The organism is Dietzia sp. Die43, from assembly GCF_024519835.1.
Classification (GTDB): Bacteria; Actinomycetota; Actinomycetes; order Mycobacteriales; family Mycobacteriaceae; genus Dietzia; species Dietzia kunjamensis.
The window spans coordinates 173,015-229,184 of sequence record NZ_JALJRF010000002.1 but is presented as its reverse complement, the minus strand read 5'-3'; the positions used below and the strand labels follow the sequence as shown (position 1 = coordinate 229,184).

General features: G+C 70.3%; 55 protein-coding genes and 1 pseudogene (2 of these 56 cut by a window edge). 32 read left to right on the top strand and 24 right to left on the bottom strand.

Translation table 11 applies throughout. The features are described 5' to 3' along the window. From NR111_RS02620 to NR111_RS02610, 3 genes are all read left to right on the top strand, one after another. A protein-coding gene (locus tag NR111_RS02620) for a 3-deoxy-7-phosphoheptulonate synthase (RefSeq protein WP_256819798.1) crosses the window boundary here: on the top strand, positions 1-263 show its 3' portion. Its footprint begins 811 nt before the window's first position; 263 of the gene's 1,074 nt are visible here — the last part of the coding sequence; its start codon lies beyond the left edge, outside the window; the stop codon is at positions 261-263. Positions 264-388: 125 nt separating this feature from the next. Next, on the top strand, positions 389-1,156 hold the full coding sequence (locus NR111_RS02615) for an isoprenyl transferase (RefSeq protein WP_067715669.1): 768 nt from the start codon (positions 389-391) through the stop codon (positions 1,154-1,156). Next, positions 1,156-1,848, top strand: a complete 693-nt coding sequence (locus tag NR111_RS02610; protein WP_206472544.1) for an MOSC domain-containing protein — start codon at positions 1,156-1,158, stop codon at positions 1,846-1,848. The genes NR111_RS02615 and NR111_RS02610 overlap by 1 nt, the downstream gene beginning before the upstream one ends. Positions 1,849-1,887: 39 nt before the next feature. Here the strand turns inward: NR111_RS02610 and NR111_RS02605 are convergent, their stop codons facing one another. Together NR111_RS02605 and NR111_RS02600 are read right to left on the bottom strand one after the other, a co-directional pair. Then, complete coding sequence (locus NR111_RS02605) at positions 1,888-3,354, bottom strand: PH domain-containing protein (protein WP_256819797.1); 1,467 nt, start codon at positions 3,352-3,354, stop codon at positions 1,888-1,890. Then, on the bottom strand, positions 3,351-3,839 hold the full coding sequence (locus NR111_RS02600; protein WP_206472542.1) for a PH domain-containing protein: 489 nt from the start codon (positions 3,837-3,839) through the stop codon (positions 3,351-3,353). Before NR111_RS02600 ends, NR111_RS02605 begins: the two co-directional genes overlap by 4 nt. A 37-nt stretch (positions 3,840-3,876) precedes the next feature. Between NR111_RS02600 and NR111_RS02595 the strand changes: the two genes are divergently transcribed. Further along, positions 3,877-4,971, top strand: coding sequence for a tocopherol cyclase family protein (locus tag NR111_RS02595; RefSeq protein WP_256819796.1), 1,095 nt, complete (start codon positions 3,877-3,879; stop codon positions 4,969-4,971). Between the two features lie 21 nt (positions 4,972-4,992). Here NR111_RS02595 and coaA read toward each other — a convergent pair whose 3' ends face one another. Beyond that, a complete protein-coding gene (gene coaA, locus NR111_RS02590; RefSeq protein ID WP_256819795.1) occupies positions 4,993-5,925 on the bottom strand; it encodes a type I pantothenate kinase in 933 nt (310 codons plus the stop codon). A 139-nt stretch (positions 5,926-6,064) separates the two neighbouring features. Between coaA and glyA the strand changes: the two genes are divergently transcribed. Continuing rightward, positions 6,065-7,369: a serine hydroxymethyltransferase gene (glyA, locus tag NR111_RS02585; protein ID WP_256819794.1), complete on the top strand. Its 1,305-nt coding sequence runs from the start codon at positions 6,065-6,067 to the stop codon at positions 7,367-7,369. A gap of 31 nt (positions 7,370-7,400) precedes the next feature. Next, positions 7,401-8,117: a LysR family transcriptional regulator substrate-binding protein gene (locus NR111_RS02580; protein ID WP_154828036.1), complete on the top strand. Its 717-nt coding sequence runs from the start codon at positions 7,401-7,403 to the stop codon at positions 8,115-8,117. Between the two features lie 61 nt (positions 8,118-8,178). Here the strand turns inward: NR111_RS02580 and NR111_RS02575 are convergent, their stop codons facing one another. Further along, positions 8,179-8,814 (bottom strand): TetR/AcrR family transcriptional regulator, encoded by a 636-nt coding sequence (locus NR111_RS02575; protein WP_167507159.1) that lies wholly within the window; start codon positions 8,812-8,814, stop codon positions 8,179-8,181. A 118-nt stretch (positions 8,815-8,932) separates the two neighbouring features. Here NR111_RS02575 and NR111_RS02570 point away from each other — a divergent pair, with 118 nt between their 5' ends. The 6 genes from NR111_RS02570 to NR111_RS02545 all read left to right on the top strand — a co-directional run bounded on the left by NR111_RS02570 (position 8,933) and on the right by NR111_RS02545 (position 16,508). Next, a complete protein-coding gene (locus tag NR111_RS02570; protein ID WP_256819793.1) occupies positions 8,933-10,621 on the top strand; it encodes a class I adenylate-forming enzyme family protein in 1,689 nt (562 codons plus the stop codon). Position 10,622: 1 nt separating this feature from the next. After that, positions 10,623-12,005, top strand: coding sequence for an MFS transporter (locus tag NR111_RS02565; RefSeq protein WP_256819792.1), 1,383 nt, complete (start codon positions 10,623-10,625; stop codon positions 12,003-12,005). Positions 12,006-12,072: 67 nt separating this feature from the next. Further along, positions 12,073-13,146: a phosphotransferase family protein gene (locus NR111_RS02560; RefSeq protein WP_256819791.1), complete on the top strand. Its 1,074-nt coding sequence runs from the start codon at positions 12,073-12,075 to the stop codon at positions 13,144-13,146. Positions 13,147-13,208: 62 nt separating this feature from the next. After that, positions 13,209-13,970 (top strand): SDR family NAD(P)-dependent oxidoreductase, encoded by a 762-nt coding sequence (locus NR111_RS02555; protein ID WP_206472686.1) that lies wholly within the window; start codon positions 13,209-13,211, stop codon positions 13,968-13,970. A gap of 116 nt (positions 13,971-14,086) precedes the next feature. Beyond that, on the top strand, positions 14,087-15,292 hold the full coding sequence (locus tag NR111_RS02550) for an acyl-CoA dehydrogenase family protein (protein ID WP_256819790.1): 1,206 nt from the start codon (positions 14,087-14,089) through the stop codon (positions 15,290-15,292). Positions 15,293-15,365: 73 nt separating this feature from the next. Then, positions 15,366-16,508: a thiolase family protein gene (locus NR111_RS02545; protein ID WP_256819789.1), complete on the top strand. Its 1,143-nt coding sequence runs from the start codon at positions 15,366-15,368 to the stop codon at positions 16,506-16,508. Between the two features lie 190 nt (positions 16,509-16,698). Here the strand turns inward: NR111_RS02545 and NR111_RS02540 are convergent, their stop codons facing one another. Genes NR111_RS02540 through NR111_RS02530 form a run of 3 tightly spaced genes read right to left on the bottom strand, consistent with a single transcriptional unit; the run spans position 16,699 to position 20,156 of the window. Further along, on the bottom strand, positions 16,699-17,802 hold the full coding sequence (locus tag NR111_RS02540) for a zinc-binding dehydrogenase (RefSeq protein WP_256819787.1): 1,104 nt from the start codon (positions 17,800-17,802) through the stop codon (positions 16,699-16,701). A 21-nt stretch (positions 17,803-17,823) separates the two neighbouring features. Next, positions 17,824-18,993, bottom strand: coding sequence for an acyl-CoA dehydrogenase family protein (locus tag NR111_RS02535; protein WP_256819786.1), 1,170 nt, complete (start codon positions 18,991-18,993; stop codon positions 17,824-17,826). Further along, the gene (locus NR111_RS02530) at positions 18,990-20,156 is read right to left on the bottom strand and encodes a CoA transferase (protein ID WP_256819838.1); all 1,167 of its coding nucleotides are present in this window, start codon (positions 20,154-20,156) and stop codon (positions 18,990-18,992) included. Before NR111_RS02530 ends, NR111_RS02535 begins: the two co-directional genes overlap by 4 nt. Before the next feature lie 121 nt (positions 20,157-20,277). Here NR111_RS02530 and NR111_RS02525 point away from each other — a divergent pair, with 121 nt between their 5' ends. The 3 genes from NR111_RS02525 to fabG are packed head-to-tail and all read left to right on the top strand — an operon-like array spanning position 20,278 to position 23,490. After that, positions 20,278-21,531, top strand: coding sequence for an acyl-CoA dehydrogenase family protein (locus NR111_RS02525; RefSeq protein WP_256819784.1), 1,254 nt, complete (start codon positions 20,278-20,280; stop codon positions 21,529-21,531). Next, complete coding sequence (locus NR111_RS02520; protein ID WP_256819783.1) at positions 21,528-22,769, top strand: CaiB/BaiF CoA-transferase family protein; 1,242 nt, start codon at positions 21,528-21,530, stop codon at positions 22,767-22,769. Before NR111_RS02525 ends, NR111_RS02520 begins: the two co-directional genes overlap by 4 nt. Beyond that, positions 22,750-23,490, top strand: a complete 741-nt coding sequence (gene fabG / locus NR111_RS02515) for a 3-oxoacyl-ACP reductase FabG (RefSeq protein ID WP_256819782.1) — start codon at positions 22,750-22,752, stop codon at positions 23,488-23,490. The genes NR111_RS02520 and fabG overlap by 20 nt, the downstream gene beginning before the upstream one ends. A 74-nt stretch (positions 23,491-23,564) precedes the next feature. Here the strand turns inward: fabG and NR111_RS02510 are convergent, their stop codons facing one another. Together NR111_RS02510 and NR111_RS02505 are read right to left on the bottom strand one after the other, a co-directional pair. Continuing rightward, on the bottom strand, positions 23,565-24,323 hold the full coding sequence (locus NR111_RS02510) for a FadR/GntR family transcriptional regulator (RefSeq protein ID WP_256819781.1): 759 nt from the start codon (positions 24,321-24,323) through the stop codon (positions 23,565-23,567). A gap of 26 nt (positions 24,324-24,349) precedes the next feature. Further along, complete coding sequence (locus tag NR111_RS02505; protein ID WP_256819780.1) at positions 24,350-25,366, bottom strand: MaoC family dehydratase; 1,017 nt, start codon at positions 25,364-25,366, stop codon at positions 24,350-24,352. Positions 25,367-25,551: 185 nt separating this feature from the next. On the opposite strand from NR111_RS02505, the gene NR111_RS02500 reads away from it, so the two are divergent. From NR111_RS02500 to NR111_RS02480, 5 genes are all read left to right on the top strand, one after another. Then, entirely contained in the window at positions 25,552-26,706 is a 1,155-nt protein-coding gene (locus NR111_RS02500; RefSeq protein WP_096905186.1) for an acyl-CoA dehydrogenase family protein, read from the top strand. A gap of 13 nt (positions 26,707-26,719) precedes the next feature. Next, on the top strand, positions 26,720-27,172 hold the full coding sequence (locus NR111_RS02495) for a MaoC family dehydratase (protein WP_154828008.1): 453 nt from the start codon (positions 26,720-26,722) through the stop codon (positions 27,170-27,172). A gap of 41 nt (positions 27,173-27,213) precedes the next feature. Beyond that, the gene (locus NR111_RS02490; protein ID WP_256819837.1) at positions 27,214-28,440 is read left to right on the top strand and encodes an acetyl-CoA C-acetyltransferase; all 1,227 of its coding nucleotides are present in this window, start codon (positions 27,214-27,216) and stop codon (positions 28,438-28,440) included. 222 nt (positions 28,441-28,662) lie between these two features. Continuing rightward, on the top strand, positions 28,663-30,018 hold the full coding sequence (locus tag NR111_RS02485; protein WP_206472502.1) for a PhoH family protein: 1,356 nt from the start codon (positions 28,663-28,665) through the stop codon (positions 30,016-30,018). A gap of 86 nt (positions 30,019-30,104) precedes the next feature. Beyond that, positions 30,105-30,713, top strand: a complete 609-nt coding sequence (locus NR111_RS02480) for an LGFP repeat-containing protein (RefSeq protein WP_256819777.1) — start codon at positions 30,105-30,107, stop codon at positions 30,711-30,713. 88 nt (positions 30,714-30,801) lie between these two features. Here the strand turns inward: NR111_RS02480 and NR111_RS02475 are convergent, their stop codons facing one another. Both NR111_RS02475 and glpX read right to left on the bottom strand, forming a co-directional pair. Next, the gene (locus tag NR111_RS02475) at positions 30,802-32,205 is read right to left on the bottom strand and encodes a class II fumarate hydratase (protein WP_256819776.1); all 1,404 of its coding nucleotides are present in this window, start codon (positions 32,203-32,205) and stop codon (positions 30,802-30,804) included. Positions 32,206-32,278: 73 nt separating this feature from the next. Continuing rightward, positions 32,279-33,289, bottom strand: coding sequence for a class II fructose-bisphosphatase (glpX, locus tag NR111_RS02470; RefSeq protein ID WP_067715604.1), 1,011 nt, complete (start codon positions 33,287-33,289; stop codon positions 32,279-32,281). A gap of 165 nt (positions 33,290-33,454) precedes the next feature. Between glpX and NR111_RS02465 the strand changes: the two genes are divergently transcribed. After that, positions 33,455-34,015: a DUF4245 domain-containing protein gene (locus tag NR111_RS02465; RefSeq protein WP_069390315.1), complete on the top strand. Its 561-nt coding sequence runs from the start codon at positions 33,455-33,457 to the stop codon at positions 34,013-34,015. A 74-nt stretch (positions 34,016-34,089) separates the two neighbouring features. On the opposite strand, the gene NR111_RS02460 is transcribed toward NR111_RS02465, so the two are convergent. The 3 genes from NR111_RS02460 to NR111_RS02450 are packed head-to-tail and all read right to left on the bottom strand — an operon-like array spanning position 34,090 to position 36,001. After that, entirely contained in the window at positions 34,090-34,323 is a 234-nt protein-coding gene (locus NR111_RS02460; protein WP_067715599.1) for an exodeoxyribonuclease VII small subunit, read from the bottom strand. Beyond that, positions 34,323-35,615 (bottom strand): exodeoxyribonuclease VII large subunit, encoded by a 1,293-nt coding sequence (gene xseA / locus NR111_RS02455; protein ID WP_069390313.1) that lies wholly within the window; start codon positions 35,613-35,615, stop codon positions 34,323-34,325. Before xseA ends, NR111_RS02460 begins: the two co-directional genes overlap by 1 nt. Next, the gene (locus tag NR111_RS02450; protein ID WP_256819773.1) at positions 35,612-36,001 is read right to left on the bottom strand and encodes a hypothetical protein; all 390 of its coding nucleotides are present in this window, start codon (positions 35,999-36,001) and stop codon (positions 35,612-35,614) included. The genes xseA and NR111_RS02450 overlap by 4 nt, the downstream gene beginning before the upstream one ends. A gap of 73 nt (positions 36,002-36,074) precedes the next feature. Here NR111_RS02450 and NR111_RS02445 point away from each other — a divergent pair, with 73 nt between their 5' ends. Then, positions 36,075-37,055, top strand: a complete 981-nt coding sequence (locus NR111_RS02445) for a 4-hydroxy-3-methylbut-2-enyl diphosphate reductase (protein WP_069390312.1) — start codon at positions 36,075-36,077, stop codon at positions 37,053-37,055. Between the two features lie 71 nt (positions 37,056-37,126). Here the strand turns inward: NR111_RS02445 and NR111_RS02440 are convergent, their stop codons facing one another. Next, positions 37,127-37,624 carry a DUF6542 domain-containing protein gene (locus NR111_RS02440; protein WP_256819772.1) on the bottom strand — a complete coding sequence of 166 codons (498 nt, stop codon included), beginning with the start codon at positions 37,622-37,624 and terminating at the stop codon, positions 37,127-37,129. An 11-nt stretch (positions 37,625-37,635) separates the two neighbouring features. Beyond that, positions 37,636-39,141 carry an AI-2E family transporter gene (locus NR111_RS02435; protein ID WP_206472492.1) on the bottom strand — a complete coding sequence of 502 codons (1,506 nt, stop codon included), beginning with the start codon at positions 39,139-39,141 and terminating at the stop codon, positions 37,636-37,638. Positions 39,142-39,240: 99 nt separating this feature from the next. Here NR111_RS02435 and ychF point away from each other — a divergent pair, with 99 nt between their 5' ends. Continuing rightward, positions 39,241-40,320, top strand: a complete 1,080-nt coding sequence (gene ychF / locus NR111_RS02430; protein WP_185950324.1) for a redox-regulated ATPase YchF — start codon at positions 39,241-39,243, stop codon at positions 40,318-40,320. Positions 40,321-40,442: 122 nt separating this feature from the next. Then, positions 40,443-41,093 (top strand): DUF1877 domain-containing protein, encoded by a 651-nt coding sequence (locus NR111_RS02425; RefSeq protein WP_256819770.1) that lies wholly within the window; start codon positions 40,443-40,445, stop codon positions 41,091-41,093. 62 nt (positions 41,094-41,155) lie between these two features. Here the strand turns inward: NR111_RS02425 and NR111_RS02420 are convergent, their stop codons facing one another. After that, on the bottom strand, positions 41,156-41,728 hold the full coding sequence (locus tag NR111_RS02420) for a YdeI family protein (protein WP_206472488.1): 573 nt from the start codon (positions 41,726-41,728) through the stop codon (positions 41,156-41,158). Positions 41,729-41,902: 174 nt separating this feature from the next. On the opposite strand from NR111_RS02420, the gene NR111_RS02415 reads away from it, so the two are divergent. The 3 genes from NR111_RS02415 to NR111_RS02405 all read left to right on the top strand — a co-directional run bounded on the left by NR111_RS02415 (position 41,903) and on the right by NR111_RS02405 (position 43,529). Further along, positions 41,903-42,556 (top strand): mismatch-specific DNA-glycosylase, encoded by a 654-nt coding sequence (locus NR111_RS02415; protein WP_206472486.1) that lies wholly within the window; start codon positions 41,903-41,905, stop codon positions 42,554-42,556. Between the two features lie 217 nt (positions 42,557-42,773). After that, positions 42,774-43,106, top strand: coding sequence for a VOC family protein (locus NR111_RS02410; RefSeq protein ID WP_206472484.1), 333 nt, complete (start codon positions 42,774-42,776; stop codon positions 43,104-43,106). Positions 43,107-43,199: 93 nt separating this feature from the next. Continuing rightward, complete coding sequence (locus tag NR111_RS02405; RefSeq protein ID WP_206472482.1) at positions 43,200-43,529, top strand: hypothetical protein; 330 nt, start codon at positions 43,200-43,202, stop codon at positions 43,527-43,529. Between the two features lie 58 nt (positions 43,530-43,587). On the opposite strand, the gene NR111_RS02400 is transcribed toward NR111_RS02405, so the two are convergent. The 6 genes from NR111_RS02400 to NR111_RS02375 all read right to left on the bottom strand — a co-directional run bounded on the left by NR111_RS02400 (position 43,588) and on the right by NR111_RS02375 (position 51,544). After that, the gene (locus NR111_RS02400; RefSeq protein ID WP_241261035.1) at positions 43,588-44,706 is read right to left on the bottom strand and encodes a N(5)-(carboxyethyl)ornithine synthase; all 1,119 of its coding nucleotides are present in this window, start codon (positions 44,704-44,706) and stop codon (positions 43,588-43,590) included. Between the two features lie 226 nt (positions 44,707-44,932). Then, positions 44,933-47,167, bottom strand: coding sequence for an NADP-dependent isocitrate dehydrogenase (locus NR111_RS02395; RefSeq protein WP_069390307.1), 2,235 nt, complete (start codon positions 47,165-47,167; stop codon positions 44,933-44,935). 112 nt (positions 47,168-47,279) lie between these two features. After that, positions 47,280-49,130 carry an ABC transporter ATP-binding protein gene (locus NR111_RS02390; RefSeq protein WP_256819767.1) on the bottom strand — a complete coding sequence of 617 codons (1,851 nt, stop codon included), beginning with the start codon at positions 49,128-49,130 and terminating at the stop codon, positions 47,280-47,282. Then, a complete protein-coding gene (locus NR111_RS02385) occupies positions 49,127-50,719 on the bottom strand; it encodes an ABC transporter transmembrane domain-containing protein (protein WP_374210674.1) in 1,593 nt (530 codons plus the stop codon). Before NR111_RS02385 ends, NR111_RS02390 begins: the two co-directional genes overlap by 4 nt. A gap of 11 nt (positions 50,720-50,730) precedes the next feature. Then, positions 50,731-51,174 (bottom strand): hypothetical protein, encoded by a 444-nt coding sequence (locus NR111_RS02380; RefSeq protein ID WP_256819766.1) that lies wholly within the window; start codon positions 51,172-51,174, stop codon positions 50,731-50,733. A 163-nt stretch (positions 51,175-51,337) separates the two neighbouring features. After that, positions 51,338-51,544 carry a dodecin gene (locus tag NR111_RS02375; RefSeq protein ID WP_069390304.1) on the bottom strand — a complete coding sequence of 69 codons (207 nt, stop codon included), beginning with the start codon at positions 51,542-51,544 and terminating at the stop codon, positions 51,338-51,340. Between the two features lie 98 nt (positions 51,545-51,642). Between NR111_RS02375 and NR111_RS02370 the strand changes: the two genes are divergently transcribed. From NR111_RS02370 to NR111_RS02360, 3 genes are all read left to right on the top strand, one after another. Continuing rightward, positions 51,643-52,416 (top strand): isocitrate lyase/phosphoenolpyruvate mutase family protein, encoded by a 774-nt coding sequence (locus NR111_RS02370; protein ID WP_154827976.1) that lies wholly within the window; start codon positions 51,643-51,645, stop codon positions 52,414-52,416. A gap of 67 nt (positions 52,417-52,483) precedes the next feature. Further along, the gene (locus NR111_RS02365) at positions 52,484-52,948 is read left to right on the top strand and encodes an SRPBCC domain-containing protein (RefSeq protein WP_206472477.1); all 465 of its coding nucleotides are present in this window, start codon (positions 52,484-52,486) and stop codon (positions 52,946-52,948) included. Positions 52,949-52,997: 49 nt separating this feature from the next. Next, positions 52,998-53,669, top strand: coding sequence for a dihydrofolate reductase family protein (locus NR111_RS02360; protein ID WP_154827972.1), 672 nt, complete (start codon positions 52,998-53,000; stop codon positions 53,667-53,669). On the opposite strand, the pseudogene NR111_RS02355 reads toward NR111_RS02360, so the two are convergent. Continuing rightward, positions 53,638-54,620 (bottom strand): annotated as a pseudogene (locus NR111_RS02355) (pseudouridine synthase). The gene NR111_RS02360 and the pseudogene NR111_RS02355 sit on opposite strands and share 32 nt — an antisense overlap. A gap of 142 nt (positions 54,621-54,762) precedes the next feature. Here NR111_RS02355 and NR111_RS02350 point away from each other — a divergent pair. Both NR111_RS02350 and NR111_RS02345 read left to right on the top strand, forming a co-directional pair. Next, positions 54,763-55,683 carry an endonuclease/exonuclease/phosphatase family protein gene (locus tag NR111_RS02350; RefSeq protein WP_206472475.1) on the top strand — a complete coding sequence of 307 codons (921 nt, stop codon included), beginning with the start codon at positions 54,763-54,765 and terminating at the stop codon, positions 55,681-55,683. After that, positions 55,680-56,170, top strand: the 5' portion of a protein-coding gene (locus tag NR111_RS02345) for a hypothetical protein (protein WP_206472473.1). 130 nt of this gene lie beyond the right edge of the window; the window shows 491 of its 621 coding nt (coding positions 1-491); it begins with the start codon at positions 55,680-55,682; its stop codon lies off the right edge, out of view. Before NR111_RS02350 ends, NR111_RS02345 begins: the two co-directional genes overlap by 4 nt.

Below are 56,170 nucleotides of genomic sequence, written 5' to 3'. Positions count from 1 at the left end.
TGGACGCGAGCCACGCCAACTCGGGCAAGTCGCACGAGCGGCAGGCCGAGGTCGTGGCCGAGCTGGCCGAGCGGATCGGCGCGGGGGAGCAGGGCATCTCCGGACTGATGATCGAGAGCTTCCTCGAGCCCGGCGCCCAGTCCGTCGAGGCCGACGAGCTGGTGTACGGCCGGTCCGTGACGGACGCGTGCATCGGCTGGGACACCACCGCCGACAGCCTGCGCGCGCTCGCCGCGGCCGTCCGCCGGGGCCGACGAGGCTGACCGCCGCCACCCTCGCCGCCGGCCCCGCCGCGGCCCTCGCCGTCGGCCCCGCGCCCCTGTCGGCCCGGGGACGGCGGCCCGAGGGGCACCACTGGGCGGGCGACGCCGCGCGGTACCCTTTCCGCGTGGCCGTCTCCTTCCCCCTGTACTCGCTGTACGAAGCGCGCCTCCGCGCCTCGTTGGACGAGTCGAGGCTGCCGCGGCACATCGCCGTGATGGCGGACGGGAACCGCCGGTGGGCACGCGAGGCGGGGTTCACCGACGTCGCGCACGGTCACCGGGCGGGCGCGGTCAAGATCGCCGAGATGCTGGGCTGGTGTGACGACCTCGGTGTGGACGTCGCCACCATCTACCTGCTCAGCACGGAGAACCTCGGTCGCGATGCCGAGGAACTCGATGAACTGCTGCAGATCATCGCGGACGTGGTGGACGAGATCACCGGCCCGGGGAAGAACTGGGAGGTCCGGATCGTCGGGCGTCTCGAGGTGCTGCCGGACTGGCTCGCGGAGCGACTGCGCCACGCCGAGCAGGTGAGCAGGGGCCGGCCGGGCGTCAAGGTCAACGTCGCGGTGGGGTACGGCGGGCGGCAGGAGATCGCCGACGCCGCCCGCGAGCTGGTCCAGGAGCTGATCGACAAGGGCTGCAGCGGGCAGGAGCTGGTCGACGCGATCACCGTCGACGGCATCGGCGAGCACCTCTACACCTCGGGCCAGCCCGACCCGGACCTCGTGATCCGCACCTCGGGCGAGCAGCGGCTCTCGGGCTTCCTGCTGTGGCAGAGCGCGTATTCGGAGATCTGGTTCACCGAGGCGTACTGGCCGGCGTTCCGGCGGGTCGACTTCCTCCGGGCGATGCGCGAGTACGGAGCCCGCAACCGTCGGTTCGGTCAGTGATGGCCGGCGCGGAGGCGGAGCGCGCGCCGATCACCGTGGGCGAGGGGTTCACCGTCCGCGCCGTGTGCGTGGTGGACCGACTGCTCGAGGTGCCCGGCCGGGTCGGCGTCACCGCGATCGACAAGCGGCCCGTCGACGGCCCCGTCCAGGTGCGCGAGTACGGCCTCCACGGCGACGTCCAGGCAGACCGCCAGCATCACGGAGGGGTGTGGAAGGCCGTCTACCTGCTCTCGGAGTCCGACGTCGAGCAGTGGGAGCCCGAGTTCGGCGGCCCGATCCCGCCCGGGTACTTCGGCGAGAACCTTCGCGTGACCGGCGTCGACACCTCGCAGTTGCAGATCGGCACCGTGCTGGAGGTGGGCCGCCTGCGCATGGAGGTCACGACGCCGCGGATCCCGTGTCAGACCTTCGGCCACCACGTGGGCAAGCCGCGCTGGGTGCGGCGCTTCACCGAGGGCGGGCGACCCGGCGCGTACGCGCGGGTCCTCGCCGCGGGCCCCGTCGAGGCCGGGGATGAGATCCGGGTGGTCGCCGTGCCCACGCACGGGGTCACGATCGGGCGGGTCTTCGCCGGGGTCGACGACGACGAGGCCCGGCGGCTCCTCGACGAGTACGCGCTGTCCGACCTGGCGCCCAGTCTGGTCCGGAAGCTGGATCCGGCCACCGACGACAGGCCCGTGGACGCCGACTGACCGGGGCGTCTGGTGAGGCCGATTAGTGAGGCCGACTGTCTAGCAGGACAGGTGGTCCCACACCGGGCCGGCGGTGCGCCACAGTTCCGGCGCCTGCTCGAGGCCCACGTCAGGCACCCGGAAGGCGCCCCCTCCGCCGGCCGCGGTGACGACCAGCGTGGCCAACCCGGCGCGACGCTGCAGCGGCGAGCGCCGGATGTTCCATCCGAGGATCCCCTCCCGCTCGAGGACGTCGGTGCGTCGCATCAGCGACCCCTTGCGCAACGCCACCACCCCGCCGGTGACCGCGTGCCCGAGTCCGCGCGAGTTGTCGACCGCGATCCAGAGCGCCACTGCCGAGGACAGAGCGAACGCCAGCAGCGGGACCCACCACAGCCACGTCCAGATCACGCCCGGGACGAGGGCCACGGCGGTGACGACGACGACGACCGCGGTCGCCCGTACGATCCTGCGGCGACGCGCGGCGGGCGGATGGGCGGAGAGGTCGCCGGGGACGGGCTCACCGAGCACGGTCTCGGCGACGCCGGTCGGCACATCGAGGGGGGAGGCGGGTACGAGCCCCGGGCTCTGCTTCTGCTTGCCGTCCTCGTCCTTGCCGATACCGACGCCCGAGGCGATCACATCGAGCCGTGCGGCGCCCAGAGCGCGGAACCCCGGGGGTTCGTGGAGTGTCACTCCCCGGATACGCCGGCCATCGAAGGTGGTGTGACGGCCCACCACCAGACCGCGCCGCAGTTCCAGTGATCCGTCCTCGTGCTGGTCGAGTCGTAGATTCCACCAGTTCTCGATGAACAGGGCCACCGAGGCGATCGTGCCCAGCAGGAGCGCGATCGTCAGGACGCCGACCGCGATCACCGGGATCGGCAGCGCCCCGATCCGGTCCCAGATCCACGCGAGTACCCGGGGGACGGCGTTGAACCAGTCGGCGACCTGCACCACGAGCCCGATACCCAGGAGGCCGAACAGCGGCGTCATGACGCTGGCCGGGGCATAGCGGATCCAGCGTGGGTCGAGGCGGAGGATCTCGCTGGTGTCGGTCGTGGCCCGGTCGGCGAGCAGGTGCCGGCGCAGGTCCTCGGCGACCTCGCGGTCTAGCGCAGCCAGGGACATGCGCGAGCCGTCGGTCTCGCCGCTGGCCAGGCGGACCGTGGCGATGCCCAGTCGGCGTTGGATGACGTCCGCGGTGATCTCCACGTTGCGCACCCGGCTCGTGGACAGCGTCGTGGTGGTGCTCGACAGGAACCGGACACGGCGCTCGATGCGGTGGGGGTCGATCCGGTATCGCGTGACGGCCAGGCGGGCGGTCTCCGTGACGGCGGTGGCGGCGGTGCCGACGAGGGCCCCGCCGATCGTCCAGAACAGCACCCACCCGATCCCTAGGCCACTGAGCACCATGCCCAGGCCGATGGGGACGGCCGTCGCGGCGAGAGCACCCGCCGCCACCAGTGTGGTCGCGGGGATCGTCCGGGGGTCCAGGCGTACCCAGCCGTCGTCGTGCACGGTCATGTCGCGTCCCTCTGGTCGTCCTCGGCAAGGATCGTGAGGCGGTCGACCATCTCCTCGGCCAGCGCGGCGTCGAGGGCGCTGATCCGTACCGCGCCCTTCGACGAGGCGGTGGTCACCACGACCGTGGCCAGACCGAACTGCCGCTCGAGCGGCCCGCGGGTCTTGTCGACCGTCTGGACACGGGACAGGGGAGCGGCGCGCCACTCCTCCCAGAACAGGCCACTACGACTGTAGATGGCGTCGTCCGTGGCCTCCCAGCGGTGGATGGCCCACCGGACCCGCGGGACCACGACGAGCGCGGCGACGGTGAGGACCGCCCACACGGCCGCCGCCGCGAGCAGCCACGGGGTGAGCAGCAGGCCCAGTACGACCAGCACAGGCAGGGGCCAGAGCGTCCACAGCGCGACCTGGGTCGTCCACCACCGTCGGCAGCGGGGGTCGACTCGATGCCGGGGCGGACGGAGGCCGAGTTGCGTCGCATTCACGGCTCCACCCTAGGCCGGTTGTGGGACGCTGAACCGCATGGGACTCCTCCGGCGATACCGGGCGACCGGCGCAGACCTGCCCTTCGGCGATCCGCTCCGCGCACACGACGTGGCCATGGAGGGGTACTTCCTCCGCGTCACCGATCGCGAGCGCGGGCGCGTGGTGATCGCCCTCATCGGGGTCAACCGGGGACCCGACGGGCACTGGGCGACGCTCGGGCTCGCCTCCGACGAGGCGCCGATCCCGATCGAGGCCGGTGGATCGCGCCGGGACGGAGACGGGGGCTCTTCGTCGTCGTCATCGTCGTCCACCCTGCGCCTCATGGCCGCGCCCGACGGCTGGGCCGACCCGGACCGGATCGGCGCCCGCTCCGGCGAACTGTTCGAGTACCGACCCGACGGGGTCCGCGTGGACATGGGGGAGGGCGCTCGCCTGCACGTGAACATCACCGACCCGGTGCAGTGGCCGCACCACGCCGTCGGCGGCTCGAGCATCTTCCAGTCCGTCCCCGCCCTCAACCAGTACTGGCACCCCTGGCTGCTCGGCGGCCGCGCGAGCGGATGGGCCGAACTCGACGGCGAGCACTGGGAGTTCGACGGCGCCGAGGTGTACGGCGAGAAGAACTGGGGCGCCGAGGGGTTCCCCGACTCGTGGTGGTGGGGGCAGGCGCAGGCGTTCTCCGAGCCGAACACGTGCGTGGCGTTCGCCGGCGGGCAGATCCACTCCGGGCCGCTGCGCACCGAGGTGACGGCCGTTGTCGTGCGACTGCCCGGAGGGAAGGTCATCCGGCTGGGCAACCCGGTCGTCTCGCCGGTCCGCGCCGAGGTGACCGACGAGCGGTGGGAGTTCGAGGGCCGCGGTTACGGCTGGCAGGTCCGGATCAGCGGGCGTTCGCCCCTGGACCGCGCGCACGTGCTGCCGGTCCCGCTGCCGTCGGAGAAGCGGAACTCCGCCGGGTCGATCGAACACCTCGCGGGCGAGCTCGAGGTGGAGGTGCGCCGGCACGGGCGGCTGGTGTGGTCGGACCGCAGTGCCCTGGCCGCGCTCGAACACGGCGGGCTCGACCGCGCCGAGGCCGAGCTGCGGCGGCGAGGTGTTCCGGAGGGCGAGACGGGCGCGCCGCCGGTGTAGGAGGCTACCTCGCCCGAGGCGTCAGATCTTGCGCAGGCGCAGCCGCTGGATGGAGTGGTCCGAGTTCTTGCGCAGCACCAACGTTGCGCGCGGCCGGGTCGGCAGGATGTTCTCCACCAGGTTCGGGCGGTTGATCGACATCCAGATCTCGCGGGCGGCGAGCCGGGCCGCCTTGTCGGACAGGTCGGCGTAGTGCGCGAAGTGCGAGTTCGGGTTGGAGAACGACGTGCTCCGCAGTTCGAGGAAGCGCTCGACGTACCACTGTTCGATGTCCTCGATCCGCGCGTCGACGTAGAGCGAGAAGTCGAACAGGTCCGAGACCATGAGGCGCGGACCCGTCTGCAGGACGTTGAGCCCCTCCACGATGAGGATGTCCGGACGGCGGACCTCGATGAACTCGCCGGGCACGATGTCGTACTTGGTGTGTGAGTACACCGGCGCGCGCACGACCGGGGCTCCGGATTTGACCTCGGTGACGAACCGCAGCAGCGCGCGCCGGTCGTACGACTCGGGGTAGCCCTTGCGGTGCATCAGTCCGCGCCGCTGGAGTTCGCGGTTGGGGTGAAGGAAGCCGTCGGTGGTGATGAGGTCCACCCGGGGGTGGGAGTCCCAGCGGGTGAGCAGCGCGCGCAGCACACGGGCGGAGGTGGACTTGCCGACCGCCACCGATCCGGCCACGCCGATCACGAACGGCATGGGGGCGTCCACGGTCTCGCCGAGGAACAGATTGGTCGACTGGAACAATCGCTGTCTGGCGGATACCTGCAGGTGGATGAGCCGACTCAGTGGCAGGTAGATCTCCGCGATCTCGTCGAGGTCGAGGTGTTCGCCCAGGCCCCGGAGGCCCTCGAGGTCCTGTTCGGTGAGCACCATGGGCATCGCACGCCGCAGGCGCCGCCAGCTCCGACGGTCGAACTCGACGTACGGCGTGTAGTCGCCGGCTTGTCTGCTCACGGTTCCCGATTGTGGCAGGTGGCCACGGGGGAGGGGGTGTCAGGGTGGCGTGGCACTAGACTGGCGACGACGACGACGAGACGAGCCGTGGCCCCACACGATTCGTACGACGTGTAAAGCCCACGTGCGAGGAGCAACGATGACCGACCCGAACACCGATGTGTTCACCGCCTCCCTGACCGAGCTCGATCCGGAGGTCGCCGAGGCGATGGCCGGCGAGCTCGCCCGACAGCGAGACACGCTCGAGATGATCGCGTCGGAGAACTTCGTGCCGCGCTCGGTCCTGCAGGCGCAGGGCTCGGTGCTCACGAACAAGTACGCCGAGGGGTACCCGGGTCGCCGTTACTACGGCGGCTGCGAGCACGTGGACGTGGTGGAGAACCTGGCTCGTGACCGCGCCAAGGAGGTCTTCGGCGCCAAGTACGCGAACGTCCAGCCGCACGCCGGCGCCCAGGCCAATGCCGCGGTGCTCATGGCGCTCGCGAAGCCGGGCTCCAAGATCATGGGCCTGTCGCTCGCCCACGGCGGGCACCTCACGCACGGCATGAAGCTCAACTTCTCCGGCCAGCTCTACGAGGTCGCCGCCTACGAGGTGGATCCGGAGACCATGCAGGTCAACATGGACACCGTCCGGGAGATGGCGCTGGCGGAGAAGCCGGATGTCATCATCGCCGGCTGGTCGGCCTACCCGCGGACCCTGGATTTCGCGAAGTTCCGCGAGATCGCCGACGAGGTCGGCGCCAAGCTGTGGGTGGACATGGCCCATTTCGCCGGCCTGGTCGCCGCCGGCCTGCACCCGAGTCCCGTCCCGCACGCCGACGTCGTCTCCACGACCGTCCACAAGACGCTCGGCGGGCCGCGCTCCGGCATGATCCTCACCAACGACCTCGAGCTGTTCAAGAAGCTCAACTCGTCGGTGTTCCCGGGCCAGCAGGGCGGACCGCTCATGCACGCGATCGCCGCCAAGGCCACCGCCATGAAGATCGCCGGGACGGAGCAGTTCCGCGAGCGTCAGCAGCGCACGATCGAGGGTGCCCAGATCCTCGCCGAGCGGCTCACGGCCCAGGACTGCAAGGACGCCGGCGTCTCCGTGCTCACCGGCGGCACCGACGTGCACCTGGTGCTGGTCGACCTCCGTGACTCCGAGCTCGACGGCCAGCAGGCGGAGGACCTCCTCCACGAGGTCGGGATCACGGTGAACCGTAACGCGGTGCCGTTCGACCCGCGTCCGCCGATGGTGACCTCCGGCCTGCGGATCGGAACGCCCGCGTTGGCGACCCGTGGTTTCGAGGCCGAGGACTTCCGTGAGGTCGCGGACATCATCGGCACCGCCCTCGCCTCGGGGACGGGCGCCGACGTCACCGCCCTGCGTGAGCGCGTGTCCGCGCTGGCCGCGTCGAAGCCGCTGTACGAAGGTCTCGAGGACTGGAAGATCCTGGGCTGACGCGGAACGAGAGAACGACAGGCGGGGGTCGATGACCGACGAGAACTCGGGCATCGGCCCCCGCCTGCGTGTGGGTTACGTCCCCGGTGTCCAGCCGGACAAGTGGCTCGCGCGGTGGCGCGAGCGGAATCCGCGCGTGCCGATCTCGGCCCGGCGCGCCGGGGACCCGCGCGCGGAGCTCGTGGACTCCGCCGGCGACGACGGCTTCGACGTGATCTTCCTCCGCGAGCCCGACGATGCACCGCGCTCGGCGCCGGCCGGCCTGCTCCGGGTCCCGCTGTACACCGAGACGATGGCCGTTCTCGCCGAGAAGGACCACGAGCTCGCCGCCTTCGACTCGCTGGGGATCGCCGATCTCGAAGGGGAGCGGTGGCTCGAGCCGGTCGACCCCATCGCGGCATCGCCCGACGAGGTGTCCGCCGCGGTGGACCTCGTCGCCGCCGGCGTGGGACTGCTCGTCCTGCCGGCGCCGTACGCGAGGGCGCTGAGTCGGCGGGACGTGGTGGCGCGGCCCGTCGACGGGGTCCCCGCGACCCGGATGGGCATCGCCTGGTCGCCCGCGAGGGAGACCGATGAGTTGATCGACGAGTTCGTGGGGATCGTGCGGGGTCGCAGGGCGGGCACCTCGCGCGGAGCGGGCGAGCCCCCGCGCGAGAAGCGGACCGCGAAGGAGAAGGCCGCCGCCAAGGCGAAGGCCCGCGCCGAACGTGCGCCGAAGCCGGTGGGTCGGGGGCAGCGCAGACGCTGACCGGGCGGGTCTCAGCCGCGTGCGGCGCGGTCGATCCCAGCCGCGTGCGGCGCCGTCGACCTCAGCCGCGTGCGGCGCCGACCATCCCGCGGGCGAACTCGAGGTGTCGGGCGACGACGTCGTCGGCCGACAGCGGCCCGTCGGGCCGGTACCAGGACGCGATCGACACACACAGTGAGGCGATGGCGCGGGCCGCGTCCTCGGGGTGGGCGCAGGAGAACTCCCCGGAGTCGACACCGGCGCGGATGGCGTCCTCGAGCATCTTCTGCTGCGCATCGCGCTGCGCGATGTGGCGTGCGCGCACGTCCGGGTCCATGCTGCGCATCTCGGTGGACGCCACGAACGCGTGGTCGCGCCGCGCCATGTGGAAGCGGGCGAGGCACTCCACGATGTTCTCGAACCTGGTGACGGTGCGGTCGCCGGCGTCGTCGGCCGCGGCCTGCGTGTGCGTGAGCATCTCCGCCATGGCCTGGTCGACGACCGCTGCGAGGATGGCCTGCTTCGATCGGTAGTGATGGTAGAGGCCCGGAACGGACAGTCCGGCGGCCTCGGCGATCGACCGGATCGAGGCTCCGTGATAACCGTGCCTTGCGAAGATCACCAGGGCCGCGCGGAGCGGAGGGGAGAGCTCGTCGGTGCCGAACTCGCGCCACTGCGCCAACGTCGCGGTCTCTGACGTCGCGGTCTCCTCACTCATCGTCACAACACTAGCCACCCTTCGCTTGACACCGGTTGTGGTGTGGGTAACACTATGGCACACCGAGCGATCGATCGGTCGGTGAACCGCACAATAATCGTGAACGAGAGGAGCGAGGATGAGCCAGGAAGACCCACGGCCGTGGCGCACGTTGTACCCACCGGGCCTCGATGAGAGCCTCGTGACGCGGCGGTCGACGCTCGTGGACGCCTGGCGTGAGCGAGTCGACTCCTCGCCGGACAGGGCGGCCGTCGCCTACTTCGACACCACGCTGTCGGCCCGCGAGGTCGACGCGATGGCGGATGCGCTCGCCACCGCACTGCAGGTCCGCGGGGTGGCGCCCGGTTCCCGCGTTGGTATCCACCTGCAGAACATCCCGCAGTACGCGCTGGCGATGCTGGCGCTGTGGAAGATCGGCGCCGCCGCCGTGGTGCTCAACCCGATGTACTTCGGCCGCGAACTCAGGCTGCCAGTGGAGGACTCCGGTGCCGTGGGGATCATCGCCACCGACCGGGACGCCACGGCGATCCGCGACGCCGTGAGCGGTACGGACGTCGCATGGGTCGTCAGTACGAGCGAGCGCGACCTGCAGACCCGGAACGACCCCCGCGCGTTCGGCGACGACCAGCAGGTCGAGCCCTCGCCGGACGGCGACCTGATCTCCCTGATCCGCGAGTTCGAGGGACGCACCCCGGAGCCGGCGGAGGTCGCCCCCGACGACCTCGCGCTTCTCACCTACACCTCGGGAACCACCGGGCCGCCCAAGGGGGCGATGAACTCGCATGGCAACGTCATCGCGGTCGCGCGGAGCTTCGCCGACTTCGTCGGTCTCGTGCCGGGCGACGTGGTGCTGGCGATCGCCCCGCTGTTCCACATCACCGGCGCCGTCATCAACGCCACCGTCGCGCTGGTCACCGACTCCACCCTCGTCTTCGCCGGACGTTTCCGGCCCGGTGTCATGCTGGACGCGTTCCGCGAACACGGGGTGACCTTCACCATCGGTTCCATCACCGCGTACAACGCGCTCATGCGCCTGGACGAGGCGGGACCGGAGCACTTCGCGTCGGTCAAGACCCTGTACAGCGGGGGCGCGCCCATCCCGCCCTCGACGGTCGAGCGCTTCGCGGAGCGGTTCGGCCACTACATCTACAACGGATACGGCATGACCGAGACGACCTCCGGGGTCATCGCGGTGCCGCCCGGGTCGCGGGCGCCGGTCGACGAGACCAGCGGCACCCTGTCCATCGGCGTGCCGCTGCCGGGGATCGGCGCCGAGGTCGTCGGCGTCGACGACCAGCCGGTCGCCCCGGGCGAACAGGGCGAGCTCGTCCTGTCGGGACCGCAGATCGTGTCCGGCTACTGGCGCAACGAGGCCGCTACGGCCTCGACCATGCCCGGCGGCCGGCTGCACACCGGCGATGTCGCTGTCATGGACGCCGACGGCTGGGTGTACCTCGTGGACCGCCTCAAGGACCAGATCAACGCCTCCGGTTACAAGGTCTGGCCGCGGGAGGTCGAGGACGCCCTGTACGAGCACGACGCGGTGTTCGAGGCCGCCGTCGTGGGACTGCCGGACGAGTACCGCGGCGAGAAGGTCGTCGCGTTCGTCTCGCTCAAGGCCGGGCGGACGGCGACCGAGGACGAGCTGATCGCGTTCGCCTCGGAGCGGCTCGCCGCCTACAAGCGGCCGGGCGAGGTCCACGTCGTCGGCGAGCTCCCCAAGACCCAGACCGGAAAGATCCGCCGTCGCGAACTCCGCGACGAACACACCCCCTCCCACTCCTCCACTCCCACCGAAGGGAACTGACATGGCCGAGGCCACCATCAACCCGGACGGCCGCGGGCGGGCCGGCGCCACCGCCGCCACCGCCGCCACCGCCGACACCGCAGCCCCGCACCCGTCCGCCAAGGCGAGCCGCGGCAGCGTCCGCTCGCTGGCCGCCAGTACCACCGGGCAGCTGTTCGAGTGGTACGAGTGGACCGCCTATGCGGTCTTCGCCCCGTACATCGCCGCGGTGATGTTCAACAACGAGAACCCGGTCTCGGCGCTGCTGGCCACGTTCGCCGTCTTCGCGGTCGGGTTCCTCATGCGCCCGCTGGGCGGGATCGTCTTCGGCCGGATCGCGGACGTGCGCGGACGCAAGTTCGTCCTCATCACCACCATGCTCATGATGGCCGGCGCCAGCCTGCTCATCGGCCTGCTCCCGAGCTACGAGACGCTCGGGATCTTCGCCTCGGCGCTGCTGCTCCTGTGCCGCATGATCCAGGGCTTCGCCCACGGTGGCGAGTCGGCCACCGCCTACAGCTACGTCGCCGAGATCGCGCCGCCGCACCGTCGCGGTATGTGGGGCAGCCTCGTGTTCGTCGCCATCATGGGCGGCACCGTGATCGCCTACGGCATCGGCGGCGGCATCACCGCCGTGCTCTCCGAGTCCGCCGTCGGCGAGTGGGGCTGGCGCGTGCCGTTCCTGCTCGGCGCCGTGTTCGCGCTGCTCGTGCTGTACCTGCGGTCCGGCATGGAGGAGTCCGACGTCTTCGACAAGGCCGCCGCGGCCGCCGCCGCCGACCCGACCTCGCCGGTCGCCACGTTCTCGCGCCGCAAGCTCGCCGGCGCCATCGCGCTGGTCGTGGCCATGGTCTCCGGCATCACCGTCGCGCACTACACCTGGAGCTCCTACGCCTCGACGTTCGCCATCACGCAGCGTGACATGGACTCCGAGGCCGCGTTCTGGGCGATCTTCGGCAGCCAGCTCATCGCCCTGTGCACCCTCCCGCTGTGGGGTCTGCTCTCGGACCACATCGGCCGTCGCCCGGTCATCTTCATCTTCGCCATCGGCACGATCATCACCACGCCGATGCTCATGGGGATGATCGACGACCGCCCGTGGACGCTGTTCCTCGCCTCGCTCGTCGCCATGACCCTGGTCGCGGCCGCCGGCTCGATCCTGTCCTCCTTCATGTCGGAGGCGTTCCCCACCAAGATGCGCACGGCGGGCATCGGGTTCGCGTACTCCCTGTCCGTCGCGGTGTTCGGCGGCAGTGCGCCGTACCTCAACGCCCAGTTCATCGAGTGGGACCTGTACTGGATGATCAGCGCCTACATCATCGCCCTCTGCGTGGCGACGATGGTCGCGACCGCCTTCATGAAGGAGACCCGGGGTCACGACCTGCACCGTGTCGGCCACAACTGAGCGTCGGCCACAACTGATCCACCCGAACCGCCCGCCCGGTCGCCCATCAACCGCGAGGATCCACGCCATGACCACTTCATCGTCCGAGTCCACGGGACTGTCCGTCGACCAGTTGCTCCGCCCCGACGTCGTGGGGCCGAAGATCGCCGAGGCCACCGGTGACCAGGCCTGGGCGGACTTCGACGCCGACCTCATCGCCGGTGGCAAGTCCAACCTCACGTTCACGCTCCGCTCCGACGCGGGGGAGCTGATCCTGCGGCGACCGCCGACGGGGGAGCTGCTGCCCAGCGCGCACGACATGGGCCGCGAGGCGCGGATCCAGCTCGGGTTGGCGGACACCGACGTGCCGGTCGCGAAGGTGGTGCTCAACGAGACCACCGGTGAGGACCTGGGCGTGCCGTACTACGTGATGGAGAAGGTGGTCGGCCACGTCATCCGTGACGCGCTGCCGGCGGGCTTCGCCGAGTCCGACGACGACAAGGCGGCCATGGCGGACGCGCAGATCGACGCTCTGGTCGCGCTGCACGCCGTGGACCAGAACGCGGTCGGACTGGGGGATCTCGGTCGCCCGGACGGCTATCTGGAGCGGCAATTGCGGCGCTGGCTCGGGCAATCCGCGAAGGCGTCCGACTCCGTTCGAGCGGACCGGCTGCCCGACCTGGCCGCGCGTCTCGGAGAGAGCATGCCCACCTCGCCGTCGTCGCGGATCATCCACGGTGACTACCGGCTCGACAACTACGTCGTCGACCCCGACGACCCGGGGCGCATCAAGGCGATCCTCGACTGGGAGCTGTCCACCCTCGGCGATCCGGTCGCCGACCTCGCGCAGACGGTTCTGTACTGGGGTGACCCGAACGGGCCGACGGTGCCGCTCATCCCGAGTATCACCACCGAACCGGGCTGGCCCGGCCCGCAGCGGCTGCTCGACCGGTACTGCGCGGCCACCGGCACCGATCCGTCCCACATGCCGTGGTACCTGGCGTTCGCGACGTTCAAGTTCGCGGCGATCGCCCAGGGCGTGGCGACGCGCTCCGAGGCCGGTGACATGGCGGGTCAGGACTTCGGTGACATCGGCCCGCAGATCCGTGAGCTGGTCGACCACGGCCACTCGATCCTCGACTCCAGGAAGGTGACCAACTGATGGCTGAGTCCTCGTCCGCAGCGCCCACCCCGGTCGATCCAAGGACAGGTCCGCAGGCGGCGGTGCCCGTGCTCGACCGCTTCCGGCTGGATGGCCGCGTCGTGGTGATCACGGGTTCGTCGTCCGGGCTCGGGGCCGGCTTCGCGCGGGCCCTGTCCTCGGCCGGTGCCACGGTCGTCCTGGCGGCCCGGCGGCGCGAGCGGCTCGACGCCCTCGCCGAGGAACTGCGTGCCGCCGGCGGCACCGCCTCGACCGTGGCGTGCGACGTCGCCGACCCCGAGGCGTGCGCGGCGATGGTCCGCGACACGATGGAGGCCCACGGGCGCATCGACGTGCTGGTCAACAACGCCGGCATCGGGACCGCCGTGCCCGCGCTCAAGGAGACCCCCGAGCAGTTCCGCGGGGTGGTGGACGTCAACCTGAACGGCGCCTACTGGGCGGCCAAGGAGTGCGCGGCCGTCATGGAGCCGGGCGCGAGCATCGTCAACGTCGCGAGCGTCCTGGGCCTGACCGCCGGCTTCGCACCGCAGGCCGCCTACTCGGCGACCAAGGCTGCCGTGCTCGGGCTGACCCGCGACCTCGCCGCGCAGTGGGGCAGCCGCCGCGGTATCCGCGTCAACGCGCTGGCCCCCGGCTACTTCGCCTCCGAGATGACCGACGAGATCCCGGAGAAGATGCTCGCGGACATCACCGGCAGTACCATCTTCGGTCGCCTGGGGCTCCAGCCCGAGCTCGACTCCGCGCTGCTCTTCCTCGCTTCCGACGCCTCGTCGTTCATCACCGGGACCACGCTCGTGGTCGACGGTGGGATGACTATGCATTGAACCGACTATGCACTGAACCGACTCTGCACTGAACCAACTCTGCACTGACGCAGGCACCACTTCACTCATCCCGCCCGCGGCGGGCCGCCGCGGCACGCTTCTACAGGAGTAAAGACATGGAATTCGCTCACAGTCAGCGCAGCATCGAGCTGCAGGAGAACATGTGGGAGTTCATGCGGGAGCACGTCTTCCCCGCCGAGCCCGTCTGGGCCGAGTACCTGCGTGAGCACGGGGACAACGCCTACCCGCCGGTGATGGAGGACCTCAAGGCAGAGGCCCGGCGCCGCGGGCTGTGGAACCTCTTCCTGCCCGAGTGGTCCGGGATCTCCAACCTCGAGTTCGCCGCCGTCTCGGAGATCACGGGCTGGTCGCCCGTCATCGCGCCGGAGGCGATCAACTCGCAGGCCCCGGACACCGGGAACATGGAGACCTTCCACCTGTTCGGCACCGACGAGCAGAAGGACAAGTACCTCGAGCCGCTCAAGGAGGGCAGGATCCGCTCGGCGTACGCCATGACCGAGCCCGACGTCGCCTCCTCGGATGCCACCAACATCCAGACCGTCATCCGGCGCGAGGGCGACGAGTACGTGATCAACGGCCGCAAGTGGTGGATCACCGGCATCGCCGACACCCGCTGCGAGATCCTCATCGTCATGGGCAAGACCGACGAGTCCGCCGAGACCCACCAGCAGCAGTCGATGGTCCTCGTGCCCCGGGACACCCCGGGCCTGACCATCGAGCGCAACCTGCCGCTGTTCGGCTACCAGGACCAGCACGGTCACTGTGAGATCGTGTTCTCCGACGTGCGGGTGCCCGTGTCGAACCTTCTCGGCGAGGAGGGCGCCGGGTTCGCGATCGCCCAGGCCCGCCTCGGGCCGGGCCGGATCCACCACGCGATGCGCGCCATCGGCATGGCCGAGCGGGCGCTGGCCCTGATGGTCGACCGCGCCAAGTCCCGGCACGCGTTCGGCGGGTCGCTGGCGAGCCAGGGCGTGGTGCAGGAGCACATCGCCAATTCGCGCATCGAGATCGACCAGGCACGGCTGCAGGTGCAGCACTGCGCGTGGATGATCGACACCGTCGGCGCCAAGGAGGCGCGGTTCGAGATCTCCGCCATCAAGGTCATCGCCCCGCAGGTCGCCTGTGCCGTGATCGACCGGGCCATCGAGATCTTCGGCGGCGCCGGCGTCTCCGGCGACACCCCGCTCGCGTACTTCTACGCCTGGGCGCGCGCGCTGCGGATCGTCGACGGACCGGACGCCGTCCACCGCCGCACCATCGCGCGGGGAGAGCTCAAGCGCACTCCGCCGTACGTCGGCTGAGCGTGATGCGCAACACTGACAACACCCGGTCTTCCCGGACCGGATTCTCACCGTTCAAGAGAGGAACACGCACATGGGTGCAGTGATCGTGGAGGCCGTGCGCAGCGCGGTGGGCAAGCGCAAGGGTGGACTGGCCGGGGTGCATCCCGCCGATCTGTCGGGAACCGTACTCAAGGCGCTGGCCGAGCGCGCCGGGATCGACGGATCGATCGTCGAGGACGTCATCTGGGGTTGCGTCACCCAGGCCGGCGAGCAGGCCGGGGACATCGCCCGGACCGCCGCCCTGTCGGCGGGATGGCCGGAGACGGTCAACGGCGTGACGATCGACCGGCAGTGTGGCTCGTCGCAGCAGGCGCTGAGTTTCGCGGTGGCCGTGGTGGAGGCAGGCTTCCACGACGTGGTGGTGGCCGGCGGCGTCGAGTCGATGACGCGGGTGCCGATGGGCTCGCACGTCTCCTCCGACTCGTTCCCGTACGGTCAGGCGTTCCTCGACCGCTACGACGGCACGGCCCCCAACCAGGGCGTCGGTGCCGAGATGATCGCCGAGCGGTGGGGTTTTGACCGCACGCAGCTCGACGAGTTCGCCGTGGCGTCGCACGAGAAGGCCGCCGCCGCGCAGGACGCCGGGTTCTTCGCCGGGCACATCGTGCCGGTGACCACCCCGGACGGTGTCTTCGACACCGACCAGGGCATCCGCCGCGGCAGCACCGTCGAGGGACTGGCCGGACTGAAGACGCCGTTCAAGGAAGACGGCGTCATCCACGCCGGCAACGCCTCGCAGATCTCGGACGGCGCTGCGGCGATCCTCGTGATGAGCGAGGAGGCGGCTGCCAAGTACGGGTGCACCCCGATCGCGCGGGTGCACACCGCCACGCTCGCCGGTGACGATCCGGTCATCATGCTCACCGCGCCGATCCCCGCCACCGCCAAGGCGCTGGCCAAGTCCGGACTGTCCATCGACGACATCGGTGTGTACGAGGTCAACGAGGCGTTCGCGTCCGTGCCGATGGCGTGGCTGGCCGAGACCGGGGCGGACCCGGCGAAGCTCAACCCGAACGGCGGCGCCATCGCCCTCGGGCACCCGCTCGGTGGCTCCGGCGCCCGGATCTTCGCCGACCTCGTCCATCACATGAAGAACGAGGGCATCAAGTACGGCCTGCAGACGATGTGTGAGGGCGGCGGCCAGGCCAACGCCACCATCATCGAACTGCTCTGATCCGAGCCCCCGCCGGGCAGCCGCGCGAGCGGCTGCCCCTGGAGTCACAGCCGCTCCCGACGGTGGCGTCTGGCGTGCGCAGATGCGCAGGCCGGCGTTCAGCGTCGGGGGCGGCTGTGTTGTGGGCGTACAGGCGCTCGTGCGGCTGCGGGCAGGGGCGCGCGCGGATGCCGCCGGGTGCGCGGGCGGCTCAGTCGCCGGTGAGGACGACCGCCCGGCCGAGCACCTCGCCACGGTCGAGGGCCTCGTAGGTATCCGGTGCCTCGGTCAGCGGCACCCGGCGGGAGATCATGCCGCCCAGGTCGAGCTTGCCCGCCGCCAACAGGCGCACGAGTGCCGGAACGTCCTGCCGGGCGCGCGCGCCGTAGGAGCCCTTGATCTGGATCTTGCGACGCACGATGCGGGCCAGGTCCACGTCGAGCGCGGTGCCCGCGGGAGGAATGCCCACGACCACGACCCGCCCGCCCTCGCGGGCGATGTCGGTCGCCTGCCGGGTGGTGGCCGCCGACCCCAGCGCCTCGAAGGCGACGTCCACCCCGCGGCCGCCGGTGATCGCCATGACCGCCTCGGTCGCGTCCACCTCACGCGAATTGACGGTGTGGGTGGCGCCCATGCGGCGGGCGAGGGCGAGCTTGTCGTCGTCCACATCGATCGCGATGACCGACTCCGCGCCACTGACCGCCGACAGCTGAACGATGTTCTGGCCGACCCCACCGACCGCCACCACCGCAACGGATTCCCCGGTCCGGACGTCGCCCACGTTGCGGACCGCTCCGTAGGCGGTGAACATCGAACACCCGAGGATGGCGGAATCGGTGAGGTCGAGCTGCTCGGGGAGGGCGAACACCGCGGTGGCGGGCGTGACGCTGTACTCGGCCAGCCCGCCCATCGAGTACATGGACAACGGTTCGCCGGAGGCCCGGTGCAGGCGCGTCTCGCCGTCGTACAGGGTGCCGCGCAGGCGGTTGTACTCGAAGAACGTGGAGCAGATGTCCTCCATGCCGCGGGCGCAGTTCTCGCACGATCCGCACGGCATGATGAACGAGCCGACCACCCGGTCGCCGGGCCGGACGTGGGTGACCCCGGCGCCGACCTCGGCGACGACGCCGGAGATCTCGTGGCCCAGGACTCCCGGCAGCGGGAACCCGACCTCGCCCTTCATCACGTGCAGGTCCGTGTGGCAGACCCCGCAGGCGTGGTTGTGGACCAGGACCTCGCCGGCGCGCGGTTCCGGGATCGGGATGTCCTCGATCACCAACGGGGACCCGGTCTCGACGCACACCGCAGCTCTCATGGGGCCGACTGTACGCAGCGTTCAGCGGCCGAGGAGCTCGTCCGAGATGATCCGCATCTGGATCTCGCTGGTGCCCTCGAAGATCCTGGTGAGGCGGGCGTCGCGCCAGTGCCGTTCCACCTGGAAGTCGGTGGTGTAACCGGCACCCCCGTGGATCTGGACGCCCTGCGACGTGACCCGCTCGGCCATCTCGGTGGCCACGAGCTTGCACATGGCGGCCTCGAGCGAACACCGGCGTCCCGAGTCGATCGCGGTGGCCACCGAATACATGAGCTGACGGGCCGCCTCGATGTCGGCCGCCATCTTGGCGATCTCGAAGCGCAGGTACTGGAACTCGCCGATCGGGCGGCCGAACTGCTCGCGGGTGGCGACGTAGGCGATCGAGTCCTCCAGCGCCGCCCGGGCCAGACCGATCGCGCGGGCCGCGGTGTGCGCCCGGCCGACCTCGAGCCCCGAGACGGCCATGTAGAAGCCCCTGCCCTCCTCGCCGAGCAGCGCGTCGGCGGGGATCCTGAAGTCATCGAAGGACAGCTCCCAGGTCTGCCACCCGAAGTAGCCGATCTTGCGGACCGGAGTGCCGGTGATGCCGGCGGGAAAGGAGCCGCGCTCCTTCTCCACCAGGAAGGTCGAGATGCCCCGGTGCGGCTTGTCCGGATCGGTGCGGGCGAACAGGACGAGGTAGTCGGCCTGGTCCGCGTAGGTGCACCACATCTTGGTCCCGTTGATCACCCAGGCGTCGCCGTCGCGGACGGCGCGGCACGAGATGTTGGCGACGTCGGACCCCGCCTCCGCCTCGGAGAGCGAGTAGGCGCCCAACCACTCACCGCGGGCGACGCGGGGGAGCAACCGGGCCTCCTGCTCGGCGGTGAACCCGCCGCCCATGCCGTTGCCCCGGGCGAGCAGACCCGACACGGACAGCCACCCGCGGGCCAACTCCTCGGCGACCAAGCAGTACTCGAAGACTCCCAGTCCCAGGCCGCCGTGCTCCTCGTCGATCATGATCCCGAAGAAGCCCATGTCGGCCATCTTCTGCCGTAGCTCGTCCGGGATGTCGCCCTTCTCCGGGTCCAGGCGGTTCGCGACCGGGAGGACCTCTCTGGCGGTGAACTCGCGGGCGAGGTCCCGGATCGCGAGCCGGTCCTCCGTGAGGTAGACGGGAACGTCCTCGCGGGCGGTGGGTTTGTGGGTCATCCGGATCGTCCTCCCGGTGTGAGTCGGTCGTTGTCCGCGCCGAGGGAGGGCGCCGGTCCGGTGCCGAGGTGGTCCCCGTCGAACGTCGCCGGGTACGCGGCGGCCAGATATGGGCCGATGCCGGGTTGGTCGAGGCGGGAGAAGAGGGGGTTGGTCTCGAGTTCGCCCTCCGAGACGACCTCGGCGAACGTGCGGTAGCGCTCGTGGAGCACCACCGAGTCGGCGAGGGCGCGCGCGACCTCGTCGGTGGTGCGGGCGGAGAACCAGCGGGCGAACAGTGCGGCGAGGACCTCGCGATAGGAGTAGCGGTCGGACTCTTCCGTGAAGTCGGCGCCGGTCGCGGTCTCGAGCGCGTCGACGGCCTCCCGGGTGCCCGTGAGGCGGGCCAGGTCGTGGAAGTGCCGGGTGGTCAGGGCGACGATCATGAACCGACCGCCGTCGCAGGTGGTGAAGTCCGTGCCGAACGTCCCGTAGACGTGATTGCCCACGGCAGGCCGCGACGACCCGTCGAGCTGTGGTTCGGTGAGGTATCCGAGCGTCCCGGCGGTGGCCAGGGCGACGTCATCGAGGGGCAGGACGATCCGCCGCCCGCGGCCGGTCCGCTCACGTTCGCGGACGGCGGCCACCACGGCCAGCGCCGCGTGCAGTCCGGCGGCCACGTCCCAGGCCGGCAGGGCGTGGTTGACGACGCGGCCCGAGCCGGGGCCGGTGATGGCGGGGAAACCGAGGGCGGCGTTGACCGTGTAGTCCACCCCGGGCCGGCCGTCGCGGCGGCCGAGCAGTTCGAGGGTGATGACGTCCTCGCGGTCGGCGGCCAGGACGTCGTGACTCATCCACGACCGCCCGCCCGAGTTCGTCACGAGGATCCCCCCACCCTCGCCGGGCGCGGTGACGAGCTCGCGGAACGCCCGCCGGCCGTCGTCGGAGCGCAGATCGAGAGTGACCGAGGCCTTGCCCCGGTTGAGCCCGGTCCAGTAGATCGACGTCCCGTCGGGCGCCAGGGGCCACCGGTTCACGTCCGCCGCGCCACCCACCGGATCGACCCGGATGACCTCGGCGCCGAGCTGCGCCAACGTGAGTCCGCACAAGGGTGAGGCGACGAAGCTCGAGAGTTCGACGACGCGTATCCCGTCCAGCGGTCGGGACGCGGAGGGCTCTGTGATCAACGGCTCCCGGTGGTGCGGCGGGCCGGTTGCCCCGCAGTGCAAATCATGATAATAGTTTGAAGCATACAGCGTGGATTGTGTTCCGCGACACCCATCGCCGGCGGACAGGGGCGAGACCATGAGCGAGCAGCCGAGCAGCGCGACCCCCGTGGTCGACACAGACACGGAGAGCGACACGGAAGTCGGCGCGGAGGACTTCGCGGACATCCTCGCGACCACGCGTGAGTACATCCGTTCGGTGGTCGTGCCCCGCGAGCGGGAGATCGCCGACACCGACGCGGTCCCGGACGACATCCGTGCAGACCTGGCTGACATGGGCCTGTTCGGCTACGCGATCCCGCAACGGTGGGGTGGGTTGGGCCTCGACCTGACCCAGGATGTCGAACTGGCGATGGAGTTCGGCTACACGACACTGGCCATGAGGTCGCTGTTCGGGACCAACAACGGGATCGCCGGGCAGGTCCTCGTGAACTTCGGCACCGATGCCCAGAAGGCCGAATGGCTCGAGCGGATCGCCTCCGGCGACGTCATCGCCTCCTTCGCCCTGACCGAGGACGGCGCCGGCTCGAACCCCGCCGGACTGGCCACGAAGGCCGTGCGGGACGGCGGTGCGGGCAGTGAGGGCGGTGAGGGCGGTGACTGGATCATCGACGGCACCAAGCGCTTCATCACCAACGCCCCGCTGGCGGATCTGTTCATCGTGTTCGCACGTACCCGTCCCGCCGACCACAGCGGGACGGGGATCGCCGTGTTCCTCGTCCCTGCGGACGCCCCGGGCGTGAGTGTCGGCCCCAGGGACAAGAAGATGGGGCAGGAGGGCGCGTGGACCGCCGAGGTGGACTTCCGCGGCGTGCGCGTGCCCGCCACCGCCCTGGTGGGTGGCGACGAGGAGGCCGGATACCGCGCGGCGATGACCTCCTTGGCCCGCGGCCGCATCCATATCGCCGCCGTCGCCGTGGGATCGGCGCAGCGGGCGCTCGACGAGTCGCTCGCCTTCGCGGCGACCACCACCCAGGGTGGCGAGGCCATCGGCGGATTCCAGTTGGTCCAGGGGATGCTCGCCGACCAGCAGACCGGCGTCATGGCGGGCCGTGCCCTCGTCCGCGAGGCCGCCGCCAAGTACGTCTCCGGCGAGGACCGACGGATCGCCCCCTCGGTGGCCAAGCTGTACTGCACCGAGATGGTCGCCGATGTCGCGGACAAGGCGGTCCAGATCCACGGCGGCACGGGCTACATGCGGGGCGTGGCGGTGGAGCGGATCTACCGTGACGTCCGCCTGCTCCGCCTGTACGAGGGCACGAGTGAGATCCAGCGCCTCATCATCGGCGGTGGCCTCGTGAAGGGTGCGCAGCGGGACGCGGGTGCCCGATGACGGACCCGACGCGCGGAACGCCCACCGGCGAGCCGCTCCCGCTCGAGGGCATCACGGTGATCGCCGTGGAGCAGGCCGTGGCCGCCCCGCTGGCGACCCGGCACCTGGCCGACCTCGGCGCGCGCGTCATCAAGATCGAGCGCCCGGGGGAGGGTGACTTCGCCAGGGCCTACGACGCCACCGTCCACGGGCAGGCCTCCCACTTCGTCTGGCTCAACCGGGGGAAGGAGTCGATCGAACTCGACCTCGCCTCGCCGGGCGGCAGGCAGACCGCGTTGGCCCTGGCCGACCGGGCGGATGTGGTGATCAGCAATCTGGCCCCCGGGGCGATGGACCGATTGGGACTCGGGGCGACCGCACTGCGCGAGCGGCGGGACGACCTCGTCGTCGTCACCATCTCCGGCTACGGCGACACCGGCCCGTACACCGGTCGCAAGGCCTACGACATGCTCGTGCAGGCCGAGTCCGGGCTGTGCTCGATCACCGGCACCCCCGAGGCCGCCACCAAGACCGGGGTCCCGGTGTCCGACATCGCGACCGGGATGTACGCCCTGTCGGCGATCCAGTCGGCGCTCTTCCGGCGGGAACGGACCGGGCGCGGGGCCACCGTCGAGGTGTCCATGTTCGAGGCCACCGCCGAGTGGATGGGCCACCCCATGTACACCTGGATGTATGCGGGCAGGCAGGTCGAGCGGATGGGACTGTCCCACGCGTCGATCTGCCCGTACGACGCGTTCCCGACCCGCGATGGGCAGGTGCTGATCGGCGTCCAGAACGATCGCGGGTGGGCCGCACTGGTGCGCGACGTGTTGGGGCGGCCGGAGCTGGTCGACGACGAGAGGTACTCCACCAACATCGCCCGCGTCGCCCGGAGGGCCGAAGTGTACGCGCTGATCGCCTCCCTGACCGGGGAGTTCGGCTCGGTGGAGCTGGCCGAGCGACTCGACGAGTTCGGCGTCCCGGCGGCCCGGCTCAATGACGTCGCCGGGCTGGTCGACCACCCGCAACTCGCGGCGCGGGACCGGTGGCGGGACGTCGAGACGCCGGCGGGTCCGGTCCGCGGCCTGCTCCCGCCGATGACCTTTACCGATGTAGAGCTGCCCATGGGGCCCGTTCCCGCACTGGGGCAGCACACCGACGCGATCCTGGCGGAGCTCCGGCGTGACGGAGCGCTCGGGACCACCACCGACCACGACACACGACACGAGGACACACACCATGGGCCTGCTCGAGGGTAAGACCGCAGTCGTCACCGGGGCCGCGCGCGGCATCGGGTTGGAGATCGCCCGGACGTTCGTCGACCAGGGCGCGCGGGTGGTGATCGGCGACATCGACGACGAGGCGGGCGCCGCGGCCGTCGCCGACCTGGGCGGGCAGGACTCCGCGCGCTACGTCCACTGCGACGTCCGGGACGGGGCGGCGGTCGAGGCGATGATCGACGTGGCCGAGAAGGCGTTCGGGCCGCTGGGGGTGTTCGTCAACAACGCCGGCGTCACCCGTGACGCGACCATGCGCAAGATGACCGAGCAGCAGTTCGACGACATCATCGCCATCCACCTCAAGGGCACGTGGAACGGCACCCGCGCCGCCGCCGGCCGGATGCGCGGGCACGGGGGAGGGGCGATCGTCAACATCTCGTCGATCTCCGGCAAGGTCGGTCTCGTCGGCCAGACCAACTACTCCGCAGCCAAGGCCGGGATCGTGGGGCTCACCAAGGCGGCGGCCAAGGAGGTGGCGTTCGCGGGGGTGCGCGTCAACGCGGTCCAGCCGGGGCTCATCCGCACCGCCATGACCCTGGCCATGCCCGAGCACGTCTGGGAGGAGAAGTTGGCCGAGATCCCCATGGGGCGCGCAGCCGAGCCGAGCGAGGTCGCGCAGGTGGTGCTGTTCCTCGCCAGCGACATGTCCAGCTACATGACCGGCACCGTCCTGGAGATCACGGGCGGGCGGCACATCTGAGTGCGCGGCCCGCGGGCCATGCAGAGCCGCGCAGGGCCACGCAGAGCCACGCAGGTTCCTGTAGCGCTGGTCGCTCAGCCGAGGTCCCAGCGGATCGGCTGGGCGAGCTCGGAGTGGAACCGCTTCTCGAGGTACGTGGTGTGCTCGTCGATGTGCACGGACATGAGCCGGGAGGCGGTGTCCGCGTCGCGATCGGCGATCGCGGCGTAGATGTCCCCGTGGATGTCGCAGGTCAGCTCGCGTTGGCGCTTCGGGTAGCTGATCCCCATCGAGGCGCCGGCGATGAGGCCCGTCAGCGCGTCGAAGAGGTACCCGAAGAGGGCGTTGCCGGAGCTCCAGGCGATGAGTTCGTGGAACCGCTCGGAGTGGGCCGAGAAGGCCGCCGGGTCGCCCAGTTGGTCCCGGGTCTGACGCAGGTTCTCCGCGAGTCGCTCCAGGCCGCCGTCGTCGATCCGCGTGGTGGCCAGCCGCGCGATACCCGGCTCGAGCGCCGCGCGGGCCTCCATGATCGTCGAGAACGGGGCGCTGCCGAACTGCAGGAGCAGGCTCAGGGTGGCGGCGAGGGTGCCGCCGTCGGGCTGCTGCACGACGGGGCCGCCGCCCGGGCCGGGCTTGAGCATGATGACGCCCTGGAGCTCCAGGTAGCGCAGCGATTCCCGGAGGGTGCCGCGGCCGACCCCGTACTCCTCCAACATGAGGTGCTCGGGGGGCAGCCGGTCGCCGACGGTGTTCCCGCGGCGGGAGATGTCCTCGACGATCTGCTGGGCGACGAGCAGGGCCGTCTTCTTGGGCCTGCCGACCCCCGGGCGGACGCCGCCGCTGCCTGAACTCATGACAACCATCATCCCCGTCTCCCGGCTCAGGGCATGAGCACGGTGTAGGTCCAGTCCAGGACGGGCGCGTCGCCGTCCTGCCGGTGCGCGGTCACGAGCGACCGGAGGTCGAGCGCCGTGCCACCGCCTGCCAGCTCCACCGCGGCGCCCACCACGATGTCACTACTCAGGGTGTCGCCCTCGCGGACCGGACCGACGTGGTCGCACGAGTGCCACCCGAGCACCGTGAGCATGGGCGGCAGGGCGCGCGTGGCCTGCGAGAGCGCGAGTCCGATGGTGTGGCCGCCGTAGACCAACCGACCGGAGCCCGAGGCGCGTTCGTCGTGGTGGGTCTGCGCGATGTTCATGGTCAGTCGCGCCAGCTCCGGCGCGTTCGACACCACGTCGGCGCCGGCGCGCAGGACGGTGCCGGCCGCGGGGATCGCCGTGAGTCCGCCCGGGAGCGCGGCGCGGTAGGCGTCGAGGTCCCACCCCTGCGGCATCGCCCACGGCTGCCCGTGGTCGGCGCCGATGGCCGACAGGTCGTCGTCGTGGACGCAGGACCCGGGATCGACACCCGGCGACAGCGGCAGCATCGCGCAGCGGTGGAAGTCCAGGACGGTCCGGCGGTCCTGGTCGGTGGTGGTGATCCGGAGGGCTGCCAGCCCCGTGGCCGCGCGGCCGGGTCTGGGGGAGTTGGTCCTGAGACCGACCACCTCGGTCCGCGTCGAGAGGGTGTCACCGATCCGGGGAGCCGCCAGTAGGCGCGGGCCCCGATAGAACAGGTTGGCCTTGACCCGGTGGGTCACCACGGTGGACTGACCGATCGCGATGTCGGTCACCAGCCCGGGGTGCGCCACCGCGGCACCGGTGACCGCGTGGGACAGGTGACGGTCCAGGGGAAGGCGCAGGCGGTCGCCGAGGATGGCCTGGTGCGCGGCCGCCAGCCCGTCGGTCAGCGTGACCGCCGGGGCCGTGTCGACGACCTGTCCCACCTCGAGCTGGTCGAAGTAGGGGCCGCCGATCTCCACGACGGGTCCCTGCGGGGCGGGGTGCTCGGTCATCGCGGCCTCCTTCCGGCGCGGGTGGCGTGCGTCGCGCGGCCGCGCGCCGACGGCTGACCGATCACACTCTACACAAAACCATGCGCATCATTATTGACTATTGGGCGATGCGTTGCGACGATGAGGTCCGGAGCCCGCCTGACCGGCGGATCGAGATGACGACGACGACGACGAGGTGTTCTGCGGTGCCGGACCTGAACGATGACGAGGCCTACCTCGTCGCGACCGTGCGTCGGTTCATCGATCGCGAGGTCAAGCCGTCCGTGCGCGAGATGGAACACGCGAACGAGTACCCCGAACGCTGGATCGAGCAGATGAAGGCGATCGGCATCTACGGTCTGGCGGTGCCCGAGGAATTCGGGGGGACGCCGGTCTCGATGCCGTGCTACGTGCGGGTCACCGAGGAACTCGCCCGCGGGTGGATGTCACTCGCCGGCGCCATGGGCGGGCACACCGTGGTCGCCACACTGCTCGCCGAGTTCGGCACCGAGGAGCAGAAGGCCACCTACCTTCCCCGGTTGGCGACCGGTGAGATCCGGGCCACCATGGCGCTGACGGAGCCCGGCGGGGGATCCGATCTCCAGGCGATGACCACCACCGCCACGACTCAGGGCGAGGAGCTCGTGATCACGGGCACCAAGACGTGGATCTCCAACGCGCGACGCTCCGGCCTCATCGCGCTGCTGTGCAAGACCGACCCGTCCGCGACGCCCAGACACCAAGGCATCTCTATCGTCCTGGTCGAGCACGGTCCCGGACTGACGGTCTCCGAGGACCTGTCCAAACTCGGGTACAAGGGAGTCGAGACCTGCGAACTCGCTTTCGACGGGTACCGCACCCCGGCGACCCGGATCCTCGGCGGCGAACCGGGAAGGGGCTTCGCGCAGATGATGAAGGGCCTGGAGACCGGCCGGATCCAGGTGGCCAGCCGCGCGCTGGGCGTCGCGGCCGCGGCGCTCGAGGACTCCCTCGCGTACGCGCAGCAGCGCGAATCCTTCGGACAGCCCATCTGGAAGCACCAGGCCGTCGGGCATCACCTGGCCGACATGGCCACCAAGCTCACCGCCGCCCGCCAGCTCACCCTGTTCGCCGCCGCGAAGGCCGACGCCGGCGAGCGCTGCGACATGGAGGCGGGGATGGCCAAGCTCTTCGCCTCGGAGGTGGGGATGGAGATCGCGCTCGACGCCGTCCGGATCCACGGCGGCTACGGGTATTCCACGGAGTACGACATCGAGCGGTACTTCCGCGACGCCCCGCTCATGATCGTGGGCGAGGGGACCAACGAGATCCAGCGCAACGTCATCGCATCGCAACTGGTGGCACGTGGCGGGTTGGAATGAGGAGAGGACTGTCATGAAGGTGTTCGAGGGGCTGGAGCAGCTCGAGGCCGAGCTCGGCCGGCATGTCGGGTACAGCGACTGGATGGAGATCACCCAGGAGCGCATCGACGCGTTCGCCGACGCCACCGGGGACCACCAGTGGATCCACGTCGACCCGGCGCGGGCGGCCGAGGGACCGTACGGCCGCACCATCGCGCACGGGTACCTCACCCTGTCGCTGCTGCCGGTGCTCGGCGCCGAGGTGATGGAGATCCGGGGCTTCGCCATGATGATCAACTACGGGGTCGACAAGGTGCGGTTCCCCGCGCCGGTGCCGGTCGGGTCACGTATCCGTGCGGGGATCGAGTTGACGTCGCTCGAGCGGAAGTCGTCCGGAGTCCAGCTCAACAGTCTGGTGACCGTCGAGGTCGAGGGCTCCGACCGGCCGGCGGTCGTGGCCGAGACCGTCCGGATGATGGTCGAGTGAGGCGACAGGCCCCGGTGCCCGGATCCAGGATGGCCGAGGCGCTGGCCGACGTGGTGGTCTGTGAACCCGTCCGGACCGCGGTGGGCCGCCGGGGCGGTGTCCTGGCGCCACTGCAGGCCGCCGACCTCGCCGCGGCCGCGATCGCCGGACTCGTCGACCGCACCGGCCTCGGAACGACGGACATCGACGACGTGATCCTGGGCCAGTGCTACCCCAACGGCGAGGCGCCCGCGATCGGGCGGGTGGCGGCACTCGACGCCGGACTCGACATCAGCACGCCGGGGATTCAGATCGACCGCCGCTGCGGATCGGGTCTACAGGCCGTGCTCAACGCCGCCATGCAGGTCGCCGTCGGCGCGAGCGACGTGGTGATCGCCGGAGGCGCCGAGTCGATGTCGAACAGTGAGTTCTACTCCCTCGGGCTGCGCGGCGGGGTCCGCGGCGACCGGGTCGAGTTCATCGACCGCATCGCCCGCGGCCGGGTGACCTCCGGCGGCCGCGACCACCCGGTGGCGGGCGGCATGCTCGAGACCGCCGAGAACCTCCGTGCGGAGTACTCCATCTCCCGGACGGAGCAGGACGAGCTGGCCGCGGAGAGTCAACGCCGCGCGATCGCGGCTCAGGACTCGGGGGTGTTCGACGAGGAGATCGTGTCGGTGCAGGTCCTTCAGCGGAAGGAAGAGCTCGTCGTCGTCGACACCGACGAACACCCCCGGCGAGGCGTCACGGCTGCCTCCCTCGCCGACCTGCGACCCATCCGCTCCCGCGTCGACCCCGACGCGACGGTGACGGCCGGCAACGCGTCGGGGGAGAACGACGGCGCGGCGGTGTGCGTGGTGACCACCCGCAGTCGCGCGGAGGAGCTGGGGCTGCGCGCCTATGTCCGACCGCTCGGGTGGGCGGTGACCGGCGTCCACCCCGCGCGGATGGGCATCGGCCCCGTTCCCGCGACGGCCCGGTTACTCCGGCAACTCGACCTGCGGCTGGCGGACTTCGACCTCATCGAACTCAACGAGGCGTTCGCCGCGCAGGTGCTCGCGTGCCTGCGGGAGTGGGAGTCGGGCCACGGGTTCACCGCCGCCGATCGCGAGCGGCTCAACGTCCACGGTTCCGGGATCTCGCTCGGGCATCCCGTCGGGGCCACCGGTACGCGCATCCTCACCACCATGGCGCGCGAACTGGCGCGCCGGGAGGGCCCGCTCGCCCTGGAGACGATGTGCCTCGGCGGTGGGCAGGGGCTGGCCGCGGCGTTCGAGCGGGTGGCGTGACGGGTCACCTGATAGTTCACCCAGACTTAACTACAGGGATGTGATTCGGGCGTAGCGTCATCGGCAACGGTCGGTGGGGAAGCCGACCGTCGGGAGGTCCCAGCCAATGATCGTCTGTCTCGATCGGGAGGGGGCCGGCACCCGGCCCCGTCACCACCAGGTGACCTGGGCCGGCCGGTCCAACCCAACACGCTCGCGGGTGCCGCGGGCGAGGAGCGCGCCGTGACCGACACCGTACGTACCTACGTCCTCGACACCTCGGTTCTGCTGTCCGATCCGTGGGCCGTCACCCGCTTCGCCGAGCACCGCGTTGTGCTCCCCATCGCGGTCATCAGCGAGCTGGAGGGCAAACGCAATCATCCCGAGCTGGGCTACTTCGCCCGTGAGGCCCTCAGGCTGCTCGAGGACCTGCGGCTGCGGCACGGGCGCCTCGACGGCGACATCACCGTCACCGACGTCGGCGGCACCCTGCGGGTCGAGCTCAACCACACCGACCAGGCGGTGCTGCCGTCCGGATTCCGCGACACCGGCAACGACTCCCGGATCCTGGCGTGTGCGCTCAACCTGCGGGCCGGGGGCGCCGACACCGTGCTCGTGTCCAAGGACGTCCCTCTGCGGGTCAAGGCGGGTTCGGTGGGCCTGCCGGCCGACGAGTACCACGCCCAGGACGTCGTGCTGACCGGGTACAGCGGGGTCGCCGACCTGCCGGCCACCCAGGACCTCGTCGACACCCTGTTCTCGGAGGGCCGCGCCTCGGGCCTCGCAGCCCGGGCCGCGGGACTGGAGAGCGGGACCCCGGTGCACTGCGGCGTCCGCGTCCAGACAGAGTCGTCGTCGGCTCTGGCCCGCGTCGCCGACGACGGCGGGCTCCGGCTGGTCCGTGGAGACGTCGAGGTCTTCGGCCTGCGCGGCCGCTCGGCCGAGCAGCGCATCGCGATCGACTGCCTGTTGGACGAGTCGATCGGGATCGTGTCCCTCGGCGGCCGCGCGGGCACCGGCAAATCGGCGCTGGCGCTGTGCGCGGGCCTCGAATCGGTCCTGGAGCGGCGTCGTCACCGCAAGATCGTCGTGTTCCGCCCGCTGTACGCCGTGGGCGGGCAGGAACTGGGGTACCTGCCCGGCAGCGAGTCGGAGAAGATGTCCCCGTGGTCCCAGGCCGTGTTCGACACCCTCGAGGGACTGGTCAGCGAGAACGTCATCGACGAGGTCATGGACCGCGACATCCTCGAGGTGCTGCCGCTGACCCACATCCGCGGCAGGAGTCTGCACGACTCGTTCGTGATCGTCGACGAGGCGCAGTCACTCGAGCGGAACGTGCTGCTCACCGTGCTCTCGCGGCTGGGGACCGGGTCGCGGGTCGTGCTCACCCACGACGTCGCGCAGCGGGACAACCTCCGGGTGGGGCGCCACGACGGCATCCAGGCGGTCGTGGAGAAGCTCAAGGGGCATCCACTCTTCGCGCACGTCACCCTCAACCGCTCGGAACGTTCCGCCATCGCCGAACTCGTCACCACGATGCTGGAGGAATTCCACCCCGAGGGTTCCTCCGGGGAGCTGCGACGGATCCACGCCGCCTGACTTCAGGCTCCGGGCAGCGTGGGATGATACGGGTCCGGGCGAGCGAGCCCGGGCCCGCATCGTGCATGCCGTTACGGAGGTTCCCCATGTCCCGACGCTCGTCGCCGGCGCCCGCGCTCTGGCTGCTCACCGCCTGCGTCCTGGGGCTGGCCGCGTGTGGCGAGCAGGTCCCCGGTGGCATGCCGGCCGAGGCGCAGTCCCAGACCGCTGCGGGACAGGCTGCTACGGAGCAACCTGCTACGGACCAGATCGGTGGGGACCAGGGCGCTGGTGACCAGACCGGTGCGGGCCCGGGCGCGATCGGCCCCGCCGCCGGGTCCGACGCGGACGACCCGATCGTGGTGAAGATCGGCGAGGACGAGTTCCTCACGAACATGGCCATCTATCGCCGGTACGACGATGCCAAGGAGACCGCGCTCGCGCTCGGGGCGCCGGTGGCCCCGGCAGAGGTGCTCGAGGGTGGCAAGAAGCAGGACTTCGCCGACGGGGCCATCTACTGGTCACCGCAGACCGGTGCCCAGATCGTCCGCGGGCAGATCCTCGCCACCTACCTCGACAACGGCGGACCCGCCGGCCGGTTGGGGTGGCCCGTGAGCGACGAGCTCGTCGAGGACGAGGTCATCTACTCGGACTTCCAACGCGGACAGATCCGCCTCGAGGACCAGGCCATCCGGGTGGTCGAGCACTCCCGCTGACCCCGGAACGCGACGCGCCGCGGGCCGGGCGCGCCGAGCCCGGTCCGCGGCGCACATCGCGGTGCGCACTCAGGGCGAGACCGTCGGGTCAGCGCTCGCGGTCGAGGCCCGTCATCCCCAGGACGTCGAGGCGCCGGTCGAGCTCGGACTCGGACAGTGGATCGGGGACGAAGCCGAGCGCGATGACGGCCTCGCGGATGGTGATCCCCTCGGCGAGGGCGTGCTTGGCGACCCGGGCGGCCTCCTCGTAGCCGATCGCCGAGTTCAGCGGCGTGACGATCGAGGGGGAGGACTCGGCGAGCCGTCGCATGCGATCGGTGTCCGGCTCGATCCCGTCGATGCAGCGCTCGGCGAACAGCGTGGACGAGTTCGCGAGGATCCGGACCGACTCGAGCACGTTGCGCGCCATCACCGGGATCGCGGTGTTGAGCTCGAAGGCGCCGCTCGCACCGGCCCACGCCACGGCCGCGTCGTTCCCCACGACCTGCGCGGCGACCTGCGCGACCGTCTCACACAGCACCGGGTTGACCTTGCCGGGCATGATCGACGACCCCGGCTGCAGGTCCGGAAGGTGGATCTCCGACAGCCCGGTCATGGGTCCCGACCCCATCCACCGGACGTCGTTCGCGATCTTGGTGAGCGAGACGGCGACGGAACGCAGGGCCCCGGACAGCTCGACAAGGCCGTCGCGGGCGGCCTGGGCCTCGAACGGATCCGCCGCCAGACGGAGCTCCTCCAGGCCGGTGAGGGAGCGCAGCTCCTCGACCACAGCGGAGCCGAAGCCGTCGGGGGCGTTGAGGCCCGTGCCGGCGGCGGTTCCACCGATCGGCAACTCGCCGACACGGGGCAGCGTCCCGCAGACGCGCTCGACCCCGGCGCGGATCTGCCGGGCGTAGCCGGCGAACTCCTGTCCGAGCGTCACCGGCACGGCGTCCATCAGGTGGGTGCGCCCGGGCTTGACCACCTCGCGCCACTGACCGGCCTTGGTCTTGAAGGACTCGGCGAGGGTGTTCAGCGCGGGCACGAGATCGGCGATCACGACCTCCGTGGCCGCGACGTGGGTCGCCGTCGGGAAGGTGTCATTGGACGACTGTGACATGTTCACGTCGTCGTTGGGGTGCACGGTGACGCCCTCTGCCGCGCAGAGCGAGGCGATGACCTCGTTGGTGTTCATGTTGGAACTCGTGCCCGAGCCGGTCTGGAACACGTCGACGGGGAAGTGCTCGTCCAGTTCACCCTCGGCGATGCGGCCGGCTGCGGCGACGATCGCGTCGACCTTGTCCCGGTCGAGAAGTCCCAGCCGACCGTTGACCGTCGCACAGGCGGACTTGAGCAGACCGAGCGCGCGGATCTGCGCTCGTTCGAGCCCGCTGCCCGAGACGGGGAAGTTCTCGACGGCACGCTGGGTCTGTGCCCGCCAGAGAGCGTCGACGGGGACCCGGACCTCGCCCATCGTGTCGTGTTCGATACGGAATTCAGTTTGATCGGCCATACCGGTCAGACTAGGCGCGCCCGCCGCACCGTGCAGGAGGACGGAAGCGGCGGGCGCGGGGTGCCGGGAGGGATCAGTTGCCGCCGGCGGCCTGGCCGTAGTCGACGGCGGAGAACTCGCGGAGCTTCTCCATCTTGTGGCGCCCCTCGACGTGGCGGACGGTGCCCGACTTGGACCGCATCACCAGCGAGCGGGTGACGGCGCCGTTGGCGCGGTAGCTCACACCGCGGACCATGTCGCCGTTGGTGATGCCGGTGGCGGCGAAGAAGCAGTTGTCGCCCTTGACCAGGTCGTCCGTGCCGAGGATCGCGTCGACGTCGAGTCCGGCGTCGACCGCCTTCTGGCGCTCCGCCTCGTCCTGCGGCCACAGCTGGCCCTGGATCTCGCCGCCCATGCACTTCAGCGCGCACGCGGTGATGATCCCCTCCGGGGTACCGCCGATGCCCATGAGCATGTCCACCGAGCTGTCGTCGGAGGCCGCCGCCACACCGCCGGCGACGTCGCCGTCCATGATGAGCCGGACCTTGGCGCCCGCGGCCCGGATCTCGGCGATGAGCTCGGCGTGACGCGGCCGGTCGAGCACGCACACCGTCATGTCCCCGACATCGATGTTCTTGGCCTCCGCGACCGAGCGGATGTTCCACTCGGTGGACTTGGCGAGGTCGATCCTGCCCACGGCGTCCGGGCCGACGGCGATCTTGCGCATGTAGAACACGGCGGACGGATCGAACATCGACCCGCGCTCGGCGACCGCGATCACCGCGATCGAGTTGGGCCGGCCCTCCGCCATGAGCCGCGTGCCGTCGATGGGGTCCACGGCCACGTCGACGGCCGGCCCCTCGCCGGTGCCGACCTTCTCACCGTTGTAGAGCATGGGCGCCTCGTCCTTCTCGCCCTCACCGATCACCACGACGCCATCCATGTCGACGGTGGAGATGAGCTCGCGCATCGCGTCCACCGCGGCGCCGTCGCCACCGTTCTTGTCGCCACGCCCGACCCACCGCCCGGCGGCCAGGGCGGCGGCCTCGGTCACACGGACCAGCTCCATTGCGAGGTTTCGATCGGGACGCTTGGTGGGTGACATAGGTGGTCTGGCTCCTAGTGAACGGTGGCTGGGGTTGTCAGTGGCATGTGCGCGACGGTGGCGCGCACGGCCGCGGTGGGGTGTCGGCGCCCATTGTTCCACCTCGGCCACCCCGCCGGGGGCCACGCGCCGGACTCGCCCCGGCCGGGTGGGATACTCGCAGGCGTGGCCGAGGCGAAACCGAGAATCCTGCAGGGCAACCGCGACATGTTCTGGTCGGTGGTGGTGCTCATGGTGATCTGTGGCGTCTTCGCCGGAGTGGCCGGACTGTGCACCTTCAGCCCGTCCGGCCCGCAGCAGGGACAGATCCCCGACTTCGACGCGCGGGCCTCGCTGGAGCAGGACGCCCGGAGCCTGGACTTCCCGATCCGCTCGCCCGAGGTCCCAGAGGGGTGGACCCCCAACTCCGGCCGTGTCCAGGGCTTCGCCGGGACCACCTCCAGCCACGTCGGCTGGGTGACGGGCGAGCGCAGCTACATCGAGCTCGTCCAGTCCGACGCTCCCGAGGACGCGTTCCGGTCACTGGGTGGCGGGCCGAGGCCCAGTCGCACCGTGGTGCCCATCTCCGGGCGCGAGTGGGCCGTCCTCACCGGGGACGACGTCCGGCCGGTGTGGGTGCTCGACCTCGACGACGTCCGCGTGGCCGTCACCGGCTCCGCGCCGACGTCCGACTTCGAGTCACTCGCCGCCGCCGTACAGGACGTCGAGCCGCTGCCCGCGCCGTAGACGCCCGGCGTGCCGTGCCCGCGGTGATCGCATCGGGGCGGCGGTAGGTGTTCGCGCCCGGCCGGGCGACGGGATCACCCCCGGCCGGAGTCGCCCTCGTCGTCGTCACCAAGGACGGCGTCGATACGCGCACGCGCGCCGTCGAGGTGTTCGGTGCACCGCTCGGCGAGTTCCTCGCCCCGCTCCCACAACGCCAGTGAGGCGTCCAGGTCCTGACCGCCGGCCTCGAGGATGCGGACCACCTCGATCAACTCGTCGCGGGCCTGCTCGTATCCCAGCTCGGAGACGGGGGTCTGCTCGTCGGACATCAGGACTGCTCCTCGGTCGGTTCGGTGGAAGGGGTGGGTCGGCCGGCGGCGGGTGTCGACCCGAGTGCGGCCGCGGAGATGGAGCCGTCGGAGACGCGGATCCGCAGCTGCGATCCGGGTGGGGCGTCGGCGATCGACGAGACCACCCGGCCGTCGTGGCTCCCGGCGACGGACTGCACCACGGCATAGCCACGGGCCAGGGTGGCGGCGGGACCGAGCGTGGTGAGACGCGCCGACAGGTGGCCCAGCGACGTGGACTCCGAGTCGATGATCCGGGTGATGTCGCGTCGGGCCGCGCGCAGTGCCTCGGCGACGATCTCCGCCCGCGACTCGACGATCCCGTACGGGTTCGCCATGCACGGCCGCGACCGCACGGCCGCCAGCTGGTTGCGCTCCCGGTCCACCCAACCGCGCAGCGCCCGGGCGGTACGGGACCGGGCCTCGGCGATACGACGACGCTCCTCGATCACGTCGGGCACGACCCGTTTGGCCGCATCGGTCGGGGTGGCCGCCCGCAGGTCGGCGACGAGATCCGACAACGGCGAGTCGGGCTCGTGGCCGATCGCGGAGACCACCGGGGTGCGGCACCGCGAGATCGCGCGGATGAGAGCCTCATCGGAGAAGGGGAGCAGGTCCTCGACCGACCCGCCGCCGCGGGCGAGGATGATGACGTCGACGACGGGGTCGGCGTCGAGCTCGGCCAGCGCGTCCAGGATCTGGGGCACGGCCGACACCCCCTGCACCGGGGTGTTGCGCACGGCGAAACGCACGTCCGGCCAGCGGCCGCGGGCCACCTCGACGACGTCGCGTTCGGCGGCGCTCGCCCGGCCGGTGATCAGACCGACGCACGTGGGCAGGAACGGCAGGGGCCGCTTGAGTCGGGGGTCGAACAACCCCTCCGCCGACAGCGCCTGCTTGAGCCGCTCGATGCGGGCGAGGAGCTCGCCCACGCCGACGGGCCGGATCTCCGAAACCTGGAGGGAGAACGACCCGCGGCCCGTATAGAAGCGGGGCGTCCCCCGCACGACCACCCGGCTGCCCTCGGTGACCGGCACCGGCGACTCCGAGATGAGCCTGGGTGGACACGTGAGCGTCAGCGAGTTGTCGACGGAGGGGTCACGCAGGGTGAGGAACGCGGTGCGGGTGCCGGGGCGCAGGCTCAGCTGGGTGATCTGACCCTCGACCCACACCGCCCCGAGTCGGTGGATCCACGCGGCGATCTGGTCCGAGACCACCCGGACCGGCCACGGCTGCTCGGCGCTGCTCGGCGTGCGCGGGGACGAGGCCGTCACGCGTCGCGGGGGGCGACGCGGCCGGTCGGCACGTCGGGGTCGTCGTCCCGGTCGCGGGCGGCTCTCGAGGACGACCCGTAGACCCGGTAGGACACGTCCAGGACCTCGTCGGGGTCGGCCTCGTCCTCGTCGAACGTCGCCCACTCCGGCTGGTCGGACCGCGCCGGGAACACCGAGGCGAGCACCTTGTCGCCCTTGACGGCCAGGTCCGTGAGGGTCTGACCGGCGTGGAGATAGGACTGGACCAGGCCGCCGGCGACCCGCACGGGGATCGCGGGCAGCGTGGTGACCGCCTCGACCGCACGGCCGGGCAGGGCCACGACACGCTCCACCGCGGTGGCGGCGAGACCGATCGAGGCACGGGTCAGGAACAGGGGTCGGAGCATGCGGACCTCTCTGCCGGGGGGCGTGAAGGGAGGCGTAATGGTCGAAATCCAGTATGAACCGTACCCTGGGGACATGACCGAGCAGACCGACATGATCGCCGAACCGGCAACCAAGCGGGTACTTCTCGCGGAACCGCGCGGCTACTGTGCCGGCGTCGACCGAGCCGTCGAGACGGTCGAGAAAGCCCTGGCCAAGCATGGGGCGCCGCTGTACGTCCGTAAGGAGATCGTCCACAACAAGCACGTGGTCGAGTCCTTCACCGACCAGGGCGTGATCTTCGTCGACGAGACCGACGAGGTCCCGCACGGCGCGAACCTGGTGTTCTCCGCGCACGGCGTCTCGCCCGCCGTCCGGGAGAGCGCTCTCCAACTCGAACTCAAGACGTTCGACGCCACCTGCCCCCTGGTGACCAAGGTCCACACCGAGGTCAAGCGCTTCGCGCGCGAGGGCTACCTCATCCTGCTGGTGGGCCACGAGGGCCACGAGGAGGTCGAGGGGACCGCCGGTGAGGCGCCCGACGTAGTGACGCTGGTCGACGGTCCCGAGTCCGTGGACGCGCTGGACATTCCCGTGGACACCGAGAAGCTGATCTGGCTCTCGCAGACCACGCTCAGCGTGGACGAGACCATGGAGACGGTGCGCCGTCTCAAGCAGAAGTACCCCACGCTCATCGACCCGCCGTCTGACGACATCTGCTACGCCACGCAGAACCGTCAGGTCGCGGTCAAGACCATGGCCCCGCAGTGCGACCTGGTGATCGTGGTGGGGTCACAGAACTCGTCCAACTCCGTGCGACTGGTGGAGGTCGCGCTGCAGGCGGGAGCCCGCGACGCGCACCTGGTGGACTACGCCAAGGAGATCGACACGTCCTGGTTCGAGGGCGTCACCACCGTCGGCGTGACCTCGGGCGCGTCCGTGCCGGAGATCCTCGTCCGCGGGGTGGTGGACCTGCTCGCCGACCACGGCTTCGGCGACGTCTCCACCGTCCGGACGGCGCAGGAGACCATCACGTTCTCGCTGCCCCGCGAACTGCGGGTCCCCAAGAAGGTCTGATACGCGCCCCCGCCCGCCGGTAGGTGGCGGGGGAGGACGCGGTAGCCGTCAGCGCCCCGGCGCACCCCGCCTCAACGGCGGGCGTGTGCCGGGGCGCTGCGCTGGACGGGCGGCGCCGCGGGGCGGGCGACCCGCGGCCGCGGCTCCAGCACCAGGGCACGGATCAGGGCGATCGCCACCACCACGACGGTCGAGGTGATCATCAGCGGGAAGCGGGTCGCCAGCGGCAGGATGATCGCCACGAGCTGGGACCGCGAGAAGACGTCCGCGCCCGAACCGACCCCGGAGACGACGTAGACCAGCGGGACCAGCAGGGCCATGATGATCGGTGGCTGCACCCCCGCGACGAACACCGAGCGCCGCGCGACCGCGAGCACGGACACCACGCAGCCGAGGAAGAACGCCACGGTGAAGCCCGCGCCGAGGTCCCCGGAGACCGAGTCGATGGCCACGCCGGTCAGCGAGATCGCCACCGCCAGGAGGACCGCGGTCCAGGCCGGCAGCCCCCGCGTCGAGGACAGCACGGACCGCTCGTCCGCGGGTACCCGCCCACTCCTGCGTCTAGTCACGGGAGAAGACTCTAACCTCCCAGTCGGCGGGCGAGGAAACGGCCGAACCGCCGTAGCGGGTTGGGCTTCTCCGCCTCCTGCTCCTGCGAGGACGGGCGGTAGCCGTCGACCGCCTTCGGATCGACGGGGCCCGCCGCCGGCGGGGGTTCATCCGACAACCCCGGTGCGGCGGTGGTGGAGCCGCCGCCCACCTCGTCGTCGTCGGCCTCCACGGTGACCCCTGCACCCGCACGGGTGGGGACCGGGCGCCGGGGCCCGGCGATGTCGGGGCGCTCGTCGATCATCCCGGCCATGATCGCGGTGCTGCTCTTGCGCAGAGGTGCGAAGCGCGAGCTCGACAGCTCGGCGAGCCACGCTGTCAAACGTCCCTCGTCTGTCGCTGACGCCAGATCCGACGCGGTCACATCACCGGTACGCAGATCGATCTGCTCGTTGATGTAGCGCAGCGCGACCGCCAGTACCGCGAGGAGCGGGACGGCCAGGAACGCGCCGATGATGCCGAACAGCGTGCTACCCGCGGCCACGCCGAGCAGGATGACCCCAGGGTGCAGGTTCATCGCGCGCGACTGGACGATCGGCTGGAGAACGTTGCCCTCGAGTTGCTGCACCAGAATGATCACGACGAGGACGATGATCGCGGTCGTGAAGCCGTTGGCGACCAGGGCGATGAGGACCGCGAGCGCACCCGCGGTGAAGGCGCCGACGATGGGGATGAACCCGGCGATGAACGTGATGACGGCCAACGCCCAGGCCAGCGGTACGCCCAGGATCACCAGAGCCAGACCGATGAGCACCGCGTCGACGAACGACACGATCGCCTGGGCGCGGATGTAGCCGCCGAGGGTGTTCCAGGCGCGGGTCAGGACCTCGGTCAGGTGACGGCCGGCGGTGCGCCCGGAGATGCGGCGGACGAACGGGAGGAACCTCGGCCCGTCCTTGATGAAGAAGAACGTCAGGACCAGAACCAGTACGAGGGTGATCACGAAGGACCCCACCGCGCTGACACCGCTGAACACACCCGAGGCGATCTGGTCACCGCGGTCCTGCAGGGTGGAGCTGAGCTGCTCGAGGACCCCGTCGAGCTGCTCGTCCCGGATGTTCAGCGGCGGTCCGCGCAACCAGTCCTGGACCTGGGTGATCGCCTCCGAGGTCTGGTCGGCGAGCTGCACGCTCTGCTCGACGATCGACGGGGCGATGAGGGCGACCACGCCCGAGACGAGGCCGAGTGACGCGATGATGGACAACAGCGAGGCCAGCGTCTTGGGGACCCTGTGCCGCACCATCCACCCCGTCGGCGGCCACAGCACCGTGGAGACGATGAGCGCCAACAGGATCGGGAGGATGCCGACCCACAGGGCGCCACCGATCCTCGATACCAACCAGCCCGCGACGAGAAGGATGGCCAGTCGCAGGGCCCAGTCGGTGACCCAGCGCCCGCCCAGTCCGATGAGGACGGAACGGTCGACGTGCTGCTCCTGGTCCTCGACGGGGGGACGCGGTTTCGGCTCGTCGGTCATGGGTCACATGATGTCAGAGGTCACGGTGGTGTGCTCCCTGACGAGGCGCCCGACGGCCGCGGGGGAGGAGCCGGGGTGCTGTCCGTAGACTGTGCCCTCGTGAGCCTCACCCTCGGAATCGTCGGACTGCCCAACGTCGGTAAGTCGACCCTGTTCAACGCCCTGACGAACAACGACGTCCTCGCGGCGAACTACCCGTTCGCCACCATCGAGCCCAACGTCGGCGTGGTCGATCTGCCGGACCCACGCCTGAACCGACTCGCGGAGATCTTCGGCTCCGAGCGGATCCTGCCCGCCGTCGTGTCGTTCGTCGACATCGCGGGCATCGTCAAGGGCGCCAGCACCGGTGAAGGGATGGGCAACAAGTTCCTCGCCAACATCCGTGAGGCCGACGCGATCTGCCAGGTCGTCCGCGTCTTCGACGACCCGGACGTCATCCACGTCGACGGCAAGGTCGACCCGATGGCCGACATCGAGGTGATCGCCACCGAGCTGATCCTGGCCGACCTGGAGACCATCGAGAAGGCCATCCCGCGGCTCGAGAAGGACTCGCGCAAGGACAAGTCCCTCGTGGCGTTGTTGGACGAGGTCCGCAAGGCGCAGGCCGTGCTCGAGGACGGGCGGACCCTGTTCAGGGCGCAGGACGAGGTGGACCGCACCCTGCTGCGTGACCTGCACCTGATGACCGCCAAGCCGTTCCTCTATGTGTTCAACGCCGACGAGTCCGTATTGACCAGCGAGGAGCGTCAGGCCGAACTCCGCGCCGCGGTCGCCCCCGCCGACGCGGTCTTCCTCGATGCGAAGGTCGAGGCCGAGCTCCTCGAGCTGGAGGAGGACGACGCCATGGAGCTGCTGGAGTCGATCGGCCAGCACGAGCCGGGCCTCAACTCGCTCGCCCGCGCCGGGTTCCACACCCTGGGCCTGCAGACCTACCTCACCGCCGGTCCCAAGGAGTCGCGCGCCTGGACCATCCGCAAGGGCGACACCGCCCCCAAGGCCGCCGGCGTGATCCACACGGACTTCGAGAAGGGTTTCATCAAGGCCGAGATCGTCTCCTTTGACGACCTCGACGCCGCCGGGTCGATGGCCGCAGCCAAGGCCGCCGGCAAGGTGCGCATGGAGGGCAAGGACTACGTGATGGCCGACGGCGACGTGGTGGAGTTCCGCTTCAACGTCTAGGGACTGCCTGCTAGGCGGGGCTTGTCGGCTCTACTGACTAATCTCAGAGAGCGGTGGGCGCGTGCGGCTCGTGCATCCGGACGGCGTGAACTCGCCTGCGCTAGGGCTTTCTGGACTCGTTCGTGCTGGCGAGGCTGTCCGTGGGCGCTAGGAGTTTCTCCACAGGCGAGTGCGATCGACACTTCCTATCCACAGATCGGTCGTGGGGGGTTATCGGGTCCCGCGTGGAGGTCGATGCTGGGTGCATGGGAATCAGGTACTACGCATACGCATTCGACAGCGAGATCACACAGGTGGTGCTCGCCGATCCACGCGCCTACATCAGCGCGGACCCGCTCGCGGACGCCTTCGGACTGCCGCACGGCTTCGCAATGGGGACGACCGACTTCCAACAGGGGCCACCAGTGGAGGACATGCTCTACCTCGACAAGTCGTGGAGAAACCTGCAGATGATGACGCAGCCATCCGATCCGGATGAGCGAGCGCGCCCCGCCTACCGGATGTTCGAAGGCGCCGTGACTCCGCTCGGGAACTGGGAGGGCTGGTTGCCGTGGGTACGGGCGATACCGCCCGAAGACGTCGCTTGGATCGCGGACGATCTGGACGCGATCACCCGCGCAGACTTCGTTCCCTGGTTCAGTCGGCACAGCGGACCGTTCGGGGAAGACCACGAAGCGGAAGCAGACTACGTCGACCACTTCTTAGGCCGGGCGAGACATTTTCTCCGCGGGCTCGTTACATCCGGTCGAGGATTCGCGTACTTGATCGGGTGACAGCACGGCTGGCCCCTCGTCGTCGCATCTGGTCGCGGGGGGGATCATGGAGAAGGGGTGGATCACGGCGGCGTGAGCCGCGATATCAGGTGCGCGACGCGTCGCTCGAGGGCATCCTCGTTCGTAGCCGTGAGCAGTGGGAGGAGCGCGCTGAAGCGCTCGGGCCGGGTGAGCCGGGAGAAGGCCGCTTTCGCGGCTGGTGCCGCCTCGAGGGCAGTGCGAAGAGCATCCGGAGGCTGCGCGGTCGCTTGCCCGGGGTAGGCGCGGTCCCAGCGTCCGTCGGATCTCGCCCTCTCGATCTCGGCGATGCCCCGCGGTCGAAGTCGACCATCGGCGGCGAGGCGCTCCGCGATCTCGACGTTTCGCCGTGACCAGAGCGAACGCGCCCGGCGTGGGGTGAACCTCTGCAGGTAGGTCCGCTCGTCATAGCCGTTGCGCTGGCCGTCGATCCATCCGCTGCACCGAGCCTCGTCGAGAGCCTCCCCATAGCTGAGGGAGGTCGGAGTCGTCACCCCCTTCTTCGCGAGCATCAGCCAGATGCCGTCGGAACTGTCCTCGTTCGTGCAGAGCCACTCGCGCCATTGGGCTCTGCCGGCCAAGACGACAGGGGACGCCGGGCCTTCCTTTGCGCTCATGGGCCCAGCCTTTCAGGCACTACGGACGCACGCTGTCCTCAGGTGGAGACGGTGGTGAGTCTGTCCGACCCCGCCGGTCGAGATCGCGGGGATCTCGTCGCGCTAGCCTCCTCCCATGGTTGAGAAGGTGAAGAGGGGCGAAGAGTGTCGGGGTGCGCTCGACGTCGGCACATCGTGACCGGGGTACCGCGGCGGCCCTCACCTCTGGGTGGTCGCCGCCCGAGGCGGGAGGAACTCGCCGCATTCGCGACCGATGATCCGAACGGTGTCGACGCCGTCCTCCCCGCCGATCCCGGCCGGCTGCGCCTGCTCATCGTGGGAGTCAATCCGGGATTGTGGACCGCGGCCGTCAATGCGCCGTTCGCGCGGCCGGGAAACCGATTCTGGCCCTCACTGCACCGGGCCGGGCTGACCAACCACCTCGTGGACGCCTCGACAGGATTGTCGGCGGAGGATGAGGCGCAACTGCTCTCCCGCGGGATCGGCATGACGAATCTCGTCGGAAGGGCCACCGCGCGGGCCGATGAGCTCTCTCGCGACGAGCTTCGCTCAGGTGCCGAACGCCTGGCCGCGCTGGCCGGGGAGCTGGGGCCCGCAGTGGTATCGGTCGCAGGAATCACCGCCTTCCGTACCGCCTTCGCGATGCCGAAAGCGACGTACGGAGAACAGGACACCACCCCGGTCCCAGGGTGGCCCGACGATGTCGCACTCTGGGTAGTGCCCCAGCCGAGCGGGTTGAACGCTCACGAGACCATCGACTCGCTGGCCGACCACTGGCGTCGGGTCTGGGAGGCGGTCGAGGAGCGTCACGGGTCGAGCGACGGCTGACGAGCTGCACGTTCAGCGCGGGGGTGGGCCGGTCACCGCGGAAGGACGTTCCTCCTGTGCCTGCTCGCGCGCTACGCGAGGAGATAGGATCCGGGGCCATCGCGACGACGAGCCCGGCGTTCGCCCGGGCCATCTGGCGCTCCCGGGACGATCGGTAAGCGCCGCGACTCCGTGCGCGACGCCCAGGGATCACAGCAGACCGGACCGAGGAGCGACGATGTTCAGATTGTTGATGGCGAACTGCACGGTTTCCGACGAATCGGTGGGGGACGCGTGGTACTCCCGCCATCTCGACCGGGGGCCGGACAGCCGGCCGATGCCGGAGTTGCTCGAATGGCATCTCGGAGACGGTTTCGGGCTCCAGGTCTGGGCCGAACCGGATCGGGCAGGGCACTCGTCGGTGGTGATCGAGGTCGACGACCTGGACTCGGTGGTCGGTCGCCTCGTTGCGGCCGGGGTCGACAATCACGGTCCGCAACCCGGCGGCGGTCGGAGGATTCTCGTGGTGGAGGACCCCGAGGGCAACCGCGTCGTCTTCGCAGGAGACTAATCGCGCGCACGACGCGGGGCCGGGCGCCTGGTCAGAGGAGAGTGACTCGTCGGGACCGTTCCGCAGTGCGTCCCCCGCGGAAACGCTTCCCGGATGGGCATCTTCCTCGGAATACTCAACGGCGCGGCCGACCTGGCGACCGAGCCTCAACTCACCGAGGCGGAGCAGGCAGAGTTCATGGCGGCGTGGTCCCGGTGGGCGGAGGAGGCGGGCCCGGCGCTCGTGGATCCCGGACGTCCGCTGTACCGCAAGCGGCGCGTCACCAGCCAGGGTGTCGAGGTCTTCGAGGACGACAGGGTCGCCTACATGCTGCTCTCAGCGCCCTCGCACGAGTCGGCGGTCGACCTCGTGCGTGGGCACCCGTTTCTCGCGCTGTTCCCGGGCAACTCGATCGACGTCATCGAGTGCCCCGACGTCCCGTGACCGTCGACGGCCCCCAGCCGCTCGCCGTCGCCCCGGACCCGTGAGCGCTATGAGCCGGCTATGCGGGACGCGACCCGGCCAGGGCGTGGGGATACTCGGTGTCACGGCCCTGGAAGCTCAGGATTCTCGGGTTAACGATCACCCCGCCACGGATCTCGATGGCGCGGGAGATGGTGAGGTTCTCGTCCCACGCGGCGGGGCCCTCCATGACGGTGCGCAGGAACGGAAGTAGTGCCTCGCTGATCTCCCACGTCGCCGAGTTCCACAGGTAGGAGGGGCTGTGGTCGACGGCGTAGTAGTGCACCCCGTGGCCGACAGTGAACATCGGGTCGTCGAACCCGGTGGGTTCGGCCCACTCGAACCCCATGCCTGCGTCGCACGAGACATCGATGATCAGACTGCCCGGGGCGAACCCCTCCAGGTCGCGGGTGCGCAGGTAGGTCATCGGCGCGTCCACGTCTTGGAGGGTGCAGTTGACGACGATGTCGTGTGCGGCGAGGAATACCGGGAGAGGGACGTCACCATCCTCGGTGGGCACCGTGCCGAGGTGGGCTGGACCGCCGCCGGTGTGGAGCTGGGTGATGTGAGCGCTGTGGATCGGTGAACCGACTGCCGTCGCCCCGCGCTGTGTGAGGACCTGGATGTCGTGGATCCCGTGGGCGCTCAGTGCGGTGACGGCTCCTCGGGCCGTCGCGCCGAAACCGATCACGACCGCGCTGCGACGGGGGCCGTAGTCTCCGGTGGTCCCCGTGAGACTCAGGGCGTGGATCACGGAGGAGTACCCGGCGAGCTCGTTGTTCTTGTGGAGCACGTGCAGGCTGAAGTCACCCTGCCGTGTCCAGTGGTTCATCGCCTCGAAGGCGATGAGGGTGAGTCGTCGATCGATCGCGGTCTGCGTCAGCTCGGTGTCCTGCACACAGTGGGGCCACCCCCAGAGGGTGCGACCGGCAGGGATCTCGTTCACGTCCGCCGCCTGGGGCTTGGGGAGCAGGAGGAGATCGGCGGCCTGGATGACTTCCGACCGCTCTGCGACCCTGCCCACCCTCGACTCCACGTACCCGGGTTCGAGCTGGAAGTCCGCAGCGTACCCGCGTTCGACGACCATCCGAGCCCGAACGTCCGGATCGATCCGATCCAGGTGATGCGGATGAAGGGGCAGGCGCCGCTCGTTCTCCATCGTGGAGGTCGCGAGGACTCCGAGCGTCAGGAGGGGTCGCGCCCCGGTCTCCGGGGAGTGTGGGGAGTCCTTCGGATCGGAGGGGAAACGGGACGGTTGAGCGGTGCCGGACATCCGGGCTCCCATCATCGGGGAACCGGGACCAGCTCCGACTTGAGTGTAGGCCGATACAGCACCGCACCCACCAGCCGACGGCCGGTGGGTGCGGTGTTGTGGGCCGGGTGGGTCAGGCGCGGGTGTCCTCGAGAGCGGCGTTGAGCGTCTCGCTCGGCCGCATCGCCTCCCTCAGCTTGTCGATGGCGGGCTGGAAGTAGCCGCCCAGCTCGACCGGGGTGCCCTGCACCGCGAGCAGCTCGTCGAGGATGGTGTCCCGGTCCGCGGTCAGCTTCTCCGCGAGCGGGCCGAAGTGTGCTGCCAGCTCCGCGTCGTCGGACTGCTCGGCCAGTTCCTGCGCCCAGTACATCGCGAGCCAGAACTGGCTCCCCCGGTTGTCCAGCTCACCGGTCGTGCGGGACGGCGACTTCCGGTTCTCCAGCAGCTTCCCGGTCGCCGTGTCGAGCGTTTTGGCCAGGATCGTGGCCTTGGGGTTGTCGTACTTCCGCCCGAGATCGTCCAGGCTCGCCCCTAGTGCGAGGAATTCACCGAGCGAGTCCCAGCGCAGGTGGTTCTCCTCGACCAACTGCTGGACGTGCTTCGGTGCCGAGCCGCCCGCACCGGTCTCGTACAGTCCACCGCCGGCCATCAGCGGGACGATGGACAGCATCTTGGCGCTGGTCCCGAGCTCGAGGATCGGGAACAGGTCGGTGAGGTAGTCGCGCAGGATGTTGCCGGTCACCGAGATGGTGTCCAGGCCCCGCCAGGCGCGCTCGAGCGTGTACCGCATGGCGCGCACCTGCGACATGATCTGGATGTCCAGACCCTCGGTGTCGTGCTCGGCGAGGTACTTGTTCACCAGGGTGATCAGGTTGTTCTCGTGGGGCCGGTACGGGTCCAGCCAGAACACCGCCGGCATCTCGGAGGCGCGGGCGCGGTCCACGGCCAGCTTCACCCAGTCGCGGATCGGCGCGTCCTTGACGGTACACATGCGCCAGATGTCACCGGCTTCGACATCCTGGGACAGCAGGACCTCGCCGGTGGCGGCGTCGACGATGTTGGCCACACCGTCGTACTGGACCTCGAAGGTCTTGTCGTGACTGCCGTACTCTTCGGCCTTCTGGGCCATGAGGCCGACGTTCGGCACAGTGCCCATCGTGGTCGGATCGAAGGCCCCGTTGGTCTTGCAGAAGTTGATGATCTCCTGGTAGATCCGCGCGAACGTGGACTCCGGGATGACGGCCTTGGTGTCCTTCTTGCGGCCGTCGGCGCCGTACATCTTCCCGCCGATGCGGATCATCGCGGGCATCGAGGCGTCGACGATGACATCCGAGGGGGAGTGGAAGTTGGTGATACCGCGCGCCGAGTCGACCATCGCCAGCTCCGGCCGCTGCTCGTGGCAGCGGTGGAGATCCTCGATGATCTCCTCCTTCTTGGAGCTGGGGAGATTCTCGATCTTGTTGTACAGGTCGGCCATGCCGTTGTTGACGTTGATGCCCAGCTCGTGGAACAGCTCCTCGTGCTTGGCGAAGGCATCCTTGTAGAAGACCCGCACGGCGTGGCCGAACACGATCGGGTGGCTCACCTTCATCATGGTGGCCTTGACGTGGAGCGAGAACATGACGCCGGTCTCCTTGGCGTCATTGAGCTGCTCCTCGTAGAAGTCCATGAGCGCCTTCTTGCTCATGTACATCGAGTCGACGACCTCGCCGGCCTCGAGCGGCACGGTCTTGAGCACGTGGGTCTCGCCGTCCGGGGTCACGACCTCCATGCGCGCGTCGCACGCGCGGTCGAGGATGATCGACTTCTCGCCCGCGTAGAAGTCGCCGTGTGTCATGTGGGCGACGTGGGTCTGTGAGGCCATCGACCACTTGCCCATGGAGTGCGGGTTGGCCCGGGCGTACTCCTTGACCGCCTTCGGGGCGCGGCGGTCCGAGTTGCCCTGGCGGAGCACCGGGTTGACGGCGCTGCCGAGGCAGCTGCCGTAGCGCTCGACGATCTCGACCTCGTCGGGGGTCTTGGGTTCGTACGGGTAGTCCGGGATGTCGTATCCCTTGGACTGGAGCTCGGCGATCGCGTTGGTCAGCTGGTTGACCGAGGCGCTGATGTTCGGGAGCTTGATGATGTTGGTGTGCGGGTCCTGGGTCATCCGGCCCAGTTCACCGAGGTTGTCCGGGACCTTCTGCTCATCGGTGAGCCGCTCGGGGAAGGCTGCCAGGATGCGAGCGGCCACCGAGATGTCGCTCGTCGTGACGTCGATGCCGGCCGCGTCGGCAAAGGTGCGCACGACCGGGAGGAACGCCTCCGTCGCCAGGCGCGGGGCCTCATCGGTGAGCGTGTAGATGATCGTCTGTCTGTCTGAGGTCATGGATGTCGACTCTTTTCGTCTCGTGGCTGAGCGAGTTCTTGTGGAACGGGGTCAATTCGCCGACTCCATCATCACCCGAGTCGGACACCTGTGCGCCGTTTCCCGGAGTCATCTACCCCGGTCGGGCGGACCCGGGGCCGGCCTGGGATGTCGCGGACGCCCGGGAGGCCTGCCCCTGCCGGCCGGCGGACCATGCCGACCACTGACGGGCGTAGATGCCGTCCCGCTCGATCAGCGCGGCGTGCGAGCCGCGTTCGACGATCGCGCCCCCGTCCATCACGAGGATCGTGTCGGCGCGTGACGCCTGATCGAGGCGATGGGCGATGACCAGGGCCGAACGATCACGGGTGATCTCGTCGGCGGCGAGCTCGAGTGCCCCGGCACCCGCGGACCCGGCTTCCGCGGTGGCCTCGTCCATGACGATGACGGCAGGGTCGAGCAGCAGCACCCGGGCCAGCGCAAGCTGCTGGGCGGCGACGGGGTCGAGTTGGATGCCGCGTGCCCCCACCACGGTGTCGAGCCCGTCCGGCAGACGGCGGAACCATGCGGTGGCATGGACGCGTTCGAGGACGAGACGCAGTTCCTCGTCGGTGGCGGCTGGTTTGGCCAGCGTCAGGTCCTGGCGCAGGGTGCCCGAGAAGACGTGGACCTCCTGGCTGACCGTGGCCAGGCGGGCGATGCGCTCGGAGTCGGACAGCGATGAGACCGGATGGCCGTCGACCAGGACCTCGCCGGCGTCGGGGACGAGCAGTCCGGCCACGAGCGCCGCGACGGTGGTCTTCCCCGCCCCGGACGCGCCGACGACCGCGACCGTCTCACCGGGCGAGATGGCGAAGTCGACGTCGCGCACGGCCCAGGACCCGCCGTAACTGAAGCCGACGCCGCGGAGTTCGACGCGACCCTGCGGCGCGTCCACTCCGCTGTCGGGTACGGACACGGGCGGGTCCACGACGACGCCCACGATGCGGGCGAGCGAGGCGTATCCCGACTGCACAACGTCCAGGATGCGCATGAAGGTGTTCAGCGGCCCCCGCAGTCGGATGATCATGAGGACAGCGCCCGTCACCGCGCCGACCGTCAGGGCTTCGGTGGCGACGAGGTGGTACCCGACCGCCAGCGCTATCGCCAGCATGAGGAACTCGCCGATGAGCATCCACACGTTCAGCACGAGCATGGTGGTCCGGGCCCGGATCCCCTTGCGGACCACGTCCCAGGACGCGTTCCCGGTCAGGGTGTGCATCCGGTCCTCGAGGGAGAACGCGCGCACCGTCGCGCGACCGCGGATGGCCTCGAGCACGCGCCGGGCCCGCTCGGCCATCGCGGCCCGCTCCGCGGCGTAGCGCTGCGGGGCCTTGGCCAGGTAGCGGCGTGCGGCGACGTAGTACAGAGGCGCGACGACGAGCGGGATGACGACGAACTGCCAGTCCAGTGCGAACAGGGCGATCACCGTGGCCACGACCGTCAGAACGGACGTGGACAGTGTCGGGACGGTTTCCGTGACCGCCGAGGACAGTTCGGCGACGTCGTCGGTGGACCGGCTGACCAGGTCTCCCGACCCGGCGTCCTCGACGCGGTGGGAGGGCAGCCCCAGTGCGGTGCCGACCATGTCCTGGCGCAGAGTGGCGATCACCCGCTCGGACAACCTGGCCACCAGATAGAAGCCGGCGGCACTCGACACCGCGCCGACGACGGCCGCGGCTAGCAACTGCGCACCGATATGCCACAGCGAACCCGAGGCCTGTCCGGAGACCAGGTCCACGATCCGCCCCATCAGCTGGGGGATGAGCACCCCCGCGTAGGCACCGAGGCTGAGCAGAACCACGGCCAGAGCCAGCCACCGCCTCGCATGGCGGACCCCACGCAACTGCCGGGCCACCTCGCGGCGGACCTCGCCCGCGGAGGCGACCGGGAACCTCAGGCCGCTGTCGGTCTTGACGGGGGGTGTCGGGATCGTCGTCGTCATCTCCCGGCCCCCACGAGCAGACCCTCCGCCACCGCGCGGAGCCCGTCCACGGTCAGACGGGAATCGGCCACCGCGCTCCATGCGGGGGCCTGGCTGAACACCAGGGTCCTCCGGCCGGCCCGGTGACGGGCCACGTTGTCGGCGAGGTTCTGCTCGGTGACCGAGTCGACCGCGGTGGAGGGGTCCTGCAGCACGAGGACCTCCGGGTCCCAGGCGACGGCGCGGGCGAGGGCGACGCGTTGGCGCTGGCCTCCGGAGAGCATCCGCCCGCTCTCGCCGACGCGCTTGTCGGGGCCCTCGGGAATGTCGTCGCAGCAGGCCACGTCGAGCGCCCGCTCCGCGATGCCCCGGTCCGGGTGGACGTTGTCGGCCACGCTGCCGTCGAACAGGTCGGCCGCGTGCGGCGCGACCACCACCCGGGTGCGGGGCAGGGATTCGAGCAGGTGGACCAGTTCGTGATCCGTGCCGTCGACGGCGGTCAGACCGGACGGTAGGGCGTCGATGAAGTGCTGGGTCGTGGTGGCCTCGACGTCCGAGAGGCGTTCGAAGTCGGCGCCGAGGACCTCACGGATCCGCCTGCCCGACGCCTCGGCCGAGGCCCACCGGGAGGCGAGGTTGCGGCCGAACATCGTCATCGGCACGACGAGGAACTGGGTCAGACCGACGACCGTGATGAGTTCGCCGATCGTGATACGACCCGCAAGTGCCAGCGCACCGGCGGAGATGCCGAGCGTGGAGACGAAGAGGGCGCCCGCGGCCTCGGTGGCGCCGTTGAGGCGGGCCTCGGCGGCGTCGGCGTGGACCGTCTTGCGGTACGCGGTGCCGGAGACCTCGTCGTAGCGGCCGCGAACGGTGACGATGGCACCCAGTCCCTTGAGGATGCGCAGGCCCTGCACGACGTCGGTGGCGGTGGCGGCGGCCCGGGCGATCGCGTGTTGCCGCTCGACCGACCGCTCCTGCAGCGGGCGCGCCACCCACAGTGCCACCACCACGAGCAGCGGGCCCCCGATCAGCGTGGCGAGGCTCAGCCACGGATTGATGCTGAACATCATCGCCGCGCCGTAGGTGATGGCGGCGGCCTCGGCCACCGGCATGACCGTCATCATGACGATGTCGCCGACCCGGGTGGTGTCCGAGGACGCGACGGACAGCAGGCCTCCGGCGGTGCGATCGCGACCGGCGAACCCGCGCGGGTCCTGGATTCGGTCGGTGACCGCGGTCCGCAGGTCGTGGCTGACCAACTGCTGGCTCCGCACCAGCATGAAACGGGCGGTCCAGTTGGCGGCGATCGCCATGAGGAACACGCAACCCAGGATGGCGATCCAGAACCACAGCCGGTCGGCGGAGGAAGCGGCGACCGCATCGTCGACCGCCCGCCCGACCACGACCGGGGTCAGTCCGTTGCACAGGAACGCCACGGCCATGGCGCCGGAGGCGATGAAGCTCCACGGGCGCTGCGCCAGCGCGACCTTGAGCGTCCACCGGGGCGCGTCGACGGCGGGGAGCCTCGACCTGCGCCCGCCCGGCCCGGGAAGCGCCGAATAGTCGACGATGCTGCCCGGCTCCGGGGTGGGTGAGTTGTCGGGCACGAGGTGCGATGTTACCCGGCAGCAGCAGCACCGGGACTTCCGTTGCGAGCCGCCCGTCCACCGACGATCTCCACCCCGTCGAGATCAGCCACCCCGAATGCGAGCAGGGCCTGGCCGGAGGCGTCGAGCTCGTCCTCGACCGTCCGCAGCCAGCCCCGAACGATCTTGTCGGGCAGACGGCGCCCGGCCGACAGGCCCACGACGAATCCGGGTACGGGGATCTGCGACAGCACGGACATGGACTCGCGGCGGTGACGGGAGGATGTCGTCCACTCGGTGTCACTGACGAGGATTGGTGAGGGCAACGCGACGTCGTACTCGTCGCAGGGCAGGATGAGCAACGTGTCGCGGTGGCGGTCGTGGTGACCGATGACGAGGTCGATGACGCCGGCGGCCAGCGGCGCGTCGTCGAGCGGGAGATCGGACCAGTTCTCTGGGAGTTGTTCGAATCGCATGGCCCTGAGTCTTCGGCACCCCGCCGCCCGGGAACAGGCCTGGTCAGGGATCCGTGGAATGGCCGTTCTCGCCTGTGGAGGGAGAGAGCCGGGGGATCCGGACGGCCGCCCGGGACGTCGTGAACGCGTGTGGCGGGACGATTCCGGGTGCGACCGACCGGGCTCAGGACTCGTGCCGGAACCCCACCTTGATGGTGACCTGCCAGTGGGTGACCTTGTCCGCGTCGAGTTTGCCGCGGACGGACTGCACTTCGAACCACTCGAGGTTCCGGAGCGTCCTGGACGCTTCCGCGACCGCGTTGGCGATGGCCTGGTCCGTGCCGTCGGGGGATGAGCCGACGATTTCGGTGATGCTGTAGACGTGATTCACGATGACCTCCTTTTCGTGTGACCCGCATCACTCTACGGTGGTCTGGTGGAGGGGTGCATCCCGTAGGGTCGGGGCACCAACGTCACCAGGAGGTCCCCATGACTGATGTCACCGAGCGCGCGAGCGAATTCGCTGAACGGCACGGATCCGGCGACCTGCTCGTCCTGCCGACGGTCTGGGACGTGTGGAGCGCCCGGATCGCGGTGGACGCGGGTTTCGGCGGCCTCACCGTGGGCAGCCATCCTGTCGCCGACTCCCTCGGCAGCGCCGATGGCGAGAACATGGATCTCACCGAGTACCTCGGTGTGGTCAAGCGGATCACCGACTCGGTCGACGTCCCGGTGAGCGTGGATATCGAGTCCGGGTACGGGCTGGAACCGCGTGAGTTGATCAACCGCCTGATCGAGGCGGGTGCGGTCGGCGCCAACATCGAGGACGTGGTCCACGGTGAGGGCAAGCGCGTCCGTGAGCGGCAGGAGCACGCCGACTACATCGCCGGCGCCCGACGCGCGGCGGACGAGGCGGGGGTCCCGTTCGTCATCAACGGGCGTACGGACGCGGTCAAGCTCGGCACCGACGTGTTCGCGGACCCCCTGGAGGAGGCCGAGGCGCGCATCCGGCTGATGGAGGACGCCGGGGCGCGTTCGGTCTACCCGGTCGGGCTCTCGACCGCTGACCAGGTCGGGCGACTCGTGCAGGCGGTGACCATCCCGCTCAACGTCACCGCTCATCCGGTCAAGGGCAACGGCGCCGGTGACGCCTCCGCGCTGCGGGGCCTCGGGGTGCGACGGGTGTCGTTCGGCCCGCTGTGGCAGATGTGGCTCGCGGAGGTCTCGGCGAAACAGCTCGCCGAGTGGAGCCCTGTGAGCTGAGGCCTCACCGTGGCCGGGCGCTGGTCGACCGCCCCTCATCGCCGGACCTGGCGGACGGGAGCCACCCATGAACCCGCAGTATGACGACCTGACCATCGAGAGGGTGATCCGGGCATCGCGCCGGGCCGTCTGGGACGCCTGGACCACCCCGGCCGCGTTCGCGCAGTGGTGGATCCCCGATCCGTACCTCTGTCGGGTGGACCACTTCGCCCCGCACGCCGGCGGCGGCTTCATCACGTCGATGAGCGAGGACGGGTCGCACTTCTCGCCTCACATGGACGCCGCATTTCTGGTTGTCGACGAGTGCGAACGTCTGGTGTTCACCAATGCAGTGGACAGCACCCTGCGTCCGACGACTCCGGCACCGGTGGCCGTGACCGGAGAGGTGGCTCTGCTGGACCATCCGGACGGCACGACATACCGGATCACCGCGCGCCACGCGGACGAGGAGGGGCGCGCCACACATGACGAGCTCGGTTTGGTGGAGGGCTGGACCCTCGTCACGGGACAACTCGCGCGATTCGTGGAGTGAGGGGCCGACCACGCCTTGACGCCCCCGGGAATCGGCATACGATCGAGCGATGACGGTCGCGGACGGACCCGCATCGAGGGTGCGGGTCCACAACTTCTCGGTCTCGCTCGACGGGTTCGGAACCGGCGAGGGGCAGAGCCTCGAGGCGCCGTTCGGCCACGCCGACCACCGCCTCCTCGAGTGGGCCCTGCCCACGCGGACCTTCCAGGAGATGGGCTTCCACGACGCCCAGTCGCCCACGGTGGGCGTGGACGAGGCGTTCGCCAGCCGGTGGAACACCGGCGTGGGCGTGGAGATCATGGGCCGCAACAAGTTCGCCCCGTCGCGGGGGCCGTGGGACGAGCGGTGGCGCGGATGGTGGGGGGACGATCCGCCCTTCCACACCCCGGTGGTCGTGCTCACCCATCACCCGCGCCCGGTCCTCGAACTGGACGGCGGGAACAGCTTCCACTTCCTCGACGCCTCGCCCGCCGAGGCGCTGGACTACGCCCGCGGTCTGGCGGCGGGAGGCGACGTGAGGATCGGGGGCGGCACCACGACGATCCGGCAGTTCCTCGAAGCCGACCTCATCGATGAGATGCACGTCGCGGTGGTCCCGGTCCTCCTGGGCAGGGGCGAGCGGTTGTGGGACGGACTGGAGGGGCTCGAGGAGCGGTTCCACATCGAGGCCGCCGCGTCGCCCAGCGGCGTCATCCACCTGAGTTTCCGGCGCGACCGCTGACGGGGGCGTGGCGCAGGGTTCGCCGGGTGACGAACCGCCGCGGTGCGCCCGTGACGGGATCGGTGAACTCGAGTGCGCTGGCGAGCAACTGCAGCGGCAGGTGAGGGTCGTCGGGCGATTCGGGGAGTAGGTCGGGTAACGCCGGTCACCGAGGATGGGGATGCCCAGCGCCGCGAGGTGCACCCGCAGTTGATGCGGCCGGCCGGTGCGCGGCCGAAGGATCGTGTGCAGCACTTGTCGGCCGGTGACACCGGGCCCGGCCGCGAGCACGTCGATGAGGGTCTCGGAGTTCGTCGGGAGTGAGGGGTCGACCGTGACGCGCAGGTCGCCGCGCCGGGAGCGGATGTGGGCCCGGTGGATGATCGGCAGCGGGCGGCCCCCGATCGTCGGGCCGCGAGGGTCCCATCCCCGCGGCCGTGCCGATACCGCCTCGTAGACCTTGGCGACCTCGCGTCGTTCGAACATCGACTGGTACGCGCCGCGGGTGTCGGGGCGGGCGGAGAACATCACCAGGCCCGCCGTCTCGCGGTCCAGCCGGTGGATCGGTGTCAGGGCGTCGTTGCCGAGGCGGGTTCGCAGCCTCACGAGTGCGGTCTCCCGGAGGAACCTCCCCGACGGGGTGGTGGGGAGGAAGTGCGGTTTGTCGACGACGACGAGGTGGTCGTCGCGGTAAAAGATCTCCTCCCGGTACGGCAGAACTGTCTCCTCCGGCAGGTCGCGGTGGTACCAGACGAACTCGTGGGTGCCCAGTGGGGTGTCGAGGGCGATCGCCCGGCCGTCGGCACCGACGATCTCGCCGGCCTCGATCCGGCGGTGCAGTTCCCCCGGGTCGAGGTGGTCGAACCTGGCCACGAGGAACCCGGGGATACCCGCCCAGGGGCCGGTGGTCGGCACCCGCAACCGCGTGGGTCCCACGCCGTCCCTGACGGGCAGGGGCGGCTGCGTCGACATGCGGTCATCCTCCCACCCGCGTCGCCGTGGACGCGATCTCGTGCCGCCCCGCGACCGGTCCGCGCCGGCCTGCGCGCCGAATACAGTGGGAGAAACGATCCCGGCCATGTCCGATCGACGGCGAGAGCGGAGGACGTCCGACATGCCACCGCACGGCTCCGCATCCGCCCCGGACGCCGCGCGTCCGGGGCTGACGCCTGTCCTCGGCCGGGTCGGGGCGCCCGGGATCCACGTCATGAGTTGGAACATCCGTCGACCGGTCCCCGCCGCATTGACCCGTGCGGCCGACCGGTGGACCGCCCGGGCCCCGCGAGTGCGGGCGCTGCTGAGCGCCGAGCAGCCGACCGTGCTGTGCGCCCAGGAGGTGGTCGCCGAGCAGATCACGGACGTCCGCGACGGGCTCGGCCAGCGGTTCGACCACCTCGGTCGGGGTAGGGGAGCGAACGGCGGCGGCGAGGCCTGCCCGATCTTCTACGACACGACCAGGCTCGACCTGCTGGGGTGGGATCAGTCGGCGCTGTCGGACACCCCGGGCCGCCCCGGATCGATGTCCTGGGGCAACCTGTTCCCCCGGGTGCTCGTGTCGGCGCACTTCCGGGATCGCGACACCGGCCACGAGTTGCTGGTGGTCAACACCCACCTCGACCCACTGTCACGACGATCCCGCGTCCGTTCGGCCCGGGCGGTCCGCGATCTGGTGGCCGCGCGCGACGTACCGGCCGTCGTCGCGGGGGACCTCAACGCGGGCCCGTCCGATGCCGCGGTGCGAACCCTGCTCGCGGAGGGGGCACTGGTGGACAGCTGGGGCGCCGCGGAGAACCGGCGGACCGACCCGTGGGGCACGTACGCCGCGTACCGCGAGCCGCGCAGGGACGGCACCCGGATCGACTGGATACTTGCCACATCACGGGTTAGGGTCACCGACGCCGCGATCAACCCGCTGCGGTACGGCGGTGCTTGGCCGTCGGACCACCTGCCTGTGCAGGCCGTGGTCCGTCCGGACCCCGGGCGGGACGAGCCGCGAGACCCGGGACGAGACCAGGAAGGGGCCGGTGCGACGTGATCGACAACTTCCTCCGGCCCGCCGAGACCGGGGCGCAGCGAGTCGCGGACGCCCTGCGCCTCCTCGGTGTCCTCAGCGTCCTGCTGGCGCTGCTGTTCCACGAGCTCACCGATGCGGCCATCGTGGCATTCACGCTGCCGGCGCTCATGTTGCCCAGGTTCATCGGGATGCGCGCGTGGGCCGACATCTCCGTCTCGACCGCCCTGCTCGTGGCGGCGTGGAGCAACGTCGTCGACCTGTACCGGGTCCTGCGGTGGTGGGACGTGCCCGTCCACGTCGTCCTCGCAGGCTGGATGGCGGTGGTGGCCTATCTGTTTCTGGCGCACCGGGGGATCGTGCGGTCGCCTGACGCCCGCGGGTTCACCACCGCCGGGGGGATCGTGTTGACCACGGTGCTGGGGCTTGCGCTGGGCGCCCTGTGGGAGATGGTCGAGTGGTTCGGCTACGCCTTCCTCACCGACGACATCTACGTGACCTACGGGGACAC

What these genes read in the sequence shown, in the direction of transcription:
- NR111_RS02610 (WP_206472544.1), top strand. Translation starts at nt 1,156, where the DNA reads ATGGCCGGCGCGGAGGCGGAGCGCGCGCCGATCACCGTGGGCGAGGGG.
- NR111_RS02605 (WP_256819797.1), bottom strand. Translation starts at nt 3,354, where the DNA reads ATGACCGTGCACGACGACGGCTGGGTACGCCTGGACCCCCGGACGATC.
- NR111_RS02595 (WP_256819796.1), top strand. Translation starts at nt 3,877, where the DNA reads ATGGGACTCCTCCGGCGATACCGGGCGACCGGCGCAGACCTGCCCTTC.
- glyA (WP_256819794.1), top strand. Translation starts at nt 6,065, where the DNA reads ATGACCGACCCGAACACCGATGTGTTCACCGCCTCCCTGACCGAGCTC.
- NR111_RS02580 (WP_154828036.1), top strand. Translation starts at nt 7,401, where the DNA reads ATGACCGACGAGAACTCGGGCATCGGCCCCCGCCTGCGTGTGGGTTAC.
- NR111_RS02575 (WP_167507159.1), bottom strand. Translation starts at nt 8,814, where the DNA reads ATGAGTGAGGAGACCGCGACGTCAGAGACCGCGACGTTGGCGCAGTGG.
- NR111_RS02570 (WP_256819793.1), top strand. Translation starts at nt 8,933, where the DNA reads ATGAGCCAGGAAGACCCACGGCCGTGGCGCACGTTGTACCCACCGGGC.
- NR111_RS02565 (WP_256819792.1), top strand. Translation starts at nt 10,623, where the DNA reads ATGGCCGAGGCCACCATCAACCCGGACGGCCGCGGGCGGGCCGGCGCC.
- NR111_RS02560 (WP_256819791.1), top strand. Translation starts at nt 12,073, where the DNA reads ATGACCACTTCATCGTCCGAGTCCACGGGACTGTCCGTCGACCAGTTG.
- NR111_RS02550 (WP_256819790.1), top strand. Translation starts at nt 14,087, where the DNA reads ATGGAATTCGCTCACAGTCAGCGCAGCATCGAGCTGCAGGAGAACATG.
- NR111_RS02545 (WP_256819789.1), top strand. Translation starts at nt 15,366, where the DNA reads ATGGGTGCAGTGATCGTGGAGGCCGTGCGCAGCGCGGTGGGCAAGCGC.
- NR111_RS02540 (WP_256819787.1), bottom strand. Translation starts at nt 17,802, where the DNA reads ATGAGAGCTGCGGTGTGCGTCGAGACCGGGTCCCCGTTGGTGATCGAG.
- NR111_RS02535 (WP_256819786.1), bottom strand. Translation starts at nt 18,993, where the DNA reads ATGACCCACAAACCCACCGCCCGCGAGGACGTTCCCGTCTACCTCACG.
- NR111_RS02525 (WP_256819784.1), top strand. Translation starts at nt 20,278, where the DNA reads ATGAGCGAGCAGCCGAGCAGCGCGACCCCCGTGGTCGACACAGACACG.
- NR111_RS02520 (WP_256819783.1), top strand. Translation starts at nt 21,528, where the DNA reads ATGACGGACCCGACGCGCGGAACGCCCACCGGCGAGCCGCTCCCGCTC.
- fabG (WP_256819782.1), top strand. Translation starts at nt 22,750, where the DNA reads ATGGGCCTGCTCGAGGGTAAGACCGCAGTCGTCACCGGGGCCGCGCGC.
- NR111_RS02510 (WP_256819781.1), bottom strand. Translation starts at nt 24,323, where the DNA reads ATGAGTTCAGGCAGCGGCGGCGTCCGCCCGGGGGTCGGCAGGCCCAAG.
- NR111_RS02505 (WP_256819780.1), bottom strand. Translation starts at nt 25,366, where the DNA reads ATGACCGAGCACCCCGCCCCGCAGGGACCCGTCGTGGAGATCGGCGGC.
- NR111_RS02495 (WP_154828008.1), top strand. Translation starts at nt 26,720, where the DNA reads ATGAAGGTGTTCGAGGGGCTGGAGCAGCTCGAGGCCGAGCTCGGCCGG.
- NR111_RS02480 (WP_256819777.1), top strand. Translation starts at nt 30,105, where the DNA reads ATGTCCCGACGCTCGTCGCCGGCGCCCGCGCTCTGGCTGCTCACCGCC.
- NR111_RS02475 (WP_256819776.1), bottom strand. Translation starts at nt 32,205, where the DNA reads ATGGCCGATCAAACTGAATTCCGTATCGAACACGACACGATGGGCGAG.
- glpX (WP_067715604.1), bottom strand. Translation starts at nt 33,289, where the DNA reads ATGTCACCCACCAAGCGTCCCGATCGAAACCTCGCAATGGAGCTGGTC.
- NR111_RS02460 (WP_067715599.1), bottom strand. Translation starts at nt 34,323, where the DNA reads ATGTCCGACGAGCAGACCCCCGTCTCCGAGCTGGGATACGAGCAGGCC.
- NR111_RS02450 (WP_256819773.1), bottom strand. Translation starts at nt 36,001, where the DNA reads ATGCTCCGACCCCTGTTCCTGACCCGTGCCTCGATCGGTCTCGCCGCC.
- NR111_RS02445 (WP_069390312.1), top strand. Translation starts at nt 36,075, where the DNA reads ATGACCGAGCAGACCGACATGATCGCCGAACCGGCAACCAAGCGGGTA.
- NR111_RS02435 (WP_206472492.1), bottom strand. Translation starts at nt 39,141, where the DNA reads ATGACCGACGAGCCGAAACCGCGTCCCCCCGTCGAGGACCAGGAGCAG.
- NR111_RS02420 (WP_206472488.1), bottom strand. Translation starts at nt 41,728, where the DNA reads ATGAGCGCAAAGGAAGGCCCGGCGTCCCCTGTCGTCTTGGCCGGCAGA.
- NR111_RS02410 (WP_206472484.1), top strand. Translation starts at nt 42,774, where the DNA reads ATGTTCAGATTGTTGATGGCGAACTGCACGGTTTCCGACGAATCGGTG.
- NR111_RS02405 (WP_206472482.1), top strand. Translation starts at nt 43,200, where the DNA reads ATGGGCATCTTCCTCGGAATACTCAACGGCGCGGCCGACCTGGCGACC.
- NR111_RS02400 (WP_241261035.1), bottom strand. Translation starts at nt 44,706, where the DNA reads ATGGAGAACGAGCGGCGCCTGCCCCTTCATCCGCATCACCTGGATCGG.
- NR111_RS02395 (WP_069390307.1), bottom strand. Translation starts at nt 47,167, where the DNA reads ATGACCTCAGACAGACAGACGATCATCTACACGCTCACCGATGAGGCC.
- NR111_RS02390 (WP_256819767.1), bottom strand. Translation starts at nt 49,130, where the DNA reads ATGACGACGACGATCCCGACACCCCCCGTCAAGACCGACAGCGGCCTG.
- NR111_RS02380 (WP_256819766.1), bottom strand. Translation starts at nt 51,174, where the DNA reads ATGCGATTCGAACAACTCCCAGAGAACTGGTCCGATCTCCCGCTCGAC.
- NR111_RS02370 (WP_154827976.1), top strand. Translation starts at nt 51,643, where the DNA reads ATGACTGATGTCACCGAGCGCGCGAGCGAATTCGCTGAACGGCACGGA.
- NR111_RS02365 (WP_206472477.1), top strand. Translation starts at nt 52,484, where the DNA reads ATGAACCCGCAGTATGACGACCTGACCATCGAGAGGGTGATCCGGGCA.
- NR111_RS02360 (WP_154827972.1), top strand. Translation starts at nt 52,998, where the DNA reads ATGACGGTCGCGGACGGACCCGCATCGAGGGTGCGGGTCCACAACTTC.
- NR111_RS02350 (WP_206472475.1), top strand. Translation starts at nt 54,763, where the DNA reads ATGCCACCGCACGGCTCCGCATCCGCCCCGGACGCCGCGCGTCCGGGG.